We start from the raw sequence: 57671 nt of genomic DNA on the forward strand, positions 1-57671 counted from the left end.
TTCGCGAAAAGATGAAATTTTTGTGAGTGATAGTGGTCTTATTTCTATCGCCGGCGGAAAACTCACCGGTTACCGAAAAATGGCGCAACGGGTTAACGAGACGGTGCTGAAGCGTCTTAAAGACGATTATGCCGAGCAATTTGAAGAATCGCGTACCGAGCATATCGCGCTTACCTCGCATGCTATGCGCAATACCAAAGAAGTAGAGACCTATCGCAAAGAGCTGGAGGCCGCTCTCGATTATCTGAAAATTGATAAGCCGGAGTATAAGGCCTGGTATCTCACTTCAACCTACGGTAAGCAGGCCGACATAATAAAAAATAAGATCAATTATTTCAGAAATCAGGATGTTAATGAGCGTCTGGTGCGTGCCGAACTTTGGTATTCGGTAAACTTTGAGATGACAAACAGCCTGGCCGATTTCTTTGTACGCCGCACGGGTAGATTGTATTTTGATATTAAAACCGTAAATGCATACCGGGAACTGGCGATTGAAGATTTTGTGAATTATCTGGACTGGGATGAAAGACGCGTACAGGAAGAAAATGAGAAACTAGACGAACTCATCTACGATGCTACCCATTTTTACGATCAGGAATTTCCGGCTTAAAAATTACAGGTTACAAGGACGATTTTAGAATTTAAACGTTAATTTTACGCTTAAAACAGAATCATTATGGACAAAGGCTTTTTGATTGATATGGACGGAGTTATCTATAGCGGTAACGATTTAATTCCGGGTGCAGATACATTTATAAAAACATTACAGGATCGCGGTATTCCGTTTTTGTTTATGACTAATAACAGTCAGCGCAGTCCTATTGATGTGGTAAATAAACTGAAGCCCATGGGCATTCATATCACCGAAGATAATGTCTATACCAGTGCTATGGCTACAGCCTGGTTTTTAGGTTTTACCAAGCCTAACGGTACCGCCTATGTTTTGGGAGAAGGAGGCTTATTGAGCAGTTTGCATCAGCACGGCTACAGTCTGGTAACTCAGGATCCTGATTATGTAGTGGTGGGTGAAGGTCGAAATTTTACGCTTGAGATGGCGAATAATGCGGTTGATATGATTTTAGGCGGAGCGAAACTAATCGCTACCAACCTGGATCCATCGCCTATGAAAAAAGGCTGGGCTAACCTGGGTATTAAAGCCATTGTGAAAATGATTGAAGAGGCCAGTGGCCGTAAAGCTTTTTCTGTTGGAAAACCGAGTCCGGTGATGATGCGTGCCGCACGCAAAAAATTAGGATTGACCACAGATCAGACCATCGTGATAGGAGATACCATGGATACCGATATTTTAGGTTCCATCCAAATGGGTTACAAAACCATTTTGACCCTTTCAGGTGTGTCTAAACAAAAAGATTTGGGTAATTATGCTTACGGTCCTGATATGATTATAGACTCGCTAAAAGGTTTTGATATTGATAAAGCCTTGGCAAAGCTTTCGGTAGAAAATAATTATTCAGAATTTTAGGCCCGGTACGGGAATACGTTTTAAACAGATAAAGTTTCAGAATACATGAAGATATTGGTTACAGGAGGGCTCGGTTTTATTGGGTCTCACACCGTGGTAGAATTACAAAATGCAGGTTATGAAGTGGTCATCATCGACGATCTTTCTAATGCGTCTGAATCTGTTTTAGACGGCATTGAAGCCATTACTTCAACTCGGCCCGTGTTTGAAAAACTAGACCTTCGCGACCGCAATGCTGTTTCTGCCTTCTTTAAGAAACACGCAGATGTTGAAGGTGTAATTCATTTTGCAGCTTCAAAAGCCGTGGGCGAAAGTGTGCACAAACCTTTATTGTATTACGAAAACAACCTGAGTTCGCTGGTGTATTTACTTCAGGAGCTGACGGCAAAGCCCGAAGCCAGTTTTATATTCAGTTCGTCTTGTACCGTTTACGGGCAGGCAGATGAATTGCCTATTACCGAAAACGCGCCTGTAAAGCCTGCGGAGTCTCCTTATGGAAACACCAAGCAGATCGGAGAAGAAATCATTCGGGATACCGCTCATAAATTTGAAGATTTTAAAGCGATTGCCCTACGCTATTTTAACCCGATTGGAGCACATCAAAGTACTGAAATAGGGGAGTTACCGCTTGGCGTCCCGCAAAATCTGGTTCCATTTATCACGCAAACGGCAGCAGGATTGCGTGAGGAGCTTTCGGTTTTTGGCAATGATTATCCTACCCGCGATGGCACCTGTGTGCGCGATTACATTCACGTGGTAGATTTGGCTAAGGCTCACGTAATGGCCTTAACCCGCTTAATAGAAGGGAAAAATAAATCAAACTACGAGGTTTTCAATTTGGGCACGGGTACCGGTAGTACGGTTTTAGAAGTAATCGAAACGTTTGAAAAAGTTTCGGGAGTAAAACTTCCTTATAAAATTGTTGACCGCCGGGAAGGGGATGTGGTTGCTGCGTATGCGGATACCGAAAAAGCCAATAATGAGCTTGGCTGGAAATCAGAACTTAGCCTTGCAGATGCTTTAGATTCTGCCTGGAAATGGGAAAAAAAGGTGCGCGGTATTTAGTAAAGCGCACAGCTTTTCCTTTTTAGATTGTACGTGTGCTTTTACGTATAACCAGTTCGGTCTCAATAGTTTCCTGAATAGGGTCTTTTTTCGTTTTAGCTTCAAGACTTTCTATTGCGATTTGTATGGTGCGCTTGCCAATTATCTCAGCTTGTTGTTTTATCGTAGTAAGCGGGGGGAAATAATTGCGGGCCAAAGCACCGTCAGTAAAGCCGATTACGCCTACGTCATCCGGTACTCTTCGGTTATTTATGCGCAGGGCGTTCATGGCGTAAATAGCGCTCGATTCGTCTGTGGTGACAATTCCGTCCAGATCATTATCTTTTAAAAAAGCGCTGAGGTCCGCTTCCAGATTTTCGAGTTTGGTATTTATTATTTTCGGTTCGTAGCCCAGTTCACGTACAGCAGCTTCATAGCCTTCAGCACGTTTTTTACCTACAGAAGTATTGGTTAGGATTGACAGCAGTGCAATATGCCTGCATCCTGTTTTATGCAAATGCATGGTAGAATCGTAAGCACCTTTAAAGTCATTGATGACCACGCTGTGTGAAAGCAGCTTCTCATTTACACGATCAAACTGCACCAGCGGAATGTCAAAGTAAAGTATGTCATTAAGGTGTTCTAATTCTTCCGTTTGCTGTGTTTCTGAACTCAAGCTGATGATGATCGCATCTACCGAAACATCACTGAGCATGTTGATGCTTTGCTTTTCTTTCTGAAGCGATTCGTTTGAAATGCAGGTTACCAGCGAATAGCCGTTTTTAGTGGCTTCATCTTCCATTCCCATAATTACTTTAGCAAAAAAGTTATGCATAATGTTGGGAATCACAACTCCTATCGTTTTGGTGCGGCTGCTTTTAAGGCCACGAGCCATTGCATTGGGCCTGTACTTGAGTTGACGTGCAGCGGTTTTAACCACCAGTTTTGTAGCATCACTAATCTCCGGACTATCTGCTAAAGCCTTGGAGACAGTAGAGATAGAAAGGTTAAGATGTTCTGCAATTGCTTTAAGGGTGGTTTTATGTGCCATATTTAGGTTTTGCTATAATGAACGTCTGGTAAGTTACGTAAAGTTTCGGCAGCCATCTCGGCTGTTATGTCGCGCTGGGGAGTTGCAAACATTTCATAACCTACCATAAATTTCTTTACTGTGGCCGAACGCAATAAAGGAGGGTAAAATGACATATGAAAATGCCAGCTTTCCCAATCCCTTCCGTCAGTAGGTGCCTGATGAATTCCTGAGCTGTATGGGAATGAAATCTTAAACAGATTATCATATTTTATGGTAACAGCTTTAATAATTTTTGCATAATCCATACGCTCCTCTTCAGTCAGACTTAAAATATTGCGATGTTGATTGCGTGGAATAATCATCACTTCATACGGCCAAACTGCCCAATAGGGAACTAAAGCTACAAAATATTCGGTTTCAACAACAATGCGTTCCTGAGCCTGTAATTCTTCTTTTAGATAGTCACTAAGCAGGCTGGTTTTGTTGTTGTGGTAATACTCGCTAAGGTTTTTGCATTTTTTGCTTACCTCAAGAGGAATGGTGCGCTGTGCCCAGATTTGTCCGTGCGGGTGTGGATTGCTGCAGCCCATAATCGCTCCTTTATTTTCAAAAATCTGAACGTGATTGATGTCTTTTTTGGCTCCAAGTTCTCTGAATTCCCGTTGCCAAAGTGCGATTACCTTGTCAATTTCAGCAACATCCATAACCGGAAGGGTCAAAGAATGATCTGGAGAGAAACAAACCACTTTACAGGTTCCGCTTTCCGCTTCTGCCTTAAGTAAACCGGATTTGAATTTTTCTTCCGGTACATCGCGTTTAAGCGCGGCAAAATCATTCGTGAAAGACCATGGCTCGTTGTAGTCCTCATTTTTATGACCACCTGCGCGCTCATTTCCGGGACATAAATAACAAGTAGGATCGTAAGAAGGGCGTTCTTCAGTCACAACATCTTCTTCTTTTCCCTGCCAGGGACGCTTGGTACGGTGTGGGGAAACTAACACCCACTCCCCGGTGAGGATATTATATCTTCGGTGTGAATTATCATTAAAGTCAAGCATGGTATTCAGTTTTGTTTCAACAATAGGTTTAACAGGTGCGAACTAGATTACTTTTCCGCCGTCAGCCGGCATCGCGGTAAAGGCAGAAAGACTGATGTCAAATTTTTCTTTGTAGGCTTTTTTAGCTAAAGCGGTATACTCTTCCATAAAGTCCTGATGTATCAGGTTGATTGTGCAACCGCCAAAGCCACCGCCCATCATTCTACAGCCTAAAATGGCATCATAATTTCGTGAAAAATCGGTTAGAAAATCAAGTTCGTTGCAACTTACTTCGTATTTGTGTTGAAGTCCCTCGTGTGAACCATACATGAGTTCTCCAAAAGTTTTCAGGTCATTTTGTTCAAGAGCGGACGCGGCAGCATTTACACGTGCATTTTCTTCAATGACATAGGAACAGCGGTCGAAGATGACCGGTTCAAAGTCATTTTTGTGGGCTTCCAGCTGTTCTAATTTGACATCTCTAAGCGATTGAATATCGGGATACCATTTTTGCAGCAGTTTAACGCCCTGCTCACATTCCTTACGTCTTACATTATACTCACTGGTAGAAAGGCTGTGCGAGACATTGGTGTTGAGCAGGAGTAGGGCATAAGGTTCTATGTTGAACGGAACCAGTTTGTAGTCAAGGCTTTGGCAATCCAGTTGAATTACGTGATTTTCCTTGCTCATAACCGAGGCAAACTGGTCCATAATTCCGCACATCGTGCCTACATAATTATGCTCTGCCTTTTGAGAAAGTTCAACGATTTCCAGAGGACTAAGATTTAACGAAAAAAGCTCATTTAAGCCTTCTGCAAGTCCACACTCGAGAGCGGCAGACGAACTAATCCCTGCACCCATAGGCAGATTGCTAAACATCAGACAGTCAAAACCAGAGAGGCTGCGTCCTCTTTTTTTGATTTCTTCGGTTACCCCGGTGATGTATCGCGTCCATTCCTCGCCCTGTTCATCAGGTTTGCTCAGGTCAAATTGATAGGTGCTTTCAAAATTAAGGCTGGTAACGCGACACTGCGTTTCAGTCTTGTTTTTTTTCAGATAGAATACAATGGATTTGTCAATGGCTGTGGGCATAACAAAACCGTTATTGTAGTCGGTATGTTCCCCAATTAAGTTTACTCTTCCGGGAGAGTTGACTGTTACTTCGGCTTTAAAGTTTCCAATTTGAGCAACCTGCTCTGGCGATTGTGCGATGATGTTGTTTTGCAAAACCTAAACGTACTAATTAATACTCCTTTTCTTTGGTAAACAAATATACTAAAACTTTCATTAAACGTATTTTTTACATTTAAAAGAAATGAAACTGAAATGACATAAAGTGTTTAAGACTATAACGTAATAGCGGTAAAAAAGAGGGTTTGTTTTCAATGATTTATCAAAAATTGACGCTTATTTGTGGGTTTATGACAGATTTTAAACCGGAATGCTTCGTCTCAAAATGTTTATTGTATTACTTTAGTGGCGTTATAAAAAAATGTTAACACATCTTTTTGTTGAATAAAACCAATTCCTAATCCTATGGCAATAATTTCCTTTTTAGCATTTACAATTCTTGTGGCTGTCATCTCGTGGTGGTCTGTGCGCAACGCTGATGAATCAACCTCAGACGGCTATTTTTTAGGAGGCCGAAGTCTTACCGCAGGAGTAATTGCGGGTTCGCTTTTACTCACCAACCTTTCAACCGAGCAGATTGTAGGTCTCAATGGAAGTGCTTACAAAGACGGGCTTTCGGTTATGGCCTGGGAAACTCTGGCAGCTCTCGCAATCGTGGTAACTGCGGTGTTCTTATTGCCACGTTATTTAAAAGGAGGGCTTACCACGGTGCCTCAGTTTCTGGCTGAGCGTTTTGATACTTCCACTAAAACGATTACCTCAGCATTATTTCTTACCGGTTATGTAGTCGTTTTGCTTCCGGTGATTTTGTACTCCGGTTCTGTTGCGGTAAGTGGGATGTTTAATATTCCGGAAAGACTTGGAGTGTCTGATATGACTGCTCTTGTGATTTGTATCTGGGGTATAGGTATTATCGGTTCTATTTACGCGGTATTTGGTGGTCTGAAGGCGGTTGCTGTTTCAGACAGTATCAATGCGGTGGGGCTGATCATTGGAGGTTTGTTGATCCCTGTTTTTGGTCTTATGGCTATAGGTGACGGCGGTATTATAGACGGACTGAACACCCTTATAGACTCTGATCCTTCACGTTTTGATTCAACCGGTGAACCCGGTCAGGAAGTGCCGTTTGCAACGATTTTTACGGGTATGATGCTCGTTCAGTTATTTTATTGGGGTACCAACCAGCAAATTATTCAGCGCGCTTTAGGTGCCAAAAGTCTTGCCGAAGGACAAAAGGGGCTTTTGCTGGCTGCCTTTTTAAAGATTTTAGGGCCAATAATTTTAGTACTTCCGGGAATGATCGCTTTCTATTACTTTGAAGGAGGTCTGGATAGTAGCGACCTTGCTTACCCTGAACTGGTGCGCGCCGTGTTGCCAAAACCTTTAGTAGGATTTTTTGCGGCCGTTTTATTTGGGGCGATTTTAAGTTCGTTTAATAGTGTACTTAACAGCTCAGTAACCCTATTCGGTATTGATATTTACAAACAACACATCAACAAGGACGCGTCTGAGTCGACCGTGGTGAAATACGGTAAAATATTTGGGGTTTGTCTCGCTTTGGCAGCGATGTTTATCGCTCCATTGATTTCTAATGCGGGGAGCTTATTCAGCTATCTTCAGGAGATTAATGGAATATACAGTATTCCGATTTTTACCATAATCGTTATTGGTTATGCTACCAAGCGCGTACCTGCGATTGCGGCTAAAATAGGAATCATTAGTGGTTCACTGATGTATATCATTAGTCAGTTTTGGTTGGGCCCAATGATGCGTGATAATGCTGTTGCAGCCGCAGAAGCCAGTGGAATCACAGATCCGGAAGCTTTGCGAATGGCGAGCATTGATGCCTATCCTCACTATTTACACGTAATGGCGATCTTGTTTGTTGCAAACATCATTATTATGCTTATCATCGGGAAACTGTACCCGAGAGATACGCCTTTTGAACTTGAATACACCAAGAAGGTATCTATTGAGCCTTATAAATATGTTAAGCCAGTAGGGGGGCTTATTTGCGTGATTGTAATTGCGATTTACGTGTATTTCGCCAAGTAAAACCAAACAATAAAATGAAAAAACCCGGTCTGTTTTAGACCGGGTTTTTTTATGCGAAAACGGGTCTTGCTGCAACTAAAGTAGTAGTATTGCAGCTCAATCAATCAAAAACAAAAATATGCTTAGAATAATCCCGCTACTTATACTATTCATTTTTAGCGCTATAAATGGCAGCGCACAAAATTCGGAAACTGCATCTGTTGAGAAATCAATCTGGGGTTTGCAGACCGGGCTTTTAGGCTTTTGGGCACATAACGAATCAAAACTAACCCGAACCATTGCCTTACGAACCGAATTGGGTTTTGATGGAGGTTTTTATGGAAGCACTAACGACTTAAATTATGTTTTTGTACCCATTCTGCGTGTAGAACCCAGATGGTACCGTAGTCTGGACAGGAGGTTTGAAAAAGGAAAAAATACCGCAAATAATACTGCAGACTTCTTAAGCCTGAAGGCTATTTTTCTCCCTGATCTATTTACGGTATCTAACGATGACGTGCGGGTTAGTAGTACGCTGGGCCTAACTGCAAATGCAGGAATGCGTCGTGTATATTGGGATCATTTTAGTTTTGAACTGGGCCTCGGTGCAGGTTTCGCAGCAGATCTGGAAGACAATTATAGAGATGCTATTTATTTTCTCCCTGAAGTTTTTTTAAGATTGGGCTATAATTTTTAGCAAAATCCAAATTAATCAAGCATAAAAAAAAGCTGTCCGCAAAGACAGCTTTTTTATTGGACTAGAACGCTATTCTAGTTATCTATAATCGATCTGGAGATCACAATTTTCTGAATCTCAGAAGTACCTTCATAAATCTGGGTGATTTTAGCATCACGCATCAGGCGTTCAACGTGGTATTCTTTTACGAAACCATTGCCGCCGTGTACCTGTACTGCTTCGACCGTAACATCCATAGCCACTTTTGAGGCATATAATTTGGCCATTGAGCTGGCCAGATCGTAATTCTGCTTCTGGTCTTTTTGCCAGGCGGCTTTCATAACCAGATGACGGGCCGCTTCAATTTCGGTATACATATCAGCCAGTTTAAAAGCAATGGCCTGGTGGTTACAGATTTCGGTGCCAAAAGCCTTGCGTTGTTTTGAATAATCAAGAGCCAGTTCATAAGCTCCTGAGGCAATCCCCAGTGCCTGAGCTGCAATACCTATACGGCCACCGCTCAGGGTTTTCATCGCAAACTTAAACCCAAAGCCATCTTCACCAATTCGATTTTCTTTAGGCACTTTTACATCATTAAATATCAAAGAGTGGGTGTCACTACCACGAATACCCAGTTTTTGCTCTTTTGGACCAATCTCGAACCCTTCCCAGTCTTTCTCAACAATAAAGGCGTTGATACCCCGGTGCTTTTTCTCTTTGTCGGTTTGCGCGATTACCAAATAATAATCGGCAGATCCGCCGTTTGTAATCCAGTTTTTGGTTCCGTTGAGGATGTAATAATCGCCTTTATCAATCGCTGTGGTACGTTGGGAGGTCGCGTCGCTTCCGGCTTCAGGCTCACTAAGGCAAAATGCGCCCAGTTTCTCACCGGTTGTTAATTTAGAAAGGTATTTTTCTTTTTGCTCCTGGCTTCCGTATTCCGCCAGGCCATAATTTACCAGACTGTTATTTACCGATACGATCACAGAGGCCGAAGCATCAATCTTCGATAACTCTTCCATTACCAATACATACGAAATGGTGTCCATTCCGCCTCCGCCAAATTCGGTTGGAGCCATCATACCTAAAAATCCCATTTCGCCCATTTTTTTGATAAGCTCTTTGGGGAAATGCTGTTTTTCGTCCCGCTCAATAACTCCGGGTAGCAATTCGTTCTGGGCAAACTCGCGTGCCGCATCGCGTATCATTTCATGCTCTTCGCTCAAACTGAAATCCATAATCAATTTTTTATTTTAATAAGAAAATCTGTCTTTTTGTTGATACCTTCCCTTAAGGAAAGGCCGGTCGTTTACGCTAGCGCTGTTTTGAAAACAGAATTGTAAGCGTTAACATCGCTAATTTTCGTCTACGAAATCGTTGGAAACGAAATTACAAAATTTACTATGCTTGCATAATAAATATTTTAATTCGATCATTTTTTTAACGGAAGTTTAAAAATATAAAATATTTTGACTCAAAATTAAAATATTCGTATTATAACGGAAAAATAATACGAATTCACACAATTCAGTCTTTATGCATCAAACATCCTATACGCTTCTCGGTGTAATGAGCGGAACCTCTTTAGACGGCGTTGATTTAGCTTATGTAGAATTCGTCAAAGAAGACTCCTGGAGCTACACGATTTTAAAAAGCACCACGACAGCCTACTCTAAAGAATGGGTACAGCGCCTGGAACACGCCGTTGCCTTGCCTGCTGAAGAATTAAAATCGCTGGATGTGGAGTACACCCGGTATTTGGGATCTATTATCAAGAACTTTATTGATCAAAATCCCATAGCACATCTGGATGCTGTGGCTTCTCATGGGCATACAATATTGCACCGTCCTGAGGCGGGGATTACCTATCAAATAGGAAACCTCCCGCAATTGGCCGGTCTGGTAGGAGAATTAGTGATTTGTGATTTTCGGGTAGAAGATGTTGCGTTGGGAGGGCAGGGAGCACCTTTGGTACCCATAGGCGATGCAATGTTGTTTAAACGCTATGCAGCCTGTTTGAATATTGGTGGTTTTGCCAATATCTCTTACGATGATGGCGCAAGGCGTGTGGCTTATGATATTTGCCCTACCAATATTGTTCTAAATACCTACGCCCGAAAGCTGGGTTTTGATTTTGATAAAGATGGAGAGATCGCGCGGGCTGGCCGAATTGATGATGAGGTGCTTGATCAATTAAATGCGTTGGACTATTATACCCGGCCGGCGCCCAAATCCCTGGGGCTTGAATGGGTACAGGAACAGGTTTTTCCAATTCTGGAAGCTTCAGGTCTTGATGCGGAGGACTGTATCGCAACCTTCACCGAGCATATGGCCGCACAGATCGCCCGGCATTTGCGTCTGAGCGTAGCGGGAAAAAACAGCAAAAGCATATTGATTACCGGAGGCGGAGCCTTTAATACGTACCTCATTGAACGCATCTCAGCGCTCTCAGATTTGGCGCTTAATATACCCGATGCACAAACGGTGGAATTTAAAGAAGCCTTGATTTTTGCATTTATGGGGGCTTTGCGACTGCGCAATACCCCTAATATATTGAGTTGTGTAACAGGAGCTCCACAAGATCACTGCGCCGGTCTGGTCTATTCACCTTAAATTAATATCAAAATCATAGGGAAAACAGGCGAAGTCGTTATATTTGTCAACCTTCTAAATTATTTAATGAAAGATTTACTACAACGTTACGAGAATAAAGAACCCGAAATTGTATTTCACTGGAATGATCCCGAGACCGAAGCCGAAGGCTGGACGGTGATCAATTCCCTGCGTGGCGGAGCGGCCGGTGGCGGTACCCGAATGCGAAAAGGCCTCGACCGCAATGAGGTGTTATCCCTTGCGAAAACCATGGAAGTTAAATTTACCGTTTCCGGTCCTGCTATAGGTGGTGCTAAGAGTGGTATTAATTTTGACCCTTCAGATCCTCGTAAAAAAGGGGTGCTCGAGCGCTGGTATGCAGCCGTTTCACCCTTGCTGAAAAGCTACTACGGTACCGGAGGGGACCTTAATGTTGATGAAATTCACGAAGTAATTCCCATTACTGAAGAAAGCGGCGTTTGGCATCCTCAGGAAGGCGTGTTTAATGGTCATTTTAAGCCTACCGAGGCAGACAAGATCAACCGAATTGGTCAGTTGCGACAGGGAGTTATTAAAGTACTTGAAAACCCTGCCTATTCACCTGATGTATCCCGAAAATATACGGTGGCTGATATGATTACCGGCTACGGAGTAGCAGAAGCGGCTCGTCATTTTTATGAAATTTACGGCGGAGAATTAAAAGGAAAACGTGCAGTTATTCAGGGCTTTGGTAATGTAGGTGCTGCAGCGGCTTATTATCTGTCTCACGAGGGCGCTAAAGTGGTAGGTATTATCGATGCAGCCGGCGGACTAATTAATGAAGACGGATTTAGCTTTGAAGAAATTAAAAACTTATTTTTAGCAAAGCAGGGGAATAAGCTTGCCGCGTCAGATTTGATTCCATTTGAGGAAGCTAATGAACGCATCTGGAATTTGAAAACCGAACTGTTTCTGCCGTGTGCGGCATCTCGCCTGGTTACTCAGGAACAAATAGATGCCATGATCGCTAATAGTCTTGAAGTTATATCATGCGGGGCTAATGTGCCCTTTGCAGATAAAGAGATATTCTTCGGTCCCATAATGGAGCATACTGATGAACGGGTTTCTGTAATACCAGATTTTATATCCAATTGCGGGATGGCACGCGTTTTTGCTTATTTTATGGAGCGTCGTGTGCAAATGACTGACGAAGCCATTTTTAATGATACTTCGCTTACCATTAAAAACGCTATTGAAAAAACGTACAAACACAACAGCAGTAAGCAGAATGTTAGCCGTACTGCTTTTGAGTTGGCTTTACAGCAACTCGTATAATTAAAATAATAACCAACAACTAAGACACATGTTAAAATACTTTTTAGGCAGCAGCCCGAGATGGTTTAAGTTAGCGATGATCGCTTTTCTCGTATTCAATATCTTTTCCTATTATATTTTGGGACCTATGGTAACCGCCTGGTTATTTATAGGGGAATTTATTTTTACGCTGGCGATGGCACTTAAGTGTTATCCGCTTCAGTCTGGTGGTATACTGGCTCTGGAAGCTTTGATTTTAGGATTAACCAGTCCTGAAGCAGCTTATGAAGAGGTAGATCAAAACCTGGAAGTAGTATTGCTTCTGGTATTTATGGTTGCCGGTATTTACTTTATGAAGCCTATGCTGATGTATATCTTCTCAAAGGTGTTTACCAAAATCAAGTCTAAGGTCGTCCTCTCTATGCTTTTTGTGTTTTTGGCGGCTGTACTTTCAGCTTTCCTGGACGCGCTTACCGTAACTGCAGTACTAATAAGCGTTGCAGTAGGGTTTTATGGAGTGTATCACAAAATCCATTCGATGGAAAATGCTGACTACGATAAGGATACCATTCCAGATCGGGAGGCATTGAGTGGAGAAACTCTAGAGCAGTTTAGAAGCTTTTTACGTAGTTTGATCATGCACGGAGTGGTAGGTACCGCTTTGGGTGGCGTGTGTACTTTAGTAGGAGAGCCTCAAAACTTGCTTATTGGTGAGAAGATGGGTTGGGAATTTGTTGAGTTCTTTCAGCGTATGGCGCCTATCACCATTCCGGTTTTAATCTCAGGTCTTCTAACCACGTTTATTCTTGAAAAAACCAAAATCTTCGGCTTTGGAGCTAAGCTTCCTGATGTGGCCAGAGGTATTATCGAGAACTACACCAAAGAAGTTGATGAAAAACGGACTAAAAAAGAAACTTACGGACTTTGGGTTCAGGGAATTTCTGCCATCCTGCTTATTTTAAGTTTAGCGCTTCACCTGGCTCCGGTAGGCTTTATAGGCCTGTTCCTGATTGTAGTGCAGACAGCTTTTATGGGTATTACCGATGAGCACAGCTTAGGTAAAGCCTTTGAAGAAGCACTTCCGTTTACCGGTCTTTTAGTTGTGTTCTTTGTGATTGTAGCGATGATTCACGATCAGCATTTATTTACGCCTATTATTGATTATGTATTGACCCTTCCGGTAGAGACGCAACCGTCTATGTTCTATCTGGCAAATGGTATTCTGTCTATGATTAGTGATAACGTATTTGTGGCAACGGTATATATTAACGAAGTACAGGTGGCTTACGATGCCGGTAATATTACCCGCGAGCAGTTTAATCATCTTGCGGTTGCGATTAACACCGGTACAAACCTGCCAAGTGTTGCGACGCCAAATGGGCAGGCAGCATTCCTGTTTTTATTAACCTCTTCATTGGCTCCGCTTATCAATTTATCTTATGGTAAAATGGTGAAAATGGCACTGCCTTATACCATCATTTTGGGTGGTGTAGGATTGCTCGGGGTTTATATGGTCCTATAATTTAATAACCAAAATCAAACAGGCAGCATATACTTTTATGCTGCTTTATGCGTTAACCTCATATCTAATCTAAGAACACTATGTTGACAACCTTGTTGCAGGAAGGTGCAGAAAATTTGCCTTCACTTGCCGCCGAAGAGGAGCCGGTAGAAAAAACCCTTTCCCTATTTGATTTATTGATGAGCGGTGGTATATCCGGTCAGATTATAATCATCGTTCTTTTTGTATTGCTTTTTGTTGCTATCTACATCTATTTTGAACGCTTGTTTGCGATTAAGGCAGCCAGTGGAGTAGACAGTAATTTCATGAATCAGATTAAAGATCACGTGGCAAATGGTAACATAGAGGCTGCGAAAATTTTATGCGCGCAGCAAAACAGTCCGGTATCGCGGTTAACCGCAAAAGGCATCAGCCGTATTGGGAGTCCGCTTGAAGATATCAATACCGCTATAGAAAACTCGGGCCGTTTAGAAGTGTACCGTCTGGAGAAAAATGTAAGCGTACTGGCAACTATCGCCGGTGCAGGGCCTATGATTGGTTTCCTGGGTACGGTAATCGGGATGGTTTTAGCCTTTCATCAATTGGCTACAAGCAGCGGTCAGGCAGAGATGGGTAATCTTGCAGAAGGTATCTATACCGCGATGACGACTACCGTTGCCGGTTTGATCGTGGGTATTGTGGCCTATATCGGTTACAACCACCTCGTAGTGCGTACTGATAAAGTGGTGCACCAGATGGAGGCAACCGCAGTTGACTTTTTAGACCTTTTAAACGAACCCGCCTAAGATGAACCTACGCGGAAGAAATAAAGTAAGCCCCGAGTTTAGTATGAGCTCCATGACAGACATCGTGTTTCTGTTGCTGGTGTTTTTCCTGCTGACTTCTCCGGCCATAACGCCCGATGCGCTTGATCTTATTTTGCCAAAAGCAAAAGGAAAGACCAGCAATCAGCAAAATCTTTCGGTAAGTATTACCAAAGATTTGGACTTTTACGTGAATAAAGAGCGTGTGACCGAAAACAACCTGGAAGCCTTTATTCAAAGTGAACTCCAGGGCGTAGAGGAGCCGGTAATCATTCTTCGGGCAGAAGAAGGAGTGCCTATTGAAGAAGCCGTCGCCGTGATGGATATCGCAAACCGCAACCGGTATAAGATCGTTTTAGCGGTGAGGCCTAATTAGGTATTGGGCGTTCCGGCTATCGCCGTCAGGCTTTCAGCTCTATCTCCTGATTACCATCAGGAGGATGTCGCTTCAATCCTTAACGCATTTCAAGAATAGACCGGATTTTGTAACAGTCAGATAAATAAATACTACAGGCCTTGAGTTTTTTAGATACCAAACATAAGCGAAAGTCTTTCACCCTAACTACGGTGATTTATGCGCTTTTACTCGTTATACTGTTTTTTGCAGGCCTGAAATACCTTGATCCCCCTCCGGAAAGTGGTATCGCCATAAACTTTGGAACCTCAGATGTAGGCTCCGGTAACATTCAGCCTAAAGCAGCCATACAATCTGCTCCCCGCAATACAACTCCGGAACCTCAGGTTCAGAAATCTGCTGAAATCAAAGAAGAAGTAGTAACTCAGGATGCTGAAGAAGCACCGGTTATTAAAAACGAACCCAAAAAAGACATTAAAAAGCAGGTTACAGAGCAGCCTAAACAAACCACAACCAAACCGGTTGAGGCTAAAAAACCGGATCCCAAACCCGATAAATCAACTACCGATGCCCTGTCAAGTATCCTTAACGGACCCAAAAGTTCGGGTACAGCTTCGGGTGGTGAGGGAGATACTAATCAGGCGGGAGATAAGGGCGATCCAAATGGCGATCCCAACGCTTCAAGCTATTACGGCACCGGTAAAGGTTTAGACGGAGATGGCAATTACCAGCTGGGCGGACGTAAAGCCCTAAGCAAGCCTAAGCGTGTGCAGGACTGTAATGAGGCCGGTATTGTGGTGGTAAGCATAGAGGTTGACCGTAACGGAAATGTGATTAAAGCCGTTCCAGGCGTTCGCGGTACCACAAACAACAGCCGCTGCCTGCTTGACCCTGCAAAAGCTGCCGCTTTGGCAACAAAATTCAACAGCGATACCGATGCGCCTTCGCGACAAATCGGTAAAATCATCTATAAGTTTAGCCTTTCAGAGTAATGACCTACGAGCAAACGGTACAGTGGATGTTTAATCGTCTTCCTATGTATCAACGTCAGGGAGCTTCGGCTTTTAGAAAAGATCTTGTAAACACCAAGCTGCTCGATGAGCATCTGGGTCATCCTCATACGGCATACCAGACCATTCACGTTGCGGGTACTAACGGAAAAGGCTCTACCAGCCATATGCTGGCTTCGGTATTACAGGAAGCCGGTTACAAGGTAGGCTTATATACTTCTCCGCATTTAAAAGACTTTAGAGAGCGCATTCGCATCAATGGTGAACTGTGCACCAAAGAATACGTGGTAAGCTTTATAGAGGCGCATAAGGCCTTTTTAGAACAGCGTCAGCTGTCGTTCTTTGAACTTACCGTAGGGATGGCCTTTCAGTATTTTAAAGAGCAACGGGTTGATGTTGCGGTTATAGAGGTGGGAATGGGCGGTAGGCTCGATTCTACTAACATCATTACACCTATACTTTCGGTCATTACCAATATTGGGATGGACCATACCGCATTCTTAGGAAATACCCTGGCTGAGATCGCCGGGGAAAAAGCCGGAGTCATCAAGCCTCAAATACCGGTGGTTATAGGGGAGCGTCAGGAAGAAACTACAGTCGTTTTTGAGCAGAAAGCGACACAGGAACAAGCGCCGCTGTTTTTTGCCAGTGACGAGACCTTTCCCGTTTTGGAAAGCGAACTTAAAGGCAGCTATCAGGTGCATAACATCAAGACCGTGCAAAAGTCGGTTGAGGTACTGCGCTTGTTTACCGATCTGGAAATAGGGGAGCAGCATTTGATTGATGGAGTTGCTCGGGTTGTTACCAATACCGGTTTGATGGGAAGATGGCAGGTTTTGCAGGCCTCAGGTCCAAGAATTATTTGCGATACCGGTCATAATACCGAAGGATTAAAACAGGTTTTTGCACAGCTGGGTCAGGAAGAGTTTGAACAGCTGCACATTGTTTTGGGTGTGGTTTCCGATAAAGATTTGGGAAGTGTTTTACCGCTGTTTCCGGATGAGGCTGAGTATTATTTCAGCAAACCGGATGTTCCGCGAGGATTAGATGCGGCAGTTTTACAAAATCAGGCGGCGCAATTTGGCCTGAGCGGAAAAAAATATGAAACTATTTCAGAGGCTCTAGAGGCGGCTAAACGTGCGTCAACAGCTGAGGATCTGATCTTTATAGGTGGAAGCACTTTTGTGGTGGCAGAAATAGTTTAATTATTTTTTAAAAAGTGTTTTGCAGTCTTAAATATTGGTTTATATTTGCATCCGCTAACGAGAAGGGCAATTAGCTCAGTTGGTTCAGAGCACCTCGTTTACACCGAGGGGGTCGGGGGTTCGAATCCCTCATTGCCCACAAAGGCTTCCAGAAATGGAAGCCTTTTTTTATGCTTTTTATTTTCCGCTTCCCTATTGGGAATTAAGTGTCGGTGGGTTCCCCCGAAGCTTCGGGGCCTCATTGCCCACAAAGGCTTTCAGAAATGGGAGCTTTTTTTATGCGTTATGTTTGCCTTGCCCTATTGGGAATTAGGGGTCGGTGGGTTCCCCCGAAACTTCGGGGCCTCATTGCCCACAAAGGCTTCCAGAAATGGAAGCCTTTTTTTATGCTTTTTATTTTCCGCTTCCCTATTGGGAATTAAGTGTCGGTGGGTTCCCCCGAAGCTTCGGGGCCTCATTGCCCACGAAGGCTTCCAGAAATGGAAGCCTTTTTTTATGCGTTTTATTTTGCGGTACGGCTCTGAAAGTAACATTTAGCTGTCACGTGAGGTCTCCGGCTTCTCTTTTTTCTGTATTAATCAGATTTAAAGAGGCTTGATTATGTTCAGGTTTTCGAAATTTGTTAAAGTTTAAAATAGGCTTACTTCGTACATACTAAAGCGGCTTTTTTCTTGTTGAACAATTAAAGAAACCTATATTTTTAGGATTTATTTAAGGATAAAATGTAAGTTTAATTCCTACAAAAATAATCAAAGATATTTTCGCTTTATTCTTATCTCTACAGCTAAAGAATGGCTTATTTTCTATTGTATTTCAAGCTGTATTCTGATAATCAGAACTATATATTTATGTTAAATTTTAAATTTATTAAGCACTTAAACGGTTTTATATGTTTTTTGTCGTATATTCGAAGCGTTTAACAAAATAACCCCAACTTCAAAATGATTGTTAAAAAACCCCTCGTATTTGGTACGATACTCGTATTGATGTCTTCTTTTGCGATTTTTAGTTCCAATCAGTACAAATCCCCGAAACCCAAACTCCCTTCAGCAGAATTTGTAAATCCGCTTAAAGCCAAGGAGGCAAAGCGCGAATCTCAGGCTTTTGAAACCCGTAAAAAACTTTTGCAGGAAGCAGTATCCGCTTATTTTGAGGATGCTATTAAAAAACGACTCATAATCGGAGCCGGCGTAAACATTGTAGCCGGAGATTCTGTGATGTTTCAGGGAGGTTTTGGAAAGCGTAATGCTTTTGTAGATACAGACACCGTAAATGCAATGACCGTATTTAGACTGGGCTCGCTTTCTAAAGGTTTTGCAGGTGTTTTAGCCGGTATTGAGGTAAAGGAAGGAGCCATTTCCTGGGATGATAAACTGATTGACGCGGTTCCTCAATTTGATTTAAAAAATAAGAATCACGCGGGAGCAATAACCCTGAGAGAGGTGCTTTCGCATTCAACCGGTGTACCTTATCATTGCTATACCAATCTTGTTGAAGACGGACTGTCATTGACTGAAATTGCTTCCCGTTTTAAGATTATCAACACCTATACAAAACCGGGGCAGGTGCACAGCTATCAGAATGCCATGTTTGCGCTTAGCGGAACTATGATGGAAGCTGCAACCGGCAATACCATTCAGCAATTATTCCAAAACAAGCTATTTACTCCGCTTCATATGAACACGGTTTCTACCGACTATGAAGGGATGGTCAGTACCGGCAACTACGCCTTTCCGCATAAAAGCACCTGGAAAGGATGGCAACGATTACCGGTAAACAAAAAATACTTCAATGCAGTACCGGCTGGCGGAATTAACGCCAGTGCAGATGATATGGGTAAATGGATGCGCTTTCTTTTAGGGCATAAGGAAGAAGTGCTTGATAAAGAAGGGCTGGCTGAAGTCTTTAAACCTCAGATCGAACTACCCGACGCGCGCAAATACTATCAGCGCTGGAAAGGGCACCTGCGTTCTTCCTACGCCTACGGCTGGCGTGTGCACGAGTTTGTAAATGCTGAAACCGGTACGCAAACTAAAATGATTCACCACGGTGGAAGTGTAAGCGATTTTAGAAATGAAATTGCGCTGTTCCCCGAAGAGGATTTGGGGATCTGTGTGTTGTTCAATAGCCTTACTCCTTTGGCTAGTCAGGTAATCCCTGATCTGCACAAAATTATACAGGAAATTATGGAGATGCCGGTTAATGAGATCGAGCTCGACCGCATAGCAAGTCTTTAAAAACAGAAAGCCGTTTGATCTCAAACGGCTTTTTTGCTTTTAGAACCAATTCTTATTTTATAGTGTAGCTCAGGTTTTTAAGGCTGTCATTCTTCGGGTTAATTCTCAGGGTCCCGGCATTGCCGGTTTTTTTGAAATAAGCTCTGAGTTTTCCATTATGCGTAAAGTGTGTAGTATCAGTAAACGAGCGGTGGCTGCTTTGGTCTGCATTCTCAACCCCTAATAGAATCAGGGAATCATCAAGAGTGAAATGCACTTCCTGATCCTGGTCAGTAATAAGAGTTCCGTTTTTGTCAAGCAGTTCAAAGTCCAAAATCAAAATATCAGATTTCGTAATAACTTCGGGCAGTTGTGCTTCCCTCATTTTAAGTTCTTTCAGTTTTTGCGGAGTTTGAAGAACAGTCTTTGCGACAACAGCACCATTACGATAAGCCCGAGCTTCCAGCTTTCCATCCTGATACGGGACTTTGAAGTAGGGCATCGCATCATCGGCATAGATCACCTCCTGTTTACCCAAAGGTTTTCCGTTTAAAATCAGTTCTACTTCTTCGGCATTGCTGTAAAATGCCACGAAAGTGGGTATTCCCTCATCGCCAGACCATACCGCTTTCAAATTACGTCGTCTACGAGCATTTTCTTCGGTATTGGCAGTAGCCAGATATACCATTGGCTTTTCGCTCCACAAACTTTGTCTGAAATAGAAATCGGGCTTTGGCTTTCCTGCCAGATCCAAAATTCCGGCCTCGCTGCCTCGCTTTGGCCACGGGCGCGCTTCGCCAATAAAATCAAAAGCCGTCCAGATAAATTGAGAAGTGATATGCGGGTTTTCGGTCACTGCTTTCCAGGCAGCATAGGCATCTCCGTTCTCGCTTCCGTAGATGATTCGATCGGGATATTTTTGGTGATCTTCGGCATAGCGGTATTCCTGATAATTGTACCCCACAAGATCTAAGGATTCGGGATAGGTGGTTTCATTAGACATAGGCACGCCGGCCAGTGCCGCAGTGATAGGTCTGGTGGTGTCAATTTCTTTTGCAGCTGCGACAAGCTCTTTGGCCAATATGCCTAAAGCTTCAGCTGATGGATTGCCGGGTTTAAAGCCGCGTCCAAAAATCTGCGGATTTCTTCCGGTGTCCAGAACGGGATGCGTATACGGATCATTAGGATAGTCAATCTCGTTACCAATGCTCCACATAATGATGGAAGGTCTGTTGCGATTGCGCTTAATCATATCCTGTACATCGCGTTTTCCCCATTCGGCAAATGCATCATAAGAGCCATCATTGCCGGGTGTGCCTACATTCCAGCCTTCGATCCATTTGTTTTTACCGCGCGCCCATTCGTCAAAGGCTTCATCCTGTACCAAAAAGCCCATCTCGTCACAAAGCTCATACAGGTAATCCTGATGCGGATAATGACTCATACGTATGGCATTACAACCCAAATCTTTCAGAGTTTGCAGGCGTTCTGCCCACACTTCCTTAGGCACTGCAGCTCCCAAAGCACCGGCATCGTGATGTATGCAAACCCCTTTCAGCAACATATTTTCCCCATTAAGGGTAAAACCGGTATTGGCATCAAAGTGAAAGCTTCTGAACCCTACCTGCTGCGCCTGGGAATCTATGATTTCTCCATTATCAAGTAAGTTTAGGGTTAAGGTATATAGGTTTGGATGTTTTGGAGACCAAAGTTTTGGGCTTTTGACAATTCCTTTAAATGTAATAGCAGCGGAAGTCTTAGCATCAGCCTCTGCCGGAAGACTTTCTGTATGAATTGTATTTCCGGTGGCATCTGCAAGCACAGCCTGAACTTCCAGGTTAGCCGAAGCATTTGCCGTGTTTTGAAATTCGGCACTAACTAGAAAGCTGGCCTGTTCCGAGTTTACTTCGGGCGTTTCAAAACCGATCCCCCAGGTCTTGAAATGTACCGGAGTTTTGGTTTTGAGATAGACGTTTCGGTAAATGCCGGAGCCGGTGTAAAAACGCGAATCGGCATACTGGGAATGATCTACACGTACCAAAATCTCATTTCCGCTTTGCTTGAGATAAGGGGTAAGATCGTACTCAAATGCAATAAAACCATTGGGTCTTCTGCCTATCCAGGTCCCGTTGATCCATACATCTGAGTTTTTATAAACCCCGTCAAAATAGATGGCATAGCGTTTATTCGCGTTATACGAATCGATATCAAATTTTTTGCGGTACCAGGCGATACCTCCGGGTAAAAAACCCGTGCCGCTCGCCCATTGGGCATCAAAAGGACCTTCAATGCTCCAATCATGAGGTAAAGTCACAGCACGCCAGTTTGCGTTGTCAATTTGTTTTTCTTTTAGATCAAGATCCCCTTTGTGAAATTGCCAATCCTGATTGAAGAGGTGCTTACCGCTTTCCTGAGCTACGGCTTTGAAAACAGAATGGGACACCATCAGGCACAACAGCAGGGTAAGGGTTTTGAATTGTATTTTTTTCATCCTTTTGATATTTAACGAAAAAGGGGAAGGAATACGATCCCTTCCCCTTTTTGGAAATTAGACTGCGGGTTTTAATACCCGGGATTTTGCTCCAGTTTACCACCTGAAGCGGTAATATCACTAAGCGGAATTGGGAACCAATAGTGTTTCTCTTCAAACTTCTTACCTTCAAGGGCGATCCCTTCTTCATAGGTAAGGCTTCCGTTTGAAGCTCTGGTAATCTCTATAGATTTTGCGGGTTCGTTTTCAACATCCATTGCGATCATCCAGCGACGTACATCAAAATAACGATGCTCTTCATAAGCTAATTCTACTCTGCGCTCGTTTTGCAAGGCTTCACGCATCTGGTCTTTAGAGAGTCCGCTTAATGCTGGCATTCCTGCGCGCTGGCGTACTGCGTTTACGGCATCGTAAACAGACTGATCAGGACCAGCGGCTTCGTTTTGTGCTTCGGCATAGTTGAGCAGAATTTCAGCATATCTGAAATACCTCCAAGGAGACGCTCCCATATTATTCCAGTCGTTCAGGGTGATATCTTCCTGAATGAATTTGCGCATTAAGTAACCGGTAGGAGAGGTGTTCCATGGTTCGTTACCGTCAGGGCTATCCTTTCCGTTAGGTACAAACGATTCGTAAGCACGGTCTCTAAGTATAGAACCATTATAAACCACTGTTGCATAAAAGCGAGGATCGCGGTTTACGTACGGGTTTTGTGGATCGTATCCGGAGCCCGCATCTTCAATATCTGAACCGTCTATCATCTCAAAGTCATCTACTAAGTTTTGCATAGGGCAGTTACCTCCCCAGCCACCTGAACCGTTGGGTCCGTTCATACGCTCTATAGGAATAGCACGGCCACCACTGTTGCTGGCAGGCATATAAAAACGCATAAAGATGTCTTCGCTGGTCATCGTGCGGGTAACAAACAGCTTTCTGAAGTTTTCAGAAGGATCTGAATCCAGATTGGTAACGAGGCTAAAGCGGTTAAGATCCATCACATCTTTTGCTGCCTGAGCGGCTTTACTCCATTTTGCAGTTTCATCAGCACCGTCTGTAAATAACGGACTTGCAGCATACAATAGCAGACGCGACTTAAGGGCCATTGCTGCTGCATCTGTTGCACGTGCTCCGTTAGAAGCAGGCAGTAAATCTATAGCCAGTTCCAGTTCACTTTCGATATAGGCTACGACCTCGTCTTTGCTCTTTCTATCGTAAAGTGCGTCAAAATTACTGGTCAGGTTATAGACCTCGTCTCCCATAAGCGGGACTTCGCCAAAACCTCTTAACAGTTCAAAATACCTGAACGCACGAATAAAATGCAATTCACCTATCAATAGATCTTTGGTCTCCTGGTCAAAAGGAGAGGAGTCTGTATCAATATTGGAAAGCGCCAGATTTACCTCGCGAATGTTTCGGAAGCTGCGTCCCCAGGTTGTACTCATAAACCCGTAGTTACTGGGGCTCATCTGACCGCGTTGTACCAGGTAGGTCGCGTCATCATTGCTGTAGATGGCCTCGTCAGAAACCGAAGCCCACATCGCCCAGTGAAAACCACGCCCAAAACCGGCCGGTGTATCCCCGCCGTTGTGCCCGGGCTCCTTGTCTGCAAGGCGCACGCCCGTATAAAGACCTCTTACAAATGCCTCGGCTAATACGGGGTCTGCCCATACGGCCTGGTCTGTTAAACTGGTACTTTCTACATCCAGCAAGTCCTGATCACAGCTCAGATGAACCAATGAAAGACTTCCCAGAGCTAACATCATTATAAATTTCTTCATCACTTAAAAGTTAACGTTAATTCCTATGTTATATGTTTTTAATTGCGGGTAAAATTGTCCGCTATTGCTGGCTCCTTCCGGGTCAACATCTTTGGACTCGGTAAACGTGACCAGGTTGTAACCGCTGGCGTAAACCCGTGCTGAAGCTATACCTAAGAAGGATAAGCTGCTTTCGGGCAGGCTATAGCCCAGTTCCAGGTTTTTAAGCCTTAAGAAAGACGTATTTACCAGCCAGAAGTCATTTCTAAACAAGCCTTCATTTATGCTTGAAGAAGTACGTACATCAACCCTGGGATAGCTGCCGTTAGGGTTGGTAGGGCTCCAGCGGTTATCTGCCCAGGTGCTGAAGAAGTTTCCTACCTCTCCAGACTCTGGAGCTACATACTGCACCGAACGTGCCTGACCTTGCCATAATACCGTCAGATCAAAGTTTTTATAATTAGCTCCTAAAGTTAAACCGTAAACAATTTGCGGAACATTAGTCAATTCCTGACGCACACGATCAAGTTCTGTGATTTCACCATCACCATCCACATCGCGGTAGATAAGGTCTCCCAACTGCTGCCCGGGAAGAGTTACGTTATTGTCTAAATCTTCCTGTGTTCTAAAGATACCAATTGCCTCATAAAGTAGCTGTGAGCCAAGAGGTTTTCCTTTTGATAATTGATAATCGGGAATACCCTGTGGGTCATCTAAGAATACCACCTCATTTTTATTAAAGGTAAAATTCGCATCGGCAAAAAAGTTGAACTCGCCCCAGGTTTTATCATAACCTAAAACAGCTTCAAAACCACGATTTTTTACTTCACCTATATTTTCCTGCGGAATGATTGCAGCCAGACCAAACTCATTTACAATACCTGAAACTAAAGGTAAGGAGCCACTACGCGCGGTTAACAGATCGCTACGTACTTCGTGGAAGTAATCAAGCTCAATGCTGAAATTATCAAACAGGTCTGCACTTACACCAATATCCAGTTTTCGGGCAGTTTCCCAGGTGATTCCGGGGTTTGCAAGCTGGTTGATGATAAAAATAGGCAATGGTGTGCCATTTGGATCTACAAAATCTGTAGGACGTAAAGCGAACGTATTTAAATATTGAAACGGATCGATTCGGTCATTACCCAGCAAACCATACGAAGCTTTGACCTTCAGGTTGCTGATATTCTCAGACTTAAACCATTCTTCCGCGGAGATTCTCCAACCTGCAGAAATACTTGGGAAAAAACCATATCGGTTTCCCTCTGCAAAGCGGGAAGATCCATCGTATCTGGCCTGTACTTCTGCCAAATATTTTTGGTCGTAATCATAAGAAATACGGCTAAAGTAGTTGCGACGGGTGAAACGCTGGCTAAAACCGCTGTTAGTACTTTGCTCCGGTTCACCGCCACCCAGATTAAATTCAGGGATTTCGGCAGAGATAAACCCACTTCGGAAGGCATCAAAATAGCTGCGGTCGCTTTCCTGCTGCTCATAAGCGATAAACGAATTGATGTGGTGCAGACCAAAACTGCGCTCAAAGTTGAGACGTATGTTTGCAGTCTGAAGTTGTCTGTTATCCTGAGCCTGTAATAATTCCGGCGTACGGGAATCAGGGCCGGCAATCACCTCATTAAATGAAGGCGGGTTTGTGCTGTTGTCGATCTGATAGACTGTAAAAGGAATCGCAAAGCGTTTACGTGCTGCAAAGCTTCGGTCTTCTGAATAAAAACCTTTAATAGACAAACCTTCAATAGGCAGTTTGTAATCTAAAGTAATTGTTGAGTTTAATACCGTTGTGGGCTGCACATCGGTTCCCGGAATCCCTGTAGGAATAATAATGGGGTTTTGTCCCTGCTCAACACCTGCAGAAGGTAATCCGTTAGTGTAACGGGCCGGGATCGTAGGGTAGGTTCTGTAGATCGCTCTAAAAATATCTCCCGCACTACGTGTTGGGAATATACGATCTTCCTTACGGTAATTGAGGTCTACGCCCAGAGTAAGGTTTGAAGTCACATCAACATCCAGATTTGCACGCAGGTTTACCTGCTTGTAATTGTTGATTCCATTTTTATAGATCCCATCCTGATTGGTTCGGCCTAACGAAGTGAAATATCTGAAATTTTCACCACCACCACGTATTGAAATATTTTCATTATCCTGTAAAGACCAGTCGCTGATGGCTTCATCGGTCCAGCTGGTGTTTGGGTAAACATCAGGATTACTTCCGTTAGCAAAAAGGTTTATTTCCTCTTCGGTATAGATCTGATTCATACCGCCGCTTGGATTTCGGTAGAAGTTGATTTCATTAAGAATACGGGCATAGGTTGGGGAATCTGCTAATCCGGGTAAGTTCGCCGGTGTAGAGAAGCCCTGGTTTGCAGTTACGCTAAATGATGGTTTACCCAGTTTACCGCGTTTGGTAGTAATTAAAATTACACCGTTTGCTGCCTGCGCCCCATAAATGGCTGCGGAAGCATCTTTAAGTACGGTAATGTTTTCCACATCATTAGGGTTAAGACGCTCCAGACCGCCCAGACGGTTTGGAATCCCATCGATTACCACCAAAGGATCGTTGTCACCTGTAGTACTGATACCGCGTATACGTATTGTGGCGCCATCAGCTCCGGGTTCTCCTGAGCGGTTGTTAGCTACAACCCCAGATAACCTTCCGGCAAATGAGTTGGAGAGGTTGGGTTGCGGACTCTTTACCAGTTCTTCACCTTTTACGGTAGAAACCGATCCGGTAAGGGTGGTTTTAGACTTCTGTCCATAACCTACTAAAACGACTTCGTTGAGTTCTGCAACGTTTTCCTGCAGAGAAACATTAATTGTTGTTTTGGTCCCCACAGTAATTTCCTGCTCATTAAAACCTACGTAGGAAAAGACCAGAATGTCCTGAGGAGTCGCAGTGATGCTGTAATCTCCGTCAAAACCGGTAACTGTACCCGTGGTGGTGCCTTTGACTAATACGCTCACTCCGGGTAAGGGAGTGCTATTCATATCAGTTACTACACCGGTTATTTGTTTTTCCTGTGCAGAGACACTTAAAGAAAACAGAAAAAGCAGCATGCTGTAGAGAACAGCGGCCTTTTTAGTCAAATAATAATTAGTCATACATTCGTGTTTTAGTTGTTTTAGAGATGTCTGTGACGATCACGTAATCGTTTTCGTAGACTATACAATTTTCTGACAATTTTATGTTAATTAAAGGGTGGTCACTGTCATTTTAAGGGGTACAAAATGGTAATTGTGTAGAATAAACCCTTATTTTTAGTAATGTGATAAGATTTAAAACCTGAAATTGTAAATTTGATAATTGTTAAGAATATCATAAAGACTATGAGGCTAATTAACCTGCTGCTTGTATTTATTTGGGGCTATACGCTCTTTGGCCAGGTGCGTTGTAAACCAGTTGAAAATATAGATGAGCAACTCACCTTTTACAATTTTGATTTGTCAAGTGGGATTTCAAATAGTTATATCAATAGTATTGCTCAGGATGCCTCAGGCTTTATCTGGATAGGAACCATAGATGGTCTAAACCGTTATGACGGGGGTGAGTTTAAAGTGTACCGGCATCGCAGTTCAGATACTACGAGTCTGTATAATAACTACGTCGAAAGCATTGCGCATAACAGCAACGGAGATCTACTTGTTTTAACTGATGATGGATTTGATATATATGCTGATGCTACAGATTCTTTTCAGAAGATAAGTGCATTTGATAGATCTTCTGATAATCTCCGGGCGGTTGTAAAGGGCTCAAATGGTCAATATTACGTAGGTTACAGTAACTCCGGGGTGCGCGTTTTTGATGCGGATTATCAGGAACAGGCGGCCTTCAGGCACAATCCTGATAATCAAGAATCACTTAGTTACAACGAGGTATCAAGTATGTTACTTCAAGGGGATTCTATACTTTGGGTTGGAACTTACCGTAAGGGCTTAAACCGCATTGATTTAAAGGAAAAGACTGTAAAGCGTGTATATTTTGAAGAGTTGGCTGATGACCGGGAGCAGCCCGGGGTGCAGGCTTTGCATTTAGATGCCGGGCAAAATCTCTGGATTGGTTCGCAAAACGGACTTTTCGTTTTGCGTAAGGACGGAGTAATACGGGTATTGGGAACCGGTCCTAAGGCTGCGCTAAGCGATGAAGAGATTTTATGCTTTGAGGAAGACAATCAGGGTCGAATGTGGATAGGTACCCGCAACGGAGGGCTCAACATCCTGAATATGAAATCCTTTGTTCACGAAACCGGGCAACCTCAGGTATTGCAATATTTACCGCGCAGAGACGGAAGCAGTGTTTTTAACCGTTCGGTATCAGCGCTTAAACTAGACCGCGGCGGTAATATGTGGATAGGCACCAGTAATGGGCTCAACTTTGTTAATCCTAGAGGAGAACCTATTAAGCTGATCAACGAAGAATCTTCTGTACGGGGACTGTTATCTCACGATCGAATTGCTTCTTTGGCTAATAGTCGTACCGGAAACGTTTATATAGGTACAGATGGGGGAGGGATTGATTTCTATGATGCTTCAACCGGTAAAATAAATGCGTTTGCCTCGAGTGATCAATCCGGGTTGAGTAATGATTATGTCTTGGCACTTCTTGAAGATTCAAAGGGACGCTTGTGGGGAGGTACTTATAAGGGCGGACTTAATAAATTCCAAAATGGAAACTGGTCACATTACCTTCAGGAAAGTCAGGCGGCCGGTAATGATGTGCGCGTGATTTTTGAAGATAGCCGTAAAAACATTTGGATAGGTACCAACCGTGGCGGCCTATACAAATACGATGAGATAAAAGACGCATTTGAATACGTTGAACTATTAGGTAAACTTGATATCAGAGCGATTGCTCAGGATAAACAGGGTAATTTTTGGATGGCTACCTATGGTGATGGCATTTTAAAATACAATCCTATTACCCGGCAGCATATTTTTTACAATTCACAGCGGCTAAAAGGGCTGCCGTCTGACATCTTTTTCTCGCTTATTTTATTGAATGATCATGATCTGCTGGCAGGAAGTCGTTTTGGTGGACTCATCCATTTTGATACCGGCAAACTCAACTTTGATGTGATAAATGAAGAAGACGGGTTGCCTAATACTACAGTAAACAGTATCGTAAAATACACAGATGAGGAAGTATGGCTGAGTACAAATAACGGTTTGTCTTCCTATAACCTAAAGAGCCGTAAATTGATAAATTTACTGGATCCCAGAGCGGTTCAAAGAAGTGAATTTAATATAGGAGCATCGCTTAAAGATCAACGTGGAAATTTATGGTTTGGCGGTAATAAAGGTCTAAATATCTTCAACCCCGAAAATCTGTATGGGGAAGACAAGCAATATGGTATCGTATTTCAAGACTTGAGTGTTTACAATGAGCCTGTAGCCATACAGCCTAATTTGAAAGACGCTTTACTTACTAAAAGTCTAAACGATCTGGAAGCGCTTAAACTCAGCTACCGGGAGAAATTATTTTCACTCAATTTCACTTTAGTGAAATATCCGTTTTCACAGGATGTGAGATATGCCTATCTATTAAAGGGATTCAGCAATAATTGGGTTGAATTGGGAACTACCGGTCGCATCAACTTTACAAACCTTCCTTCAGGAAAATACAATCTGATTATCAGGGCAACCGAGCAATCAGGCACTGTTACCACGCGTGAATTACCCTTGACGATCGTTCCGCCTTTTTGGCTTACTATGCCTGCATATTTGCTCTATTTTATCATTGCCGTGGTGCTGATTTATCTCGGCTTTAAGTATTATTCTGAACGCCTGAAACTCAAAAACTCCCTGCTTTTTGAAAAGCGGCAACGTCAGCTGGAGCACGATTTTAATGAGGAGCGTATGCGCTTCTACTCCGGCTTTTCACATGAGCTCAAAACACCGTTGACCCTTATTTTGGCCCCGCTAGAAATTTTGGCTCAGGAGCTTAAAACCACCCGCCACAATGCTCGGGTTGATTTGATTAAAAAAAATGCAGCTGAACTGCTGGCATCAATTAACAGGCTTCTTGATTTTAGAAAGACCGAAGAAGGCCTGAGTATACTGCACGTGCAAACCTATGATTTGGTTGAGGTGCTTGAGGAGTGGATGCAATTGCACGCCAATGCGGCAGAGGTGAAAAATATCGACCTGCGTTTTAAAGCAGAAGTGGCTCATCTTGATGTTACAAACGATATGGATAAGCTTCAGATTATGTTCAACAACCTGATGAGTAACGCGCTAAAATATACGTTAGATGATGGAAGTGTTAGAGTAAATCTTTCGGTTCAGGAAAATACTTATAGAATAGCGGTTCAGGATTCAGGGGTTGGGATTTTGCCGGAAGAATTTGAGCATATTTTTAACTGGTTTTATCATTCAAACAGTACGCTCAAGCGGAATGGGTCAGGAATTGGCCTTTCGCTTTCCAGACGTTTTGCTGAATTGCATCAGGGTAATCTTACTGTGGATAGTAAGCCCGGAGAAGGAAGTGTATTTATTATTGAACTGCCTTTCGATCTTTCGCAGATCGCTCCTGACAAACTAAAATATGTTTCTGCAGAAGGTTCTTTAGAAAATAAGCGGGTTGAATCAACACCTGCCTACGAGCGTGAGTTCAGAGTAAAAGCTTATGATAAAAAGGCAATTCTTAATGGGGATAAGGAGCGTGAGCTGGTTTTGCTGGTTGAAGACAATCCAGATATACTGAAGCTTTTAGACGATATCTTAAGTGAGAATTATGATCTTTTACACGCAGAGAATGGCGAGGTGGGAGTAGAAATGGCCGGAAAATTTGTACCCGATTTAATTATTACCGATGTGATGATGCCGGTTAAAGACGGGATAGATCTGTGTCATGAACTCAAATCAAATGCCGAGACTTCCCACATTCCCATAATTATGCTTTCTGCTAAAACAGACACAGCAGTAAAAGTGAGTGGATTTAAAGAGGGAGCAGATGATTACCTTACCAAGCCTTTTGAGCCCGAGCTGATCAAAGCACGTGTGCGCAATTTGCTTGATAGCAGATTGTTGTTGCAAACCTATTTTAAAGGCACAGGAAGTAAGGAAGAACTCAGTTCTACCGAGACGCGTGTGCTCGATAAGGAAAAAGCCTTTCTTGCAGATTTTGAACAGGCAGTGCTGAAGTTTAAGGATTCTGAAGGGTCAATTATTCAGAAGTTAACCCGCGAGCTTGGTATGAGTAGAACTTCACTTTACAAGAAAATTACAGTTCTTACCGGTGAGAATATAAACAGCTACGTGCGTATCATCAAGGTCAATAAGGCAAGTCAGCTTATGAGCGAGGAAGGTTACAGTGTTTCTGAGGCAGCTTCGGCCGTTGGCTTTAACAGTCCAAAATACTTCCGTAAGATATTTAAAGAACAGTTTGGTAAGCTCCCGTCAGAGTTTACCACCTCTTTTCATAAATTACTTTAACAAATGAAGCCGCACTCCTTGCGTTTTTACCAGTTAAGAAGTAATTTTTCGAGAAATTCATAAGATATCGTGTGAGAACTGTCAGGTTGAGAATTACTCGCACAGCACAATTATAAAATACGTTAATCCTTTGTTTACCCACAAGGTATTGGTTTAAATTAGGGGATTCTTAAGTAGTTTATTAAACTAAAACATATGCAAAAACCCAATGAGCGATTAAAAGGTCAAACTGCTATTGTTACCGGTTCAAGCACCGGTATCGGGGCTGCAGTGGCTCTGGCACTGGGCCGCGACGGAGCAAACGTGGTAGTCAATTATCATTCTTCTGAAAAAGAGGCTCAGGAGGTTGCAAATCAAATCAACAAAGAAACCATATGCGGAGAGGCTATTGTTATACAGTGTGATGTAAGCAAGGAAGATCAGGTACAGGCCATGTTCAAACAAACCATTGAAAAGTTTGGTACTGTTGATATTCTGGTAGCTAACTCCGGTCTTCAAAAGGACGCCCCGCTTCATGAAATGACGCTTAAGGACTGGCAGCTAGTCATAGATGTAAATCTTACCGGTCAGTTTTTATGTGCCCGCGAAGCTTTGCGCGAGTTTATGCGCAGAGGTATTCGTGAAGGCGTTTCAAAATCACTTGGCAAAATCATTCACATGAGTTCGGTTCACCAGATCATTCCCTGGGCGGGCCACACCAATTATGCAGCTTCAAAGGGCGCGCTGGTCATGTTGATGGAAAGTATTTGTCAGGAATACGCACCGCTTAAAGTACGTTGCAACAGCATTGCTCCGGGCGCGATAAAGACTGACATCAACCGCGACGCCTGGGAAACTCAGGAAGCGCTTAACAAATTAAATGAACTTATACCCTACAAACGGATTGGCATCCCCGAAGATATAGGCAGTGTGGCTGCCTGGCTTGCATCAGACGAGTCAGAATATATTAACGGAACCACCATCTTTGTTGATGGCGGGATGACATGCTATCCAGGATTTACAGAAAATGGCTAAAAAAAATACTGAAGAACAAAAAAGACTCGACTCACATTATAAAGAGGAAGAAGATTGGTTGCACTGGGGCCCCTACTTAAGCGAGCGCCAGTGGGGTACTGTACGTGAAGATTACAGTTCAAATGGAGATGCCTGGGGGTATTTTCCGCACGACCACGCCCGCAGCAGGATGTACCGCTGGGGTGAAGACGGGCTTGCCGGTTTTACAGATCGTTATTGTAACGTATGTTTTGGCCTTGCTCTTTGGAATGGTAAAGACAACATTTTAAAGGAACGCCTGTTTGGGCTTACCGGCCCTGAGGGGAATCATGGTGAGGATGTAAAAGAGTTGTATTATTATCTTGAAAATACACCTACGCATTCGTACATGAAGCATCTGTACAAATACCCTCAGAATGCGTTTCCGTATGACGAAATGGTTGCCAAAAACCGAAGTCGGGATCGTAAGCAGCAGGAGTACGAATTACTGGATACCGGGCTTTTTGATAAGAACGAGTATTTTGATGTCGTAACCGAATATGCAAAAGCTTCGCCGGAAGATATTTGCATCAGGATTTCGGTGACTAACCGAAACTCCAAAGCTGCCGAATTGCACGTTTTACCCACCTTGTGGATTCGCAATTTCTGGAGTATACGCGATATGCCGTTTAAGCCGCAAATCACCCAAAATACGAAGAGTCAGACGCCTTCGGTGCATATTAATCATCCGTATACCGGGGAGTATAATTTTTATTTTGAAAGCCCCGATCATCAGCTTTTCACTGAGAATGAAACCAACGATCAGCGGCTTTACGGTCAGCCTAACGACCATCCGTATAAGAAAGATTTCTTTCACGATACTGTAATTCAGGGGAAATACAAGCTTGCCAGGAAGAAAAAGGAGGGAACCAAGTTTGCTCCACATTACCAGCGTAATGTGGCAGCCGGAGAAACAGTAGTTTTCAAATTGAGACTCTCCAAAGAAGCGCTTGACGCTGCCTTTAATGAAGATTTTGACACTACGTTCGCTGCCAGATATCAGGAGTGTCTAAATTTTTACGAGGGTATTAATGAGATTAAAGACCCAGAGGCTAAGGCAATACAACGCCAGGCTTTTGCCGGTCTACTTTGGACCAAACAGTATTACAACTACGAAGTTGAGCAATGGCTAAAGGGCGACCCTAAGGTTTCAACACCCCCGCAAAGCAGGAGGCAAGGGCGCAATCACAACTGGAAAACCTTAAGAAATCACGATATTCATTTAATGCCAGATAAGTGGGAATATCCTTGGTATGCTGCCTGGGATAGTGCTTTTCACTGCATCACTATGGCGTATATAGATCATGAATTTGCCAAAAAGCAACTCTTATTGTTTACAAAAGAGTGGTATATGGCACCTAACGGACAGATTCCGGCTTACGAATGGAATTTCAGTGATGTGAATCCGCCTACACAGGCGTTTGCAGCGCTGCAGATCTATAAAATAGAGCGTGACAGTACGGGTTATGAGGACATTGACTTTTTAAAACGAATTTTTAATAAGCTCTCGCTCAATTTTACATGGTGGGTAAACCAGGAAGACAAGCGGCAAAACAACGTTTTTCAGGGCGGCTTCTTAGGCCTTGATAACATCGGGGTATTTGACCGAAGCAGCGGTATACCGGGTAATGCGACATTAGAACAGGTAGATGGTACCTCCTGGATGGCGCTTTATTGCCTCAATATGCTGGAGATTGCGATTAAAATAGCTCTTGTTGACCCGTCTTACGAGGAAATGGCAACCAAGTTTTTTGGGCACTTTATTTTTATTGCTGAAGCACTCAATAAACTGAATGAAAAATACGAAGGGACCTGGGATGAGCAGGAAGGCTTCTTCTACGATAAACTGGTGTTTGAGAACGGCACCTTTCAGCCTATAAAAGTACGGTCTATTGTAGGTCTGATGTCTTTGGTAGCCGTGTTGCACATCAGTAAAAGCACTTTAGATCGCCTGCCTAATTTTAAATACAGTGTCAACTGGTTTAGAAAATACCGGAAAGAAAATCTCAAATATCCGGTGATTCAGGAATATTCTGAAGATTCAGATCTGCTTTTAGCTTTGGTGCCCAAAGAGCGGGTAAAAATTATGCTCAACGCAGTTTTTGATGAAAAGGAGTTTTTGAGCAAACACGGGCTGAGATCTTTATCTAAGGTTCACGAAAAGACCTATACCATTGATATCAACGGAACGAATTATGAAATCAAGTACGAGCCTGCGGAGTCAGAATCTTCTATGTTTGGAGGAAATTCAAACTGGCGCGGGCCGGTTTGGATACCATTTAATTACCTTTTTATTACGGCAATTAAGGAATTTAGAGATTACTACGGTAAGAATCTGGAAGTTGAGTATCCTAAAGGAAGTGGTACTATTTTAGGGCTGAATGCTATTCGAAACGATTTGATGAAGCGTTTGTTGAGTCTTTTTCAGGAAGATGAGAACGGAAACCGCCCGGTAAATGAAAATCACGAAAAAATCTATAAAGATCCTAACTTTAAAGATTTGGTCCTTTTTTACGAATATTTTCACGGAGACACGGGTAGAGGGCTTGGAGCCTCACATCAAACCGGTTGGACGGCCTTAATCGCCAATATGATTCACGAAATTTATTAATATGAAGGCCTTAAGAACCGTATTCTACACGACATTATTTTTTTTAGTTATGCAAACAGCAAATGCTCAGCAATTTACGTTTACAAAAGATCATGACGCGCTACTAGTTAAAGACCTGAATAGTGCAGCTGCATTTTACAGCGAAATATTAGGTCTGAAAGAAATAGACAACGCCGGTCTGGGACCCAAGTTTAGATGGTTTGAACTTGATAATAAAGTTCAAATTCATTTGATTAAGAGCGATGAGGCATTTACGCCACATAAAGGCGTTCACCTGGCGCTTAACGTAGATGATTTGGATGCTTTTATGAAGTTTTTAAAGGAAAAAGAGGTGCCTTTTGAAAACTGGCCGGGCGAGGCCGGTACTACAAACACCCGTCCTGACGGAGTGCGTCAGATTTATCTGAGAGATCCTGATGGCTATTGGATCGAAGTAAATACGAATACGCTTTAAAAGCAACTGTCTATGGATTTTTATCTGATTTGTACCATTTTAATCGTTCTTGCGGCAATCTTTGGTTACGTTAACGTTCGTTTCCTGAAATTACCCAATACCATCGGCCTTATGATCATAACCCTCCTGTTTACGCTTGCGGCAGTAGGTTTGAGCCATTTTAATGATGCGCTTCTAGAGGCTGAAAAAGAATTGATTAACAGTATAAATTTTGAGAAAGTCCTTTTAGACGGGATGCTCAGCTTTTTACTTTTTGCGGGAGCTTTGCATACTAATTTTGAACAGCTCAAAGTACAACGAGGACCTGTATTGGCATTTGCAACAATTGGCGTGCTTACTTCGACCTTTCTGGTGGGGGGTGCGCTATATCTTATCTTAATGCTTTTAGGCATTCCGGTTGATTTTATCTACTGTCTGCTTTTTGGCGCCTTAATTTCACCCACAGATCCTATTGCTGTTTTGGGGATTTTGAAAAAAGCAGGAGCACCCAAGCAACTGGAAACCAAAATTGTTGGCGAGTCTCTTTTTAATGATGGGGTAGGAGTTGTTATTTTCCTGACCCTTTTTCAAATCGCAGGTTCCACTGAACCGGTAACTGCGCTTGATGTGCTTAAGCTATTTGGGATTGAAGTTATTGGCGGTGTAGTTTTGGGGCTGGTTATAGGATATATCACCTATAAACTGCTTAAAAGCATTGATGACTATGATATTGAAGTGATAATCACGCTGGCGGCAGTTATGGGGGGTACAGTAATTGCTCAACAGTTGCATACATCCGCACCTTTGGCGATGGTTACCGCAGGTTTGCTGGTGGGTAATGACACTTCGCGAAAAAACACCATGTCGCATTTAACGGAAACCTATGTAGACAAGTTTTGGGAGCTGCTGGATATTTTGCTAAACACCATTCTTTTTGTTCTTATTGGGATGGAACTGTTGATACTCACCTTTGAAGTTACTGCAATCGTAGCCGGCCTTATTGCTATTCCTGTAGTCTTGGCTTGCCGCTATATCGCGCTGCTTCTTCCCATAGCCTATTTTTCAAAAAAACTGAATTTCGTACCCCGTACCAATGCGATTATGACCTGGGGCGGTCTGCGCGGAGGGATTTCAATTGCTCTGGCACTTAGCCTGACTGCCGAAATGCACCGGGATTTATTTTTGATCATCACCTATATCATAGTGGTCTTTTCTATAATCGTTCAGGGCCTCACCGTAGGTACGGTTATCAAGAAGTTTGGCTTAAATACTGCTTCAGATAAAGAGATTCAATAAAAAGAAAAGAATAAACCTCACGAAATTAGAGCTATTAGCAGTAGAAGCTGCTTTTACCTAGGTTAAACTCCGAATATTTCGGTTTCCTGTAGCTGGTTTATATGTTCCTTAGTTGCTTTCCAAATCAATTGTTTAGGTGCAGATTTTAGTTGCACATAGATCAGTCACCTAAGGCTTAGGCCAGGGGTTTAGGTATTCATTTAGAGGTGGTCAATAATCTTTGATGAAACCTTATTGAATAGCTTAGGTGTTTAGTACAAGTAATTTTTGAAAAAAATATATTATTTTTGAAAATATAATTAAAAATAGTTTAGTATATTTGGCAATCGAAAGAATATTTGACTGCTACGTTATCCAAATTTGGTTTTTAAAGTGTTAGTTCAAAGTAGTCATAACGTAACGTCAGATTGGGTTTAGGGACTAGTTCAGCAATGAACGCTTAATTCTGACAAACAAGCCTCCGCAAGGAGGCTTTCTTTATTTTGAAACTTAATCTAAATGCTAATAATGAGTGTTTTAGGGCAATCAGCACTTTTAGGGCTTGCTATCTATTTTATTCTGCACGCTCAATACCTTCCTGAATACGCTCTTCAACTTCTTCATTGGTTTCCTCGTCAATTTCAGGCTTTTCTGTTTTTTGAAATTCTTCAAGCCAAAATGTAAAATACATAGGGAAGTGATCTGACCCAATAAAGCCTAACCGCTCCATATTATTTACAGTAATATTTTTAGAATGAAACAGATGATCTATAGGAAATCTCAAATACCAGTAATCAGCATGAAATGTAGGGAAGAGTCCTCTGCCTATACGGGGATCAATTAAGCCGGTTATTCGGGCAAATAATTTGCTAACCCGTGACCAGACTACATCATTAAGGTCTCCGCATACAATTACCTGAGCATCGTCTTCAAGTTCCCGCACGGCTTTGCCCACAATCAATAATTCGGCATCACGCTCTTCACTGGTTTCATTTTCGGTTGGGCTGGGTGGAGCAGGGTGCACGCAAATGAGGTTTAGAGGTTTATAACCCCCATAGTGAACTTTTGTAAATATGGACGGCACGTCTTTTTCAACCAGATAATTTACCTGAGTTTCGGAAAGTTCCAGTTTGCTATACAGGTGCATTCCATATAAATTATCAAGAGGCACCCTAACGACGTGTGGATAGTCTTCTTCAAAAAGCTGTAAAGCCTCTTCCCACTTAGAATCGGTTTCCATCACTAAAAAAAGATCAGGATCCTTGCGTTTAATTTCATTAATAAGCTTCTCGTAATCCCGGTTGGTTTGAAGCACATTGCTACTCAACAAACTTATTTGCTTTAAATGATCGGCATTTTTTGGCTTTGCCTGACTTAAAGGATAATATCTTGAGTAGGGAAATACTACAAAAACCTGAAAAACAAATGCAGCAACAAGACTTATCAGGGTTACATATTGCCAGGATTCCTGTGGAAATTCAAGCGTAAGCAACAGGATAATAACCAAAATCTGCAAAAACGAGGTTTGAACGCGAATAAAATCCCAACCCCTAATAATCCAGTGGGTGCCACGGGTAAGGGGAAGCAGCGCGATTACAATTAGAAAAACGGCAAAGCTATAGAGAATCATAGGTCAGTTAGTTGCTGGTAAGCTCGTGAAATAATTGCTCAAGCGTTAGGTTTTTTCGCTTAAGCTGCAGGGTTTTTAGTCCGTTGTCGTGGGCGAAATCAAATAGGGCAGGCCGCATATCTTTACTGGTTTTGAACGTGATCTCATACACAAAACCTTTGGTGTTTTTAATGGACTCCACGTAGGGCAATTTTTGAAGTGCCACCTCTTCCACGCGGTAATCAAATTCGACCTCAATAAGCTGGTCTGTGGCTTCAGTGAGTTCCTTAAGATTTCGGTCTGCAACGATTTTGCCTTTGTTGATAATAATTACCCGGTCACACATAGCCTCAACCTCCTGCATAATATGCGTTGAGAGTAATACGGTTTTGTCTTTGCCAATAGAACGTATAAGCGATCTGATTTCGCGCAGCTGGTTGGGATCAAGCCCCGTTGTGGGTTCATCAAGAATGAGAACTTCAGGATCGTGCAGTAAAGCAGCGGCAAGGCCAACGCGTTGTTTGTAACCTTTACTCAATTGCTTGATTTTCTTGGAGATTTCCTGGGTTAGGCCCGTCATTTCGATAACATCGTCAATACGGTGAGTCGGCGCCTTGCTCAGGTTGGCCATAAGCTTCAGGTACTCTCTTACATACATATCAGGGTATAACGGATTGTTTTCAGCCAGATAGCCCACGTTTTGCTGAACATCCCGAGGGGAGTCTTCCACTGAAAAACGGGTCACAATCGCTTTGCCGGAAGTAGGTTTAAGTAAGGTCGTGAGTATTTTCATCAAGGTGCTTTTGCCTGCACCATTGGGTCCCAAAAAACCGGTGATTTCACCTTTTTTAATTTCAAAGTTGACGCTGTCCAGAGCTTTTTGTGCTCCGTAGTTTTTTGAAATATCCTGAACCTGTATTGACATAATATTTTGATACGTAGTGCTAAAATTACTCAATTAGACAGGAGTCTCTTCTATATTAAAACTTAAAATTAAACCGAACCACTAATGGGAAGCTCTTAAGATGGCTTAAGAGTAATGATATTTCTAACAAACGGTCATAAATGAAGGGGAGCTTTGTAATTCATTTAATAAAAGCAGGTGTTTTATTGAATATGTGCAAAAGTTGTACATTCTTCTAGCTGTTCTTAATAATTTAAGTACTTTAGCAGCGTAAAAATCAAGACAATGATCAATTTTGGTTACTTCTTTAATCGCTATTACTTCTTTTTCTTTTGGAAAGAGACGGGACCGCTATAGAGTAACTTATAGTATATAACACACTAAGGTCCCGATTTAATAAATCGGGATTTTTTTTTTGCCGGATTGAAATTGATACGTAACAAATAAACAACAACAAAACATTGAAACATACAGTCGCCATACAGGGAATACGAGGTTCTTTTCACCACAAAGTGGCCCAGGACTTTTTTGGCGAAGATGTGGAAGTTGTGGCTTGCAGCAGTTTTCAGGATGTGGTAAACAATTTGCTGAAAGAAACAGCGACCGATGCAGTTATGGCTATTGAAAATTCAATCGCCGGAAGCATCATTCCCAATTACGCATTGATTGACAAGAACAACCTCAATATAGAAGGAGAGCGTTATCTGGAAATCAGTCAGAATCTTATGGCGATGCCCGGGCAAAAATTGTCAGACCTTAAAGAGGTTTGGTCGCATCCTATGGCTTTGTTGCAGTGTAATGATTTTTTTCAGGGTCATGAGCATATTCGACTGGTGGAACAGGATGACACAGCTGCTGCAGCTATGCGTATTGCCGAGTCTAAAACCACAGGCGTAGGAGCTATCGCTAGTAAAACGGCAGCTCAAATTTATGGACTTGAGTTGCTTGCAGAAGACATTCAAACCATTAAGGCAAACTCTACCCGTTTTTTTGTATTGAATACAAACGGACGCACAGAGGCAGATGTTCCTGATAAAGCTTCGGTTAAGTTTCTGACCGACCACAAGCGGGGAAGCCTTGCAGCCGTGCTCAATGTAATGAGTGATTGCCGCTTAAACCTGACTAAAATTCAGTCGTTACCGGTGATTGAAACCCCCTGGAAATATGCCTTTTTTGTAGATGTGACTTTTGAGCATTATGAAGATTTTGAAAAGGCTAAAAAATTATTAGAGATTATGGCGCAGCAATTTAAGGTGCTGGGTGAATACAAAAACCGAAAATCATGATTATAGAATCGGCAAACCGGTTAAATCAAACTGCAGAATACTACTTTTCGCGTAAGCTGAAAGAGGTAAGAGCTCTTGCTGCTCAGGGAAAACCCATCATCAATATGGGTATTGGCAGTCCTGATCTGCCGCCACCGCCACACGTGATTGAAGCCTTAACAACTTCGCTGGTTGACGGCCCAGCGCATCAGTATCAAAGCTATAAAGGTCTGCCTCAGCTTACCGCTGCCATGGCAGATTTTTACAAGGACCAATACGGTGTAAATCTGGATGCAGAGACCGAAATTTTACCACTTATGGGTTCCAAAGAAGGGATTATGCACATCAGCATGGCCTTTTTAAATCCCGGCGATGAAGTGTTGATTCCTAATCCCGGTTATCCCACCTATACTTCGGTAACCCGTCTGGTTGAGGCAGAGCCGGTATATTACAATCTGGATGCCGCGCATAACTGGATGCCTGACTATGAGTCATTGCAGAAAAAAGACCTAAGCAAAGTAAAACTGATGTGGGTCAACTACCCACATATGCCTACGGGAGCTAAGGCAACACAGGCTGATTTTGAAAAATTAGTCGCTTTTGCGAAAGCAAACCAGATTCTTCTGGTGAATGACAATCCGTATAGCTTTATCCTGAATGAGAATCCGCAAAGTATTCTCGCGGTTGCGGGAGCAAAAGACGTGGCGATAGAGCTTAACTCCTTGAGTAAATCATTCAATATGTCTGGGTGGCGCGTGGGTATGTTGCTGGGCGCTTCAGCATATATAGACACGGTGCTTACCGTAAAAAGCAATATGGATAGCGGTATGTTTTACGGCATTCAGAAAGGAGCAGCAGCTGTTTTAAAGGAAGGCAAAGAATGGTTTGACGGTCTTAATGCCGTTTATAAAAACCGAAGAGATTTGATGTGGCAGTTGGCAGACGTTCTGGGTTGCACTTATGATCAGGAAGCAGCCGGCATGTTTATCTGGGCCAAACTTCCGGAAGGAGCAGGCGATGCCGAAGCCTTTATCGATGATATTTTGATCAACAAAAGTGTTTTCATCACCCCGGGAACCATTTTTGGTTCGCAAGGTGCCGGTTACATACGCTTTTCGCTTTGCGTAACCGAAGAAAAAATTAAAGAAGCAATAAGCAGATTTTAACGTGAATAATTTTAAAAACATACACGTTCTGGGTTTGGGACTTATAGGAGGTTCCTTATCGCGAGACCTCAAACGCATTTTGCCGGAAGCGGTCATTTATGGGGTGGATAATAATGAAGATCATCTGGATGAAGCTGTAGGCCTGGGCGTTGTAGATCATTCCTCCCGTTTTGAAGCCATCAATCAGGCAGATCTGGTTATTCTGGCTATTCCGGTCGATCAGGCTAATTTGTTTTTGCCACCCATTCTTGATGCCTTAAAAGAAGATGCGCTGGTTATTGATGTGGGTTCCACAAAAGGCAGTGTTTGTGATGCGGTAAAAGAGCATCCACGGCGGGAGCAGTTTTTGGCAGCACACCCCATCGCAGGAACTGAGTTTTCCGGTCCTTCGGCAGCGATTGAAAATCTGTTCAAAAACAAGACGATGATTCTTTGCGAAGTAGAAAAGACCCGTCAGGACCTTTTAGAACAGGCGATGCAGATTTTTGAAGCTTTGGAGATGAATATTCGGTATATGAATCCGCATTCGCATGATAAGCACATTGCTTACGTTTCGCACCTGTCACACATCAGCAGTTTTATGCTGGGGAAGACCGTAATTGAGAAGGAGAAGAACGAGAAGGATATTTTTGATATGGCGGGCAGTGGTTTTGCTTCAACCGTACGTCTGGCAAAAAGTAATCCTGCTACCTGGACTCCTATTTTTAAAGAAAATAAAGCTAACGTACTCGAGAGCTTAACAGAATACATAACTAATTTAACGCATTTCAAAAACGTGCTTGAGGCTGATGACTACGAGGAGGTTTTTAACGAAATGCACAATACAAACCACATAAAATCAATACTTAAAGGATTATCGTAATCGGCTTAAAGCTGTAAATTTGTTGAATATGGAAAATAAGAAAGAACTTAGAAACTGGTTAGACGCCTTCAATCTGGACCACCCGCTTGTAATAGCCGGTCCATGCAGTGCAGAAACCGAAGAGCAGGTGCTTAAAATTGCACACGAACTTAAAGATACCGATGCAACTGTTTTTAGAGCAGGTATCTGGAAACCCCGTACCCGTCCTGGAATGTTTGAAGGAGTAGGTGCTTTAGGTCTGAAGTGGATGCAGAAAGCTAAAGAAGAAACCGGAATGCTTACCACAACTGAGGTGGCAAACCCAAATCACGTGGAGCTGGCGCTTAAACACGACATAGATATTTTATGGATTGGGGCACGTACTACGGTTTCTCCGTTCAATATTCAGGAAATTGCAGAAGCTTTGAAAGGAACAGATAAGGTTGTACTTATCAAAAACCCGGTAAACCCTGATTTAGCCTTATGGTTAGGTGCTGTGGAGCGTTTCTACACGCAAGACGTTAAGAATCTTGGTGTGATTCATAGAGGTTTTTCTACTTATGAAAAAACCAAATACCGTAACAACCCCGAGTGGCAACTGGCGGTAGATCTTCAGAATAAATTCCCTGATCTGCCTTTGATCTTAGATCCTTCGCATATTGCGGGGCGTCGTGACATCATTTTTGATTTGTGCCAAACCGGTCTTGATTTGAATTATGACGGTATTATGGTAGAAACCCACTACGATCCCGATAACGCGTGGAGTGATGCCAAGCAGCAAATTACCCCTTCTACTTTGGTACAGATTATGAAAGATCTGAAAATCCGTAAAGAGGAAGGTACTGCGGCAGAGTTTAATAACAAGCTAAACACCTTGCGTACGCAAATTGATGTGGTTGACCATCAGTTAATCGAAAGCCTTGGTAAACGTATGAAAATCGCCGATGCGATTGGAGAGCTAAAAACTCAGAATAACGTGGCTATTCTTCAGTCTAAACGCTGGAATGAAATTCTTGGAGCTATGATTCTAGAAGGAGAGCAGCACAATTTGAGTGAGGAATTTATCTTACGCGTGTTTAAAGCGATTCACCAGGAATCTATTAACCACCAGAAAAAAATCTCCAGAATGGAGGAAGCTTAAGTTATTGAGCTAAAAACAAAAAAATAGGCTACCGGGAAACGGCAGCCTATTTTTTTTTACTCTTGCACCTGTTTAACCCGTTTGAAAATATAGCGGGTGACATAGATGCCGTTTTCGTCTCCGTCACCTCCATAGCTTTCAACGCCACTATTTACAAAAGCGAGTTCCCAGCCTTCTTCGGCCATCGCGTTAATTTTAGAGGTAACTACAGCATCATTTGCTGCAATGTTTTGGAAGCGAATTCCGCCTATATTAAAGAAATTCAAAAGTTTAGTCTCTTCAAAATTCTTAAGACGAATCTCGCTTCGGTCTGATTTGTTTCTGCTATCGTCTTCTTCAGAGCGTTCTGAGGTAAATTCTTTGTAATCCCGGCTTTCGAGGGTTGAGATCATTCGAGATCTTCCCAAACCATTGGGAATAATAGATTCAATAACGGTTACAGTTTGATATTCAAAAACCTGTGCGAAAAGGCTCAGATTAAAGCTCATAAACAGTAGGAATAAAAACGTAGATTTTTTCATAGTAGGAATTTGAGGTTTAAGGAATTTGATTCGTCTAAAATAAAGTAGTTTTACAAATCTAAAATAGTAAAAATACCATTTGAAAGGAACCGTTTACAAATCAACCGGAAGCTGGTATAGCGTCAAGGCCGAAGATGGCACGTTCTACGATTGTCGTATCAAGGGGCGCTTCAGAATACAGGGTATTAAAAGCACCAATCCTGTTGCGGTGGGCGACAAGGTGATTTTTGAGCTTGAGCAGACCGGTGATGCGGTGACGGGTGTTATTAAAGACATTGAAGATCGCGAGAACTACATCATTCGCAAATCAGTCAACCTTTCAAAGCAAACGCACATCATTGCGGCTAATGTTGATTTGTGCTTTTTGGTCATCACGCTAAACAATCCGCCTACATTTACGGCTTTTATAGACCGGTTTTTGGTCACCTGCGAGGCTTACCATATTGAGGCAGTCCTGCTTTTTAATAAGGTTGATACCCTTAGTACTGAAGAATTTGGTGAAGTGAAATACCTGGCAGAACTGTACCGCGATATAGGCTACACCTGTATAGGTATTTCTGCGAAAACAGGAAAGAATGTAGAAGAGGTCAAGGCGCTGATGCAGGGCAAAACCAGCATATTCTCAGGGCATAGTGGGGTAGGCAAATCTACTTTGGTAAATGCTATTGAGCCTGCGCTTGATTTAAAGACCAAAGCAATCAGCGATCAGCATATGCAGGGACAGCATACAACCACCTTTGCAGAGATGTTTGACCTGGATTTTGGCGCCCGTATTATCGATACACCCGGAATCAAAGGTTTTGGAGTGGTTGATATGGAAAAAGAGGAGGTGGGAGACTATTTTCCCGAATTTTTTGAGCTGAAAGATCAGTGTAAATTCAACAATTGCCTGCATCTCGAAGAGCCGCATTGCGCTGTAAAAGCTGCGTTGGAAGAAGATAAGCTTCATTGGTCCAGATATCAAAGTTACCGTCAAATTTTGGAAGGAGACGATGAAAACTACCGCAGAACCAATTACGATCAAAATCTACAATAATTAAAATTTTATGCGAGCAATCATACAACGTGTCAGTGAAGCTTCGGTAACTATAGATAATGTAATTACGGGGAAAATAGGCAGAGGTTTTATGATATTGCTGGGTGTTGAGCCTGAAGATACCGATGCCGATATAGACTGGCTCTCTTCAAAAATTTGCGGTCTGCGCGTTTTTGGCGATGCCGAAGGATTGATGAATGAAAGTATTCTTGATCAGGATGGGGACATTTTACTTATAAGCCAGTTTACGCTTTTCGCCTCTACCAAAAAAGGAAACAGGCCTTCTTTTTTAAGGGCTGCAAAGCCTGATGTGGCCATTCCGCTGTATGAGAAATTTCACGGTGAACTTTCCAAAAAATTGCAAAAACAAGTGCAAACGGGTGAGTTTGGGGCGGACATGAAAGTAGCTCTTGTTAATGATGGGCCAGTCACAATTTTTATCGATTCAAAAAATAAAGAATAGTTTTTAACAATATTTTAGTATATTGGCAACTTTCTTATGATGATTAGAACGTTAGCCTTATTTCTACTTGTTACCCCCCTACTAGCATTTAGTCAAAACCAAGAAGATTTCTCCGCCCTGAGTGTAGATCCTGCACTTTCAGAGGGGGCAGATAGTGTATTGCGTTTTGAAGATATTATCCTTGATTTCTCAGATGAGGGTAAATTAAAAACTACGATAGATCGCATCGTCACGGTTTACAACAAAACCGGATTACGGGATGTGCGCGCGATTGCTTTTTATGACAACAACTCGAAAGTGACAGATATTGAAGCTGTTATTTATGATTTGATGGGTGATGAAAAGGAAAAGATTAAAAAGCGCGATTTCAAGGATTACAGTGCGGTGGACGGCGGTACTTTATATGCTGACAACCGGGTCTTGGTTTTAGACTACACCCCAACGCGTTACCCGTTTACCATTCGTTTTACCGCAGAAACAACTTCAGAGACCACGGCCTTTGTAAGACCCTGGATGCCTGTCTCAACCTATGATACGGGAACTCAGTATTCCAGATTTTCAATTATACATAAACCTGAAGATAGCCTGCATGTAAAGGCTACTAATTTTGAAGGGTATGATATTGAAGTCGAAGAAACGCCCGAAAAAACGGTTTGGACAGCTCGTAATTTAGCTCCGGTAACCAGTGAATACAAGTCGCCTTCTTTTGATAAACGCTTTCCGCGGGTAAAGGCCTATTTTGACAAATTTTATCTGGCTGGAGTTCCGGGAATTGGAGGCACCTGGGAAGCATTCGGAAAATGGATGTACAATGACCTTATAAAAGAGACACAGCAGCTTGATGCAGAAGTTGTTGCAGAAGTACAAAATCTGGTTAAGAATCTGCCGGATGAAGAGGCTAAGGTAAGAGCAGTTTATCAATACCTGCAGGACAAAGTGCGCTACATTAGTGTTCAGGTTGAGATAGGTGGCTGGAAACCCATGCCTGCTGCAGATGTACATCGTCTCAGCTACGGGGATTGTAAAGCCTTAAGCAATTATATGCAAAGTCTTCTCAATGCCATTGGTGTAAAATCGTACTACACGGTTTTGTTTGGTGACCCGGATAAAGAATCTTTAGATACTGATGTAGTTGCGATGCAGGGTAATCACGTGATTCTAGGTGTACAGCTGGGAAATGAGGTTAAATTTTTAGAGTGTACCAGTCAGCAAACACCTTTTGGTTATATGGGTACCTTTACAGATGATCGTGATGTATTGCTGCTCACGCCCGAAGGTGGTAAACTCGCGCGTACTACTAAGTACAATCAGGAAGATAATTTAGAGCGTATAGTAGCCCGTCTTAAACTGGACGTTGAGGGGAATTTGGAAGGTGATTATTCAGAAACTTCGAAAGGCATTTTTTACTCGCCAAAAATATATTTGGATACTAAAGATCAAAAAGACCTAAGTGATTATTACTACGAAAACTTTTCAGGTATTAAAAGCCTGGCTGTTTCAGATATCAAATTGCAGAATGACCGGGATAAGGTTATTTATGAAGAACAGCTCAAGCTGAATGCCCGCAACTATGCTTCCAAAATTGGCGAAGATTATCTGGCGAAAATAAACCCTTTTTCATGGTCTAACGAGATGATTCCTCCGCGGTATAAAGACCGAAAATCAGATTTTGTAATCCTTCGAGGTCTTATACGTCAGCATGAGATTACGTTTGAAATTCCGGAAGGATATAAACTGGGGGCTATTGCAGAGCCGGTAGCCTTAGAAGAAGATTTTGGTAGTTACCAAACACAACTGGAAGTCGAGGGGAATCAGGTCAACTATACGCGAACCTTTAAATTGAATGAAGGAACTTACCCCGTTGATGCTTACGAAAACTACCGTGAGTTCTATAAAAATGTGGTGCGCGAAGACAATCAAAAGTTATTTATCGAAAAATTATAAGTTATGCACAAAATTACGTTTATCGTTCTGCTGCTATGCAGCTTAACAAATTATGCTCAGGATTTCAGATTTGGGAAAGTTTCTAAAGAAGAATTACAGGAAGAGACGCATCCTGAAGATCCTGATGCTAATGCGGCTGTCCTATACCGGGAACAATACTCTCATATTGATTACTCGCCTAATGACGGTTTTGTGCTCACTACAGAGGTTTTTGAGCGCATAAAAATCTATAATAACGATGGTTTTGAATGGGGTACACATGTCATTCCGGTTTACACCGGCGGTAGCAAAGATGAGAATGTCTCTAACCTCAAAGCCGTGACCTATACGCTTGAAGATGGTAAGATCGAAGAATATAAATTAGACAATGACGGTATCTTTAAAGAGGAGCGCAGCAAAAATTTCAATGTTGAAAAATTTACGATGCCTAATCTTCAGCCGGGATGTATTGTTGAATTTAGATACAAGTTTTTTTCGCCTTATTTGTCAACTATTGACGAGATCAGATTGCAGGAAGATATTCCACTTAATAAAGCTGAAATAACCTTTATAAGTCCGGAATGGCTGGTTTTTCAAATGCACCGCAAAGGTCTTCTGCCGTTTAATGTGGAAGAGACGAGTAAAGCGGCGAAGATTAATTTCACTTCCAGGGTAGGTGCCTATAATGCAGGTATGCGTGGGTCTAGCAGAGGTACCCTGCAGGCTCAAAGTATAGATTTGATAAATAAGAAGTATGGAGTAAGTATTGAGAATGTTCCGGCTATGCGCGAAGAGGCTTTTTCGTCAAATATCGACAATTATAGAGCGGGTATCAGTTTTGAATTATCCTATACCAAATTCCCAAATGAACCTATAGAAACAGTAACAAGCAGTTGGGAAGCAGTTTGTAAGACGATCTATGATTCTGAGAACTTTGGCGGTCAGCTTAACAGCGGTCGATATTTTGATGATGACTTAGATGCAGTTTTAGAGGGGGTAAGCGATCCCAAGGAAAAAGTCTTCCGCATTTTTGAATATGCTAAAAATAAAATGACGTGGAATGGTTATTTGGGTATTTACGCAGATGAAGGTACCAGAAGTGCTTATAAAAATGGTTCTGGAAATAGCGGAGATATCAATCTCAATCTGGTTAATATGCTGCGTTACGCCGGTCTTGATGCAAATCCGGTGATATTGAGTACCCGTGATAATGGTATTCCTATATTTCCTACCCGTAATGGCTTTAACCATGTTATTGCCGGGGTGGTTTTAGATGGAAATGTGTTGTTGATGGATGCTACTAATAAAATAGGAGCGATTAATCTGCTCGAGGAGGGCTTATTAAACTGGAATGGCAGGCTAATACGTGAAGACGGTACATCAATCTGGGTGAGTCTAAACCCAAGCAGCCATGCTCAGGAAAACACAATGGTAAATGCTGAGATCGACGAAAATTTTGCTTTAAATACAAAAGTAAGAAGTCAGTATAGCGGACATTACGGTCTGCGTCACCGCAAAAATTTTGGAGGCAAAGATGAGCAGGAACAACTTGAAACATTTGAGCAGCGTTACTCTGGAATAGAACTTAACGAAATAGAAATAAAAAATCTGGAGAATCCTTACGAGCCCGTTCAGGTAAGCTATGATTTTGAGATGGAGCACGGTGTAGAACGTGTGGGAGACAAGGTGTTTATAAGTCCTTTAATGCATTTGGCCAGTCAGGAATCACCATTTAAGTCTGAGCAGCGACAGCATCCCGTAGATTTCGGATATCCCTGGAAGGATCGCTATATCATCACCATAAAATTACCCGAAGGTTATACTGTAGAGACCTTGCCTGAGAATGGGATTTTTACTTTTGGGGAAGATATGGGGTCTTTTAAATACCTTATATCAAACACTAATAATACCGTTCAGGTTTCTACAGAGATGGTGATTAACAGCTCCATTATCACTCCCGATCTGTATCAGGGATTGAAAGAATTTTATGCGATGGTGATTTCCAAGGAGAATGAAAAAATTGTTTTAGCTAAAATATAGAAGATTTGAATTGGAATAGGTTTTACACTACGGTGTTATGCTTTGGGATCTTGTATTCGATCAAGGCATATGGTCAAAAAAATCCATTAGATAAGGTGACCGAAGAGCAGTTAAATATGACTGTGTACTCCCGGGATTCTGTGGCTCCGGCTGTTTATTTAGATAAGCATAGAGAAACTTATTTTGATTACACCGATAGAGATGGTTTCATCATTATCAATGAATTTACCGAGCGTATCAAAATTCTGAATAAAGCTGGATTGGATTATGCTACTAAAAAGATATCATCCTACAAACGTGAGGAAAGCAAGGAATTTGTAACCAAGGTTTGGGGAAACACCTATAATCTGGAGAATGGTAAAATTGAAGTTGAAAAGCTTGACGATTCAGCCATTTTTGAGCGAGAGGTTTCCGAATATTTTGACGAAACAGCTTTTACTATGCCAAATGCGAAAGTAGGCTCGGTGGTCGAATGGGGTTATAAGACCGTTTCTCCTTTTTATAAAGTAGATGATCTAATTTTTCAGGAAGATATACCGGTGGTCGCCTATCACGCTACAATAAGAACTCCCGGAGCATTTACTTTTAGAAGAATTCGCAGAGGGTATTTTAATGTACAGCCGGAAGAGAAAATCGAGAAGCGCACACTGGGCATTACTTACAATATGAAGGACAGTTATGGTAGTAATTTACAAAACTCCCGTAGCGCGAATTTGTCATTTTCTGAGCTTGTTGCCGTTTACGAAAAAGAAGATGTGCCTGCTCTTAAGGAAGAGATTTATGTAACCAACCCGCGCAGTTACCGAATGAGCGTAATCTACGAGCTCGTTTCTACTGAATTTAACAGAGGAAATAAAAAAGAATACGCTACTACCTGGGATGAGGTAGCCCGTACGATTTTTAAAGATTCCCGTTTTGGAGACCGGCTTGAGCGCACACGGTTTTTAAAAGATGTAAAAGAGACCGTGTTTCAAAAACAAATGAAGGATGCTGAGAAGATCGATTTTATACTTGATCATATCAAAACCCGAATGACCTGGAATGGCGAGTATACTAAATATGCCGAGGATGAACTTGATGAAGCTTATGAAAGAGGCTCAGGTAGTGTGGCTGAAATCAACTTAACCCTCATTGCGTTGTTGAAAGAATGTGGCCTTGAAGTATACCCGGTGCTCTTAAGTTCTAAGCAATATGGGATTCCGTTATATCCTACTTTAGAAGGGTATAATTACGTCATTGCAGGAGTGAGAAACAAAGGTAAAGTCATTCTTCTTGACGCAACCGATAAGTTGAGTAGTCCCAATATTCTTCCCAATCGGGTTTATAACTGGACGGGGAGAATGGTGAGTTTTCAGGGGGTTTCGCAGGAAATTGACTTATTTGAAAACATTGCGCCGGCTTCAACCATATTTTTGAAAGCTTCTCTAACTGATGAGGGGAGTATTGAAGGGGAATATAAAGAGCGTCTAAGCAGTCTGGAAGCACTCAATCTGAGGCATAATTATTTTGCGCACGATAAGTCAGAATGGGAAGAGGAGGAGCAGGAGAAATATGGTTTAAGTGAAATATTAAACTACGATCTTGAAGGAGTAGATGCATTTGAAGCACCTATCGTTAGATCATTCAATTTTAAAGTTGAGCGTGGTGTAGATCAGGTAGGAAATAAGATTTTTGTGAGTCCGCTTGGGTTTTTGCGACTTTCCGAAAATCCGTTTAAGTCAGACTCCCGCCAGTTTCCTATCTCTTTTGACTATCCTTTTTCAAAGGATATTACGATTAATATGCAATTGCCTGAAGGTTATAAAGTTTCTTCCCTGCCTGAAAGTGCGAATTTGGGTCTGCCAGATGATTCCGGAACATTCTTCTATTCCATCGCAGAGAATAATGGGGTGCTTCAGGTGATGATGCGGTTTAAGCTGAAAAAGCATGTTATTCCTGTGGAGTATTATGAGTCACTTAAAGAATTTTTCAAACTTCGGGTCGATAAGGAAAACGAGAAAGTAGTCTTAGAAAAGGTCTAAAGCTCATAAATTTCAGTATTTGATAACCTTAAAATGGGATAGTTAGGCACATTGCTTTAATTTAGCACACCTAAATTAAGATTCCTGTTTTATGAAGATTGACCACGCTCAGAAAGCCGTAGATGACTGGATCAAAGCACACGGAGTACGCTATTTCAACGAACTTACCAATATGGCCCAGCTTACCGAAGAGGTAGGGGAAGTGGCCCGTATTATCGCACGTCGTTATGGGGAGCAAAGCGAAAAGGAAAGCGATAAAAGCAAAGATTTGGGCGAAGAACTCGCCGACGTGCTTTTTGTAGTACTTTGCCTGGCCAACCAGACCGGAATTGACCTTCAGGAAGCCTTCGATAAAAAACTGGACCTTAAAACCAAAAGGGATCACGACAGGCATCACTCCAATACAAAACTGAAATAACACTGCATTTTGATTCTAAAACTTCAGCAAAAACAGCCCAACCTTAACGGAACCGTTCGCATTACCGGCTCTAAAAGCGAAAGCAACCGACTTTTACTTTTGCAAGCGCTTTTTGGCAATTTTGAAATAAAAAACCTGTCTAACAGCGAAGACAGTGATATGATGCAGCAGGCTCTTGCATCGACTGAAAAAACGGTCGATATCCACCACGCCGGTACGGCAATGCGCTTTTTAACTGCTTATTTTGCAGCTTATGAAGGTCGCGAAACCATACTCACCGGGAGCAGCCGTATGCAGGAGCGACCCATAGGTCTTTTGGTTGATGCCCTCAATAGTCTTGGGGCTGATATCACCTATCTTAAAAACGAGGGCTTCGCCCCGCTTCTCATTAAAGGTAAAAAGCTGGATCAAAATAAAGTGGCTCTTGAGGCCAATGTGAGCAGCCAGTACATTTCGGCTTTGATGATGGTGGGCGCCTCTCTGCCTAATGGAATTGAAATCGAACTTATCGGGAAAATCACATCGGTGCCTTACATCGAGATGACCCGGTCTTTACTTACTCAATTGGGAATAGAAAGCACCTTTGAAGGGCAAATCATTAACATCAAGCCGGCAGCTTCGGTAGATATAAGCGAAATGGTGGTGGAGTCTGACTGGAGCAGTGCTTCCTATTATTACAGCCTTGCGGCTCTTTGCGATTCAGCAGCGCTGAAATTGTCGAGCTACAAGAAAAACAGTTTGCAGGGCGATTCGGCACTTGCTGAAATTTACACCGAACTGGGCGTGGAAACCACCTATCTGGATACTGAAATCCTTCTGAAGAAAACACAGGGGCCTAAATCTCAAAGTGTTGCTTTCGACCTGGCTAACAGTCCTGATATTGCACAGACCATTGCTGTAACCTGTTATGGTCTCGGAATTGGCTGCGATTTAACCGGTCTTCACACCCTCAAAATAAAAGAAACCGACCGGCTTGAGGCTTTAAAAGCCGAACTTACCAAGTTGGGCGCTGAAATTAGTGTGACCAATGATTCCTTACACTTAAAACCGGGTACAAACTACCGGGAAGATGTTACCATAAAAACCTATCAGGATCATCGCATGGCGATGGCTTTTGCACCTATGGCATTGCGTGTTCCTATCGTTTTTGAAGATGCCGAAGTTGTAAATAAGTCGTATCCTGATTATTGGGATGACCTGAAATCCCTTGGTTTTGAGATAAAGGAGCTCTGAATTCCTTACCTAAAGCCTTAAAATACCTGCTGCTTCGGGCCTAAGTCACTGCGTCACAAATTAAACGCTGTTTTACTTGACAACCCCTACCCTGAGGTTGTATATTTGCACGCTATTTTAAATACCTTAAAAAGACCGCTCATGGGAATGAAACTTTCGAATTTCAACTTTGATTTGCCAAAAGAATTGCTGGCTGAATATCCTGCAGAAAACAGGGATGAAGCCCGTTTAATGGTTCTTAACCGCAAAACCAAAACAATAGAACATAAGTTATTTAAAGACCTTATCGATTATTTTGAGCCCGAAGATGTAATGGTGCTCAACAATACCAAGGTTTTTCCCGCTCGTCTTTACGGTAATAAAGAAAAAACCGGTGCCCGCATCGAGGTTTTCTTATTGCGCGAGTTGAATTCTGAAACCCGCCTTTGGGACGTGCTTGTAGATCCTGCCCGTAAAATACGTATTGGGAACAAGCTGTATTTTGGGGATGATGAGAGTTTGGTTGCTGAAGTAATTGACAACACCACCAGCCGCGGTAGAACCCTTCGTTTCCTGTATGACGGTTCGTATCAGGAATTCAGAAATAAATTGACCGAGTTGGGTGAGACCCCGCTTCCTAAATACATCAAGCGTGAGGTAGAACCGGAAGATGCAGAGCGTTACCAGACTATCTTCGCAAAAGAAGAAGGGGCTGTAGCCGCACCAACTGCCGGTTTGCACTTTAGCAAGCATCTGCTAAAACGCCTTGAAATTAAAGGAATCAACTTTGCGGAAGTAACCCTTCACGTAGGTTTAGGAACCTTTAGTCCGGTTGAGGTTGAAGACCTTTCCAAACATAAAATGGACAGTGAAGAAGCCTTTATACAGAAACCGGCGACTGAGGTTATCAATAAGGCTATCAACGAAAATCGAAAAGTATGTGCTGTAGGGACTACAGTAATGCGTGCTTTGGAGAGTGCTGTTAGCTCAAACCATACCCTTAACGAGTTTAGCGGGTGGACTAACAAGTTTATATTTCCTCCCTACGACTTCAGCATTGCAAATTGTATGATTACCAATTTCCATACCCCTAAGTCTACGCTTATGATGATGGTTTCTGCGTTTGCAGGTCACGAGTTTATGAAAGAAGCTTATGAACTTGCCGTTAAAGAGAAATACAAATTTTACAGTTACGGTGATGCGATGCTCATCATCTAATTAAACTGATAGTTTTATAAAAATCCCCGGTACGCTGTATCGGGGATTTTTTTTTGCTCCGCCAAAACGGATAATGTTCAGTCCCGATTGCTATCGGGATACCTTTAAACCCGTGCTTTTATTAGTGTGGATGTTCTGTAGGTTTGCCTGAGGATAGTTTATTGCTAAAAGTTTAAAAGGAATTTAAGCTAACAGCCTCTTAATTGGTAACTTTGCAGCGTGAAAGACAGCAAGAAAGATATACGGGCATTAACACGCGAGGAATTGCGTGATTTTTTTGTGGAGCAGGGCGAAAAGGCATTTCGCGGCAATCAGGTTTACGAATGGTTGTGGACTAAAGGTGCGCACTCTTTTGATGATATGACCAACCTCTCTAAAGAAACCCGAAGCTTTCTCGATACCCATTTTGTGATCAATCACATCAAGGTTGATCAGATGCAACGCAGTAATGACGGAACCATTAAAAATGCGGTTAAATTACACGATGGTCTTACTGTAGAATCGGTATTGATTCCTACCGTTTCACGTACAACCGCCTGCGTGTCTTCTCAGGTGGGCTGCAGTCTCAATTGTAAGTTTTGTGCCACAGCACGTTTAAAACGTATGCGTAATTTAAATCCTGACGAAATCTTCGATCAGGTCGTGGCAATAGATCAGCAAAGCCGTTTGTATCATAACCGTCCGCTTTCAAATATTGTGTTTATGGGGATGGGCGAGCCTTTGATGAACTACAAAAACGTGGTGGCCTCTATAGAAAAGATCACCGCACCAGATGGGCTCAATATGTCGCCCAAGCGTATTACCGTTTCTACTTCGGGAGTGCCTAAGATCATCAAAAAAATGGCTGATGACGGGGTGAAATTCAAGCTTGCGGTCTCCCTGCATTCCGCATTAGACGAGGTGCGTACCGATATTATGCCGTTTAATGAGCAAATGCCTTTGCACGAACTCAAAGAAGCGCTTCAGTATTGGTATATGAAGACTAAAAAACGCATTACTTATGAGTATGTGGTTTGGCGCGGAATCAATGATCAGGATAAGGACATTGAAGCACTAATTGATTTTTGTCTGGCAGTACCAAGTAAAGTAAATTTGATTGAATATAATCCCATAGATGATGGGCAGTTTCAGCAGGCAGATCCAGAGGCGATAGACCGTTACGTGGCGAGGCTTGAAGATCGTGGCATTACGGTTACCGTACGTCGCTCCAGAGGAAAAGATATTGATGCCGCCTGTGGGCAGCTCGCCAATAAAAATGGCTAGATAAATGACTCATTCCTCGTCTGAAGTATGTCAAAAGAGCATAGGGGAAATAGGATAAACAGTAATTGCAATAAAAATAATAATAGCAATAACAATAGCATTAGAAATTGAAAGTAGTCGAACAAATTAAGCAGCCTATTGCGCACGAAATGGAACTTTTTGAGCAAAAGTTCTCGCTTTCGATGAAATCAAAAGTACCTTTGCTTAACCGCATCACCCACTTTATCGTAAACCGAAAGGGTAAGCAAATGCGGCCTATGTTCGTATTTCTGGTGGCCAAAATGCTGGGTGACGAGCGTCTTAACGATCGTACGTATCGCGGAGCTTCGGTTATAGAACTCATACATACTGCGACACTGGTACACGACGATGTGGTAGACGACAGCTACCGTCGCCGTGGATTTTTCAGTCTAAATGCCCTTTGGAAGAATAAGATCGCGGTTCTGGTTGGCGATTTTTTGCTTTCTAAAGGTTTATTACTTTCTATAGATAACGAAGATTTTGATCTGCTGCAGATTATTTCTGTAGCAGTACGCGAAATGAGCGAAGGCGAACTCCTTCAAATCGAAAAAGCCCGTAAACTCGATATCACCGAAGAAATCTACTTCGAGATCATTCGCCAGAAAACAGCAACCTTAATCGCTGCCTGTTGCGCGATGGGCGCCTGCGCGGTTCACGCCGGTAAAAAAGATGTGGAAAATATGCGCAAGTTTGGAGAACTCATTGGCCTGGCTTTTCAGATTAAAGATGACCTTTTTGATTACGGAACGCAGCGCATCGGTAAACCTACCGGTATTGATATCAAAGAACAGAAAATGACGCTTCCGCTTATTTATGCGGTAAATAACAGCACTTCTGAAAAGCGCAAATGGCTCATCAATTCGGTTAAGAATCACAATAAAGACAAGACCCGGGTAAATGAAGTGATCGCTTATGTGAAAGAAATAGGTGGTCTGGATTATGCCGTTACTAAAATGAAAGCGCTGCAGCAGGAAGCTCTCAATCTGCTCAAGAAATACCCCAACTCTCCCTATAAAGAATCGCTTACCCTGATGGTGAACTACGTCATTGAACGAAAAAAATAATTTTTACCGCAATTTAAATCACTGAAATTCAGTCGGTTTTAAATTTATTCTAATAATTTTCAAACCTCAGGCAACCATTTGTCAATTTTCTGCGTCTCTATATATGAAAGCAGCTTATTAAAAGCGAATTAAAAATTCAGGCTTACTAAAACAGGTTTTGTGAAAGTCATTACATTCTTCAATAACGAAAAACAGCTTATCAAAAAAGCTGCCGGCGGGCATCGCGAGGCCCAGCGAAGACTGTATGAAATTCATGCACCAAAAATGCTGAGCGTTTGTCGCCGTTATCTAAATGACATTATGCAGGCCGAAGAAGCTATGTGTAACGGCTTTTTAAAGGTATTTCAGAATCTGGATTCCTTTCGCGATGAGGGTAGTTTTGAAGGTTGGGTGCGTCGCACTATGGTCAACGAGTCTATTTCGTATCTGCGAAAGACAAGCAAAATGCAGTTTACAGATTACGATCAGGAAGGTGATGATCCTACTTACAGTCCGCAGGACAGCAATCTGGAAGTTGAGGAAATTCAGGCGTTAATAGATGCCCTACCCGAAGGTTACCGTGCCGTTTTTGTGATGTATGCGGTAGAAGGCTACAAGCATCAGGAAATCGCACAGAAGCTTGAGATTTCAGAAAGCACCTCAAAAAGTCAGTTGTTTAAAGCCCGCAAGCTGCTTCAACAAAAATTAAAAGAATTTAATACCTACAGCTATGGCACCGGTAAAATTTGAAGAAAATATTAGAGAAAAACTGGAGCAGCGCGAACTTAAACCTTCGGCTTCTGCCTGGGAACGTATTGAGCAGGGGTTAGATACTTCCGCAAAGCGGAAAACTAAAAAGGGATACACCGTTTGGTTAGTAGCAGCAGGCTTCATAGGGATCTTAATCCTGGCCGGAAGGTTTCTGTTTATAACTCCTGAAGTAAACCAAAATCCGGTTGTAAATACTCCCGTTGAAGAACAAAAGATAGAAACCGGGCCTCAGCAGGAGTTGCTTCAACCGCAACAGCAGCAATTAGAAGAGAAGGCTCCGGTGGTTTCGGCAGAAAAAGAACAGCAAAAACCGGAG

44 protein-coding genes and 1 tRNA gene (2 of these 45 running past the window's edge) are annotated in these 57671 nt (G+C 42.5%); 35 read left to right on the top strand and 10 right to left on the bottom strand.

What is annotated here, in order from left to right; all coding sequences use genetic code 11:
- The 3 genes from glpK to galE form a co-directional block, all read left to right on the top strand.
- On the top strand, positions 1-610 hold the 3' end of the coding sequence (gene glpK, locus CJ305_RS03035) for a glycerol kinase GlpK (RefSeq protein ID WP_099644745.1). Its footprint begins 2567 nt before the window's first position; the window shows 610 of its 3177 coding nt (coding positions 2568-3177); its start codon lies beyond the left edge, outside the window; the stop codon is at positions 608-610.
- Positions 611-676: 66 nt separating this feature from the next.
- Positions 677-1483 (top strand): HAD-IIA family hydrolase, encoded by an 807-nt coding sequence (locus CJ305_RS03040; protein ID WP_099644746.1) that lies wholly within the window; start codon positions 677-679, stop codon positions 1481-1483.
- A gap of 45 nt (positions 1484-1528) precedes the next feature.
- Positions 1529-2548: a UDP-glucose 4-epimerase GalE gene (gene galE, locus CJ305_RS03045; RefSeq protein WP_099644747.1), complete on the top strand. Its 1020-nt coding sequence runs from the start codon at positions 1529-1531 to the stop codon at positions 2546-2548.
- Positions 2549-2570: 22 nt separating this feature from the next.
- On the opposite strand, the gene CJ305_RS03050 is transcribed toward galE, so the two are convergent.
- From CJ305_RS03050 to galK, 3 genes are read right to left on the bottom strand one after another with little or no spacing between them, the layout of a single operon-like run.
- Complete coding sequence (locus CJ305_RS03050) at positions 2571-3578, bottom strand: LacI family DNA-binding transcriptional regulator (protein ID WP_099644748.1); 1008 nt, start codon at positions 3576-3578, stop codon at positions 2571-2573.
- A gap of 2 nt (positions 3579-3580) precedes the next feature.
- A complete protein-coding gene (locus CJ305_RS03055; RefSeq protein ID WP_099644749.1) occupies positions 3581-4618 on the bottom strand; it encodes a UDP-glucose--hexose-1-phosphate uridylyltransferase in 1038 nt (345 codons plus the stop codon).
- A 42-nt stretch (positions 4619-4660) separates the two neighbouring features.
- Entirely contained in the window at positions 4661-5824 is a 1164-nt protein-coding gene (galK, locus tag CJ305_RS03060; RefSeq protein ID WP_099644750.1) for a galactokinase, read from the bottom strand.
- A gap of 309 nt (positions 5825-6133) precedes the next feature.
- On the opposite strand from galK, the gene CJ305_RS03065 reads away from it, so the two are divergent.
- A complete protein-coding gene (locus tag CJ305_RS03065; RefSeq protein ID WP_099644751.1) occupies positions 6134-7783 on the top strand; it encodes a solute:sodium symporter family transporter in 1650 nt (549 codons plus the stop codon).
- A gap of 118 nt (positions 7784-7901) precedes the next feature.
- Positions 7902-8459 carry a hypothetical protein gene (locus CJ305_RS03070; protein ID WP_099644752.1) on the top strand — a complete coding sequence of 186 codons (558 nt, stop codon included), beginning with the start codon at positions 7902-7904 and terminating at the stop codon, positions 8457-8459.
- Between the two features lie 74 nt (positions 8460-8533).
- Here the strand turns inward: CJ305_RS03070 and CJ305_RS03075 are convergent, their stop codons facing one another.
- Positions 8534-9676 (bottom strand): acyl-CoA dehydrogenase, encoded by a 1143-nt coding sequence (locus CJ305_RS03075; RefSeq protein ID WP_099644753.1) that lies wholly within the window; start codon positions 9674-9676, stop codon positions 8534-8536.
- 298 nt (positions 9677-9974) lie between these two features.
- On the opposite strand from CJ305_RS03075, the gene CJ305_RS03080 reads away from it, so the two are divergent.
- From CJ305_RS03080 to CJ305_RS03125, 9 genes are all read left to right on the top strand, one after another.
- Positions 9975-11051, top strand: coding sequence for an anhydro-N-acetylmuramic acid kinase (locus CJ305_RS03080; protein WP_099644754.1), 1077 nt, complete (start codon positions 9975-9977; stop codon positions 11049-11051).
- A gap of 66 nt (positions 11052-11117) precedes the next feature.
- On the top strand, positions 11118-12344 hold the full coding sequence (locus tag CJ305_RS03085; RefSeq protein ID WP_099644755.1) for a Glu/Leu/Phe/Val dehydrogenase dimerization domain-containing protein: 1227 nt from the start codon (positions 11118-11120) through the stop codon (positions 12342-12344).
- Positions 12345-12372: 28 nt separating this feature from the next.
- Positions 12373-13845: a sodium/proton antiporter NhaB gene (nhaB, locus tag CJ305_RS03090; RefSeq protein ID WP_099644756.1), complete on the top strand. Its 1473-nt coding sequence runs from the start codon at positions 12373-12375 to the stop codon at positions 13843-13845.
- An 80-nt stretch (positions 13846-13925) separates the two neighbouring features.
- Positions 13926-14630 (top strand): MotA/TolQ/ExbB proton channel family protein, encoded by a 705-nt coding sequence (locus tag CJ305_RS03095; RefSeq protein ID WP_099644757.1) that lies wholly within the window; start codon positions 13926-13928, stop codon positions 14628-14630.
- 1 nt (position 14631) lies between these two features.
- Positions 14632-15024 carry an ExbD/TolR family protein gene (locus tag CJ305_RS03100; protein ID WP_099644758.1) on the top strand — a complete coding sequence of 131 codons (393 nt, stop codon included), beginning with the start codon at positions 14632-14634 and terminating at the stop codon, positions 15022-15024.
- Between the two features lie 140 nt (positions 15025-15164).
- Positions 15165-15995 carry an energy transducer TonB gene (locus CJ305_RS03105; RefSeq protein WP_099644759.1) on the top strand — a complete coding sequence of 277 codons (831 nt, stop codon included), beginning with the start codon at positions 15165-15167 and terminating at the stop codon, positions 15993-15995.
- The gene (locus CJ305_RS03110) at positions 15995-17218 is read left to right on the top strand and encodes a bifunctional folylpolyglutamate synthase/dihydrofolate synthase (protein WP_099644760.1); all 1224 of its coding nucleotides are present in this window, start codon (positions 15995-15997) and stop codon (positions 17216-17218) included. Before CJ305_RS03105 ends, CJ305_RS03110 begins: the two co-directional genes overlap by 1 nt.
- A 64-nt stretch (positions 17219-17282) precedes the next feature.
- Positions 17283-17357: transfer RNA gene (locus CJ305_RS03115), tRNA-Val, on the top strand.
- An 802-nt stretch (positions 17358-18159) separates the two neighbouring features.
- Entirely contained in the window at positions 18160-19455 is a 1296-nt protein-coding gene (locus CJ305_RS03125) for a serine hydrolase domain-containing protein (protein ID WP_099644762.1), read from the top strand.
- A 52-nt stretch (positions 19456-19507) separates the two neighbouring features.
- Here the strand turns inward: CJ305_RS03125 and CJ305_RS03130 are convergent, their stop codons facing one another.
- The 3 genes from CJ305_RS03130 to CJ305_RS19400 form a co-directional block, all read right to left on the bottom strand.
- The gene (locus CJ305_RS03130) at positions 19508-21925 is read right to left on the bottom strand and encodes a glycoside hydrolase family 2 TIM barrel-domain containing protein (protein ID WP_099644763.1); all 2418 of its coding nucleotides are present in this window, start codon (positions 21923-21925) and stop codon (positions 19508-19510) included.
- Between the two features lie 71 nt (positions 21926-21996).
- A complete protein-coding gene (locus CJ305_RS19395; protein WP_189319369.1) occupies positions 21997-23703 on the bottom strand; it encodes a RagB/SusD family nutrient uptake outer membrane protein in 1707 nt (568 codons plus the stop codon).
- Between the two features lie 3 nt (positions 23704-23706).
- Positions 23707-26799, bottom strand: coding sequence for a SusC/RagA family TonB-linked outer membrane protein (locus CJ305_RS19400; protein WP_189319370.1), 3093 nt, complete (start codon positions 26797-26799; stop codon positions 23707-23709).
- A 225-nt stretch (positions 26800-27024) separates the two neighbouring features.
- Between CJ305_RS19400 and CJ305_RS03140 the strand changes: the two genes are divergently transcribed.
- From CJ305_RS03140 to CJ305_RS03160, 5 genes are all read left to right on the top strand, one after another.
- Positions 27025-31128, top strand: a complete 4104-nt coding sequence (locus CJ305_RS03140; RefSeq protein ID WP_099644764.1) for a hybrid sensor histidine kinase/response regulator transcription factor — start codon at positions 27025-27027, stop codon at positions 31126-31128.
- A gap of 195 nt (positions 31129-31323) precedes the next feature.
- Complete coding sequence (locus tag CJ305_RS03145) at positions 31324-32142, top strand: SDR family oxidoreductase (protein WP_099644765.1); 819 nt, start codon at positions 31324-31326, stop codon at positions 32140-32142.
- A complete protein-coding gene (locus CJ305_RS03150; protein ID WP_099644766.1) occupies positions 32135-34771 on the top strand; it encodes an MGH1-like glycoside hydrolase domain-containing protein in 2637 nt (878 codons plus the stop codon). The genes CJ305_RS03145 and CJ305_RS03150 overlap by 8 nt, the downstream gene beginning before the upstream one ends.
- Positions 34772-34820: 49 nt before the next feature.
- The gene (locus tag CJ305_RS03155; protein ID WP_099644898.1) at positions 34821-35225 is read left to right on the top strand and encodes a VOC family protein; all 405 of its coding nucleotides are present in this window, start codon (positions 34821-34823) and stop codon (positions 35223-35225) included.
- 12 nt (positions 35226-35237) lie between these two features.
- On the top strand, positions 35238-36500 hold the full coding sequence (locus CJ305_RS03160) for a cation:proton antiporter (RefSeq protein ID WP_099644767.1): 1263 nt from the start codon (positions 35238-35240) through the stop codon (positions 36498-36500).
- 553 nt (positions 36501-37053) lie between these two features.
- Here the strand turns inward: CJ305_RS03160 and CJ305_RS03165 are convergent.
- The gene (locus CJ305_RS03165; protein WP_099644768.1) at positions 37054-38109 is read right to left on the bottom strand and encodes an endonuclease/exonuclease/phosphatase family protein; all 1056 of its coding nucleotides are present in this window, start codon (positions 38107-38109) and stop codon (positions 37054-37056) included.
- Between the two features lie 7 nt (positions 38110-38116).
- Positions 38117-39013: a gliding motility-associated ABC transporter ATP-binding subunit GldA gene (gldA, locus tag CJ305_RS03170; protein WP_099644769.1), complete on the bottom strand. Its 897-nt coding sequence runs from the start codon at positions 39011-39013 to the stop codon at positions 38117-38119.
- A gap of 440 nt (positions 39014-39453) precedes the next feature.
- On the opposite strand from gldA, the gene CJ305_RS03175 reads away from it, so the two are divergent.
- From CJ305_RS03175 to CJ305_RS03190, 4 genes are read left to right on the top strand one after another with little or no spacing between them, the layout of a single operon-like run.
- Positions 39454-40278, top strand: coding sequence for a prephenate dehydratase (locus CJ305_RS03175; protein ID WP_099644770.1), 825 nt, complete (start codon positions 39454-39456; stop codon positions 40276-40278).
- On the top strand, positions 40275-41423 hold the full coding sequence (locus CJ305_RS03180) for a pyridoxal phosphate-dependent aminotransferase (RefSeq protein ID WP_099644771.1): 1149 nt from the start codon (positions 40275-40277) through the stop codon (positions 41421-41423). Before CJ305_RS03175 ends, CJ305_RS03180 begins: the two co-directional genes overlap by 4 nt.
- A 1-nt stretch (position 41424) precedes the next feature.
- Positions 41425-42285: a prephenate dehydrogenase gene (locus CJ305_RS03185; RefSeq protein WP_099644772.1), complete on the top strand. Its 861-nt coding sequence runs from the start codon at positions 41425-41427 to the stop codon at positions 42283-42285.
- Positions 42286-42313: 28 nt separating this feature from the next.
- On the top strand, positions 42314-43405 hold the full coding sequence (locus tag CJ305_RS03190; RefSeq protein WP_099644773.1) for a bifunctional 3-deoxy-7-phosphoheptulonate synthase/chorismate mutase type II: 1092 nt from the start codon (positions 42314-42316) through the stop codon (positions 43403-43405).
- Between the two features lie 56 nt (positions 43406-43461).
- On the opposite strand, the gene CJ305_RS03195 is transcribed toward CJ305_RS03190, so the two are convergent.
- The gene (locus CJ305_RS03195; protein WP_099644774.1) at positions 43462-43926 is read right to left on the bottom strand and encodes a hypothetical protein; all 465 of its coding nucleotides are present in this window, start codon (positions 43924-43926) and stop codon (positions 43462-43464) included.
- Positions 43927-44005: 79 nt separating this feature from the next.
- Between CJ305_RS03195 and rsgA the strand changes: the two genes are divergently transcribed.
- The 12 genes from rsgA to CJ305_RS03255 all read left to right on the top strand — a co-directional run.
- Entirely contained in the window at positions 44006-44962 is a 957-nt protein-coding gene (rsgA, locus tag CJ305_RS03200) for a ribosome small subunit-dependent GTPase A (protein ID WP_099644775.1), read from the top strand.
- 10 nt (positions 44963-44972) lie between these two features.
- Positions 44973-45425, top strand: coding sequence for a D-aminoacyl-tRNA deacylase (gene dtd / locus CJ305_RS03205; protein ID WP_099644776.1), 453 nt, complete (start codon positions 44973-44975; stop codon positions 45423-45425).
- A 39-nt stretch (positions 45426-45464) separates the two neighbouring features.
- A complete protein-coding gene (locus CJ305_RS03210) occupies positions 45465-47369 on the top strand; it encodes a DUF3857 domain-containing protein (RefSeq protein ID WP_189319371.1) in 1905 nt (634 codons plus the stop codon).
- Positions 47370-47372: 3 nt separating this feature from the next.
- On the top strand, positions 47373-49388 hold the full coding sequence (locus CJ305_RS03215) for a transglutaminase domain-containing protein (protein WP_099644778.1): 2016 nt from the start codon (positions 47373-47375) through the stop codon (positions 49386-49388).
- A gap of 5 nt (positions 49389-49393) precedes the next feature.
- Positions 49394-51409: a DUF3857 domain-containing protein gene (locus CJ305_RS03220; RefSeq protein WP_143469341.1), complete on the top strand. Its 2016-nt coding sequence runs from the start codon at positions 49394-49396 to the stop codon at positions 51407-51409.
- Positions 51410-51500: 91 nt separating this feature from the next.
- Entirely contained in the window at positions 51501-51827 is a 327-nt protein-coding gene (locus CJ305_RS03225; protein ID WP_099644780.1) for a nucleotide pyrophosphohydrolase, read from the top strand.
- 9 nt (positions 51828-51836) lie between these two features.
- Positions 51837-53060: a 3-phosphoshikimate 1-carboxyvinyltransferase gene (locus CJ305_RS03230; protein WP_099644781.1), complete on the top strand. Its 1224-nt coding sequence runs from the start codon at positions 51837-51839 to the stop codon at positions 53058-53060.
- A 147-nt stretch (positions 53061-53207) separates the two neighbouring features.
- A complete protein-coding gene (queA, locus tag CJ305_RS03235) occupies positions 53208-54257 on the top strand; it encodes a tRNA preQ1(34) S-adenosylmethionine ribosyltransferase-isomerase QueA (protein WP_099644899.1) in 1050 nt (349 codons plus the stop codon).
- Positions 54258-54476: 219 nt separating this feature from the next.
- The gene (gene rlmN / locus CJ305_RS03240) at positions 54477-55520 is read left to right on the top strand and encodes a dual-specificity RNA methyltransferase RlmN (RefSeq protein ID WP_099644782.1); all 1044 of its coding nucleotides are present in this window, start codon (positions 54477-54479) and stop codon (positions 55518-55520) included.
- A 107-nt stretch (positions 55521-55627) separates the two neighbouring features.
- A complete protein-coding gene (locus CJ305_RS03245; RefSeq protein WP_099644783.1) occupies positions 55628-56605 on the top strand; it encodes a polyprenyl synthetase family protein in 978 nt (325 codons plus the stop codon).
- Positions 56606-56764: 159 nt separating this feature from the next.
- The gene (locus CJ305_RS03250; RefSeq protein ID WP_099644784.1) at positions 56765-57334 is read left to right on the top strand and encodes an RNA polymerase sigma factor; all 570 of its coding nucleotides are present in this window, start codon (positions 56765-56767) and stop codon (positions 57332-57334) included.
- Positions 57315-57671: the 5' end (the start) of a hypothetical protein gene (locus tag CJ305_RS03255; RefSeq protein WP_099644785.1), read on the top strand. Its footprint extends 381 nt past the window's final position; only the first 357 of its 738 coding nucleotides appear in the window; its start codon is at positions 57315-57317; its stop codon lies beyond the right edge, outside the window. Before CJ305_RS03250 ends, CJ305_RS03255 begins: the two co-directional genes overlap by 20 nt.

The sequence above is a fragment of the Leeuwenhoekiella nanhaiensis genome, assembly GCF_002744755.1.
Taxonomy (GTDB): domain Bacteria; phylum Bacteroidota; class Bacteroidia; order Flavobacteriales; family Flavobacteriaceae; genus Leeuwenhoekiella; species Leeuwenhoekiella nanhaiensis.

Coding starts and splice junctions, on each gene's coding strand:
- CJ305_RS03040 (WP_099644746.1), top strand. CDS start 677: ATGGACAAAGGCTTTTTGATTGATATGGACGGAGTTATCTATAGCGGT.
- galE (WP_099644747.1), top strand. CDS start 1,529: ATGAAGATATTGGTTACAGGAGGGCTCGGTTTTATTGGGTCTCACACC.
- CJ305_RS03050 (WP_099644748.1), bottom strand. CDS start 3,578: ATGGCACATAAAACCACCCTTAAAGCAATTGCAGAACATCTTAACCTT.
- CJ305_RS03055 (WP_099644749.1), bottom strand. CDS start 4,618: ATGCTTGACTTTAATGATAATTCACACCGAAGATATAATATCCTCACC.
- CJ305_RS03065 (WP_099644751.1), top strand. CDS start 6,134: ATGGCAATAATTTCCTTTTTAGCATTTACAATTCTTGTGGCTGTCATC.
- CJ305_RS03070 (WP_099644752.1), top strand. CDS start 7,902: ATGCTTAGAATAATCCCGCTACTTATACTATTCATTTTTAGCGCTATA.
- CJ305_RS03075 (WP_099644753.1), bottom strand. CDS start 9,676: ATGGATTTCAGTTTGAGCGAAGAGCATGAAATGATACGCGATGCGGCA.
- CJ305_RS03080 (WP_099644754.1), top strand. CDS start 9,975: ATGCATCAAACATCCTATACGCTTCTCGGTGTAATGAGCGGAACCTCT.
- CJ305_RS03085 (WP_099644755.1), top strand. CDS start 11,118: ATGAAAGATTTACTACAACGTTACGAGAATAAAGAACCCGAAATTGTA.
- nhaB (WP_099644756.1), top strand. CDS start 12,373: ATGTTAAAATACTTTTTAGGCAGCAGCCCGAGATGGTTTAAGTTAGCG.
- CJ305_RS03095 (WP_099644757.1), top strand. CDS start 13,926: ATGTTGACAACCTTGTTGCAGGAAGGTGCAGAAAATTTGCCTTCACTT.
- CJ305_RS03100 (WP_099644758.1), top strand. CDS start 14,632: ATGAACCTACGCGGAAGAAATAAAGTAAGCCCCGAGTTTAGTATGAGC.
- CJ305_RS03110 (WP_099644760.1), top strand. CDS start 15,995: ATGACCTACGAGCAAACGGTACAGTGGATGTTTAATCGTCTTCCTATG.
- CJ305_RS03125 (WP_099644762.1), top strand. CDS start 18,160: ATGATTGTTAAAAAACCCCTCGTATTTGGTACGATACTCGTATTGATG.
- CJ305_RS03130 (WP_099644763.1), bottom strand. CDS start 21,925: ATGAAAAAAATACAATTCAAAACCCTTACCCTGCTGTTGTGCCTGATG.
- CJ305_RS19395 (WP_189319369.1), bottom strand. CDS start 23,703: ATGAAGAAATTTATAATGATGTTAGCTCTGGGAAGTCTTTCATTGGTT.
- CJ305_RS19400 (WP_189319370.1), bottom strand. CDS start 26,799: ATGACTAATTATTATTTGACTAAAAAGGCCGCTGTTCTCTACAGCATG.
- CJ305_RS03140 (WP_099644764.1), top strand. CDS start 27,025: ATGAGGCTAATTAACCTGCTGCTTGTATTTATTTGGGGCTATACGCTC.
- CJ305_RS03145 (WP_099644765.1), top strand. CDS start 31,324: ATGCAAAAACCCAATGAGCGATTAAAAGGTCAAACTGCTATTGTTACC.
- CJ305_RS03150 (WP_099644766.1), top strand. CDS start 32,135: ATGGCTAAAAAAAATACTGAAGAACAAAAAAGACTCGACTCACATTAT.
- CJ305_RS03155 (WP_099644898.1), top strand. CDS start 34,821: ATGCAAACAGCAAATGCTCAGCAATTTACGTTTACAAAAGATCATGAC.
- CJ305_RS03160 (WP_099644767.1), top strand. CDS start 35,238: ATGGATTTTTATCTGATTTGTACCATTTTAATCGTTCTTGCGGCAATC.
- CJ305_RS03165 (WP_099644768.1), bottom strand. CDS start 38,109: ATGATTCTCTATAGCTTTGCCGTTTTTCTAATTGTAATCGCGCTGCTT.
- gldA (WP_099644769.1), bottom strand. CDS start 39,013: ATGTCAATACAGGTTCAGGATATTTCAAAAAACTACGGAGCACAAAAA.
- CJ305_RS03180 (WP_099644771.1), top strand. CDS start 40,275: ATGATTATAGAATCGGCAAACCGGTTAAATCAAACTGCAGAATACTAC.
- CJ305_RS03190 (WP_099644773.1), top strand. CDS start 42,314: ATGGAAAATAAGAAAGAACTTAGAAACTGGTTAGACGCCTTCAATCTG.
- CJ305_RS03195 (WP_099644774.1), bottom strand. CDS start 43,926: ATGAAAAAATCTACGTTTTTATTCCTACTGTTTATGAGCTTTAATCTG.
- dtd (WP_099644776.1), top strand. CDS start 44,973: ATGCGAGCAATCATACAACGTGTCAGTGAAGCTTCGGTAACTATAGAT.
- CJ305_RS03210 (WP_189319371.1), top strand. CDS start 45,465: ATGATTAGAACGTTAGCCTTATTTCTACTTGTTACCCCCCTACTAGCA.
- CJ305_RS03215 (WP_099644778.1), top strand. CDS start 47,373: ATGCACAAAATTACGTTTATCGTTCTGCTGCTATGCAGCTTAACAAAT.
- CJ305_RS03225 (WP_099644780.1), top strand. CDS start 51,501: ATGAAGATTGACCACGCTCAGAAAGCCGTAGATGACTGGATCAAAGCA.
- queA (WP_099644899.1), top strand. CDS start 53,208: ATGAAACTTTCGAATTTCAACTTTGATTTGCCAAAAGAATTGCTGGCT.